We start from the raw sequence: 57671 nt of genomic DNA on the forward strand, positions 1-57671 counted from the left end.
CCTGTTAAAGGTTGTTTGATGTTTTTGTCGGTTTCATCTACTTTGATATCTTCCTGATCTTCGTCAAGAATTTCCAATACTCGCTCACTTGCTCCCAAGGACCGTTGGATGCTGGCGTAGAGTTCAGGGAAACTTCCCATCGAACCTGCCACAAACATAGAATATAAGATATACATAGTCAGGTCGCCCACCGAAATCTCATTAATCGAAACCAGGGAGGCACCATACCAAATTACCACAATCGCCGCTCCGAAAATAGCAAAGATGATAAATGATGCAAATAATCCACGGTAAGTAGCCCCCTTCACGGCAAGATTCACCGCCTTTCCTAATTTGGAAGCATAGCGTTTGGATTCAAAATATTCATTGACGAATGCCTTTACATTGCTGATCCCCAATAAAGTTTCCTGAACGATCGCATTAGAATCTGCCAACTGATCTTGGGATTCTTTGGAAAGTTTGCGGATAAAACGGCCGAAAATAAGTGCTACTACAATGATGATAGGTAACACACTCAGGTTCATGAGCGCTAATTTTGGAGAAACCAACACCAAAAGGAATACCCCGACGCCCAAACTGATGGTCTGTCTCAAGATTTCAGCCAAGGTGGTTGTCATGGTGTCCTGGATTTGGGAAAGGTCGGCAGAAAGCCTACTATTCAGTTCACCCACTCTGCGGTTGGCAAAGAAATCAATTGGCAAGGTGATCAAACGGTGATAGGTATCTTTCCGAATGTTGGCCAGGGATTTTTCTGCAATCTCCACAAATAAGCGAATCCGGAAAAAGGAAATCGTAGATTGTACGGCCAGTATCGAAATACTCAGCACACCAATGTACATCACATCGGCAGGGAGCCAATCGAACTTCTGTTTTCCTTGTGCTGCATCAATCATCGCGCCCATCAAGGCCGGAAAGGTAAGCATGGTCAAGCTCGAAAGAATAAGGAATAACATCCCAATAACGAACTTCCATTTGAAAGGTCGAATGTAAGAAAAGATCTTTAAGGCTTTCTTTAGGGTCTCCTTGTTAATTTTCGGCTTCGGTAAATCTTCCGAATGCGAATCTCCACTGTTCAATCTCGGTCTGGCCATGAATTAAAATTATCAAATCGAGCAAAAGTACTCATATATATAGCTCTTCGTATCACTATACAGTCAATTTTTTAGGCTTCTGCTTTAAATAAAGATAAATAACCGAAATTACCAATCCCAAAATGATCACGATGGCGATGAACAATTTATTATCATTCCCTTGATCGCTGTTCTCCAGATTACTGATATCCCCACGTAGCTTGTCATTCTCTTGCTGCAATTTGTTGATGGTTTTCATGTAGGCAGAAACCTGTTGGTCATACTCTGCTGCCAATTTCTGATACCGTTCGCTTTGGGCATCCTTAAGATCCAACAATTTCCGCGTCTCGATAAAGATATGGTTATCATTGATCACGATGTTCCGGAGGATATCGATGGATTTCTGCATGTCGCCTTTGGTTTTAAAAAGACCAAAAACACCTGTCTTTTTGGTCAGCGAACTATCGTAGTCACCAAATTTTGCACTTCGTTCGTTCAACAATTTATTTACTCGAGCACGTTGGGATTCAAAGGTGATGGAATCTGTTTTAAGTGCTGTACTATCCTGTGCCTTAAGAATTGCCGATCCTGAGAAAACCAAGATACAGGCAAATAAAAACTTCAAATATTTATAATTCATTGTTCTTTTCAGTTTGAAGATGTTCCACATGAAAAACATACTTTTTTTAATAAACATTGTAGCAAAATATAATTTTTTAACGTAAGAATGGAAAAACATGACAACTAATTATTAACCAGCATGAAAAGAACCAACAATTTCATTTCAAGAGGTCTAGTAGGCCTTCTTACTGGAATATTATTCCTATCGGTGTCTTGCGATCGCATTACTTATGAGCAAGAGGTGATGGCCAAAGTGGCTGTATTCAAAACAATGGCCGAAATCCGTAAGGAATTTGTCGGCACCAAGGATGAGGTAGAGCTTCAATCTACCGGAAAAATCTATATCTATAAAGATTATTTGTTGATCAATGAACCTTTAAAAGGTATTCATTTTTACAACAATTCTAATCCGGCAAAACCGGAGAAGATTACTTTTTTGGCGGTTGAAGGTACTTCGGATTTCGCCATAAAAGATGATGTCTTATATACGGATAATTATGCTGATTTATTACTTTTCGACCTTAAAAACATCGCAAAACCCACGTTGATGAAAAGAGTGGAGGATGTTTTTAAAACGGTGAATACAGTTTGGGGTTGGAAGCCTATGAATGGTACAAAGGTAGTAGCTGGCTGGAAGGATTCCCTAGTTACTTATAAAAATACAAGAGAACATACACCTTTTATCCAATACGATAAGGATGTTAAGTATTATGACTCATTTGGAGGAACTGGACAAGCTGGATCACTGGCACGTTTCACCATATCCAAAAACCATTTATACACCGTGGATATTTCCGATTTGAATTGGTTTGATATCAGCAACAAAAATACGGCAACCTATGTGGATAAGATGAGGTTACAGGGTCTATTGGAAACTATTTTCCCCTATAAGGATAATCTGTTCATTGGAACCACGCAAGGTATGCACATCATAAGTCTGGAAAACCCCGCCGCGCCTAAAAAGATATCCACTTTTGCTCACTTTCGCGCTTGCGACCCCGTGGTTGTAAACGACAAATATGCTTTTGTCACCCTAAGGAGTGGTATTGAATGCGGAGGAGGAAGTAATGAATTACAAGTCATCGATATTGCAAATTTGAGCAATCCTAAACTAAAACTTACCCAAGCATTAAAATCTCCTTATGGTTTAGGCTTATCTGGAAATATGGTTTACCTCACGGAAGGAATGAATGGTTTTAGGAGCTTCGCTTTTGAAGAGGGGCAGCAGCTTTCGCTAAAAGAAGTGCAGAATTTGCCAAACATGATGAGTTATGATGTAATTCCTGGTCCGAAATCCATGATTGTCATTGGCCCAAAAAAGATTTGTCAATATGATTATCAAGACAAATCGAATATTAAGGAATTAGGATGTATTAATATAACTCCAGGCTCGTAAGATGAAGAAATTTATAGTTATCCTCGTATTATGTTTCGTAGGAAATAGTTTTTCCTTACATGCCCAAATGGGTAAAAGGACCTATGTAAATCAAACAGAAATTGGTTTGATGAATTATGGATTTATTCCTATTCAAAACAGTTATAGTTTTTTGACCATGCATGGCCTCAAGTTGACCGAATCTTGGGAATTGGGTCTCTCTTCTGGAGTGGAGAAATACACAGCTGATGAATATGAAAAGTTCTGGGTATTACCGGTCAATGTTGCTGGTCGATTTATTTTAAATCCCCATAAACGCACCACATTTTATTCGGGATTGGATGCGGGTTATGGTTTCGCTGGGTTAAACTCCACAGCAGATAAAGTCTGGAACAACACGGTCACCGAAAAGGATAGGTCTTTTGAAGGAGGTTTGAGGTTTCATCCACATCTGGGTTGGAGATGGAAAGTAGGTGCAGAAAGAACTTTCATTTCCCTGAGCATAGGCTATCAATTCCAACAGATAAAACTTGAAAGATCAAAGTTAAGAACTGTTTTTGATGGATCTATGAATAATAATCTAGATAATTATTATCACGAGCGGGTCACCTATAATATGGGTAGAGCCGTTGTGAAAGTCGGCATGGGATTCTAATGGTCAAAAAACTCGACCAAAATGGTTTCATCCTGATATAAGCCCAACAATTGACTGGCATTACCTTTATTAATAGCTATTTCCAAGAAATTACTGATCCCAAAAAGACAGAGTTTCTCCCCTTCAGATACCTCATTGTAATGCCAGCTCAATTTTGAAATCGTCTCATTTCTCTTAAACCTCAAAACGAAATCCCTTCCATTTTGGATCTTATTGAACAATTCCTTACTGATATTACTGATGACATTTCCAAAGGAATCAATAAACGTTACATGACCTTTGATGCTGTTCTGATTATAAACAGGTTGAAACAAAACCTTTTGTACAGGGTTTTCGATCGGGAAACCGATATCAGAAAATTTGCCTCCGTTGGCAATATGGCAGGCTGCTTTGGTCAAAATATCCGCTAAGGGAAAGTGCAGATACCTCAAATCCTGCATAATATTGATCTCGATCATTTCCGTAGGACGATCTTCCCCCAGAATGATACTGAAAATCCCATTATCCGCGCCAACAAAATATTGCCCTTTATAAGACATCGCCAAATAGCGTGAATCCTCCTGAAAAACAGTGTCAATACCGATCAGATGAACGGTCTTCGCTGGAAAATAGGGGTAGGCATTATTGATGACAAAAGCGGCATGCTGAATGCTGAAAGAAGGGATATCATGGGATATGTCTACCAGACGTACATTCGGCAATTGCGAAATAATACTGCCCTTTAATGCGGCCTGATAAAAATCGCGATGACCTAAGTCTGTGGTTAACGTTATTACTCCCATACTATCCAAATGCCCGTAGCAAAAAATTTAACTGTTGTTTTTGATAAGCGAACTACAAAAATAGAAAAAGTAAATTGTATTTTTGAATCAAGAAAAATTAATCGATTAAAATTTGAGTGAATTAGAAATCAATTTGGACACAGTCAATCTGATTACCTTATGGGGTGCTCAGAATGAGAATTATGAGTTTATCAAACGCGCTTTTCCCAAGTTGCGCTTGGTAGCCAGAGGAAGTCAACTTAAGGTGTTGGGTGAAGAAGGAGAAAGGAACCGCTTTCAGCAGGTATTTGACCAAATTCTTGGCCATGTCAACCAGTTTCAGACACTATCGTTACTTGAGCTCGAGGGACTTTTAAGTTCGGTTACCGACTTAAAAGCACCCGCTGCCGCACCGAAAGATGAGGCGGAGGCAAAAGCTGCTGCGATGAAAGGAGAGCCTATTGTTTATGGCCCTAATGGAATCGTAGTTCGTGCAAGAACGGCAAATCAACGTCGAATGGTCGATAGCATCAACAAGAATGATATCCTGTTTGCGATAGGCCCTGCTGGTACGGGAAAGACCTATACAGCTGTAGCATTAGCGGTCCGCGCCTTAAGAAACAAGGAAATCAAACGCATCATTCTGACGCGTCCTGCCGTAGAAGCGGGAGAAAACCTTGGTTTTTTACCTGGCGACCTTAAAGAGAAGGTGGATCCTTATCTAAGACCTTTATACGATGCGTTGGATGATATGATTCCAGCAGAAAAACTAAAAGGTTACCTAGAGAACAGGACCATTGAGGTCGCACCTTTAGCGTTCATGCGGGGTAGGACCTTGGATAATTGTTTTGTGATCCTGGATGAGGCGCAAAATGCGACCGATATGCAGTTGAAGATGTTCCTAACACGTATGGGACCAACTGCAAAATTCATCGTAACTGGCGACATGACCCAAGTGGATCTTCCAAAAAAGACCCAATCTGGTCTGGTGAATGCCGTCAAGATATTAGAAGGAATCGAAGGGATTGATATGATCTACCTGAGTGGGGCAGACGTTGTTCGCCATAAATTGGTGAAACGTATCCTAGAAGCCTATGGCGATATTTAATAGCAATTAAACGCGTGGAAACGCAACAAATATGAGTACAATAAAAGAAACAAATTTCAATTTCAAAAACCAGACGGCATTTTATAGGGGTAAAGTCAGGGATGTCTATACCATTGCAAACGATTACTTGGTGATGGTAGCTTCCGATCGTATTTCAGCATTCGATGTCGTTTTACCTCGTGCAATCCCTTATAAAGGTCAAGTATTGAACCAGATCGCTTCCAAATTCTTAAAGGCTACTGCTGATATCCTACCGAATTGGGTGGTATCTGTTCCAGATCCGAACGTAACGATCGGGAAAAGAAGTGAGCCTTTTAAAGTAGAAATGGTGATTCGTGGCTATGTATCCGGACATTTATGGCGTACCTACCGTGATGGCGGACGCGAGCTTTGCGGGGAAGTTCTTCCTGAAGGGCTGAAAGAAAATGATAAGCTTCCGGAACCGATCATTACCCCAACCACCAAAGCAGCGGTCGGTCATGATATGGATATCTCCAGAGCTGAAATCATCAGCCAAGGGATTGTCTCTGAAGAAGATTATACCCAATTGGAAAAATATGCAAAAGCGCTTTTTCAAAGAGGAACTGAGATTGCAGCAGAAAGAGGATTAATCTTAGTGGATACCAAATACGAATTTGGAAAACGCGATGGAATCATCTACCTGATCGATGAGATCCATACACCAGATTCTTCCCGTTACTTCTATGCGGATGGTTATGAGGAACGTCAGCAAAATGGCGAACCGCAGAAGCAACTGTCCAAGGAATTTGTAAGACAATGGTTGATCGAAAATGGTTTTCAAGGAAAAGAAGGTCAAGAAGTGCCTGAAATGACAGATACTATTGTAAATTCAATTTCTGAACGCTATATTGAACTTTTTGAACACATTACGGGCGATAGGTTCGAATATCCAGAAAATGGAGATGTTCTGGACCGCGTTGAACGCAATGTGAGTGAAGAATTAGCGAAACTATAATACATTAATCTTAAAAGACTAACATTTATGAAATTTACGGTAGATAAATACGATCGATTTGTGGTGATTGAGCCCCTTCAAGAAAAATTAGATGGAGATGCTGCCGCAAGTTTAAAGGGCGAGTTTATGCTCCGCAATACCGGCGGACAACGAAACATTGTCTTGGATATGAATAAAGTGTTAGAAACAGATGAAACAGGTATCCGTACCGGTTTATTAGCACGTAGATTATGTAAATCTTTGGGGGGCCTATTCATTATCACCAACCTGAATGAAGGAGTTAAACAATATATTAGCTCCTTAGGTCTGGATAGTTACCTGATCATCACCAAAGACGTAGAAAAAGCAAAAGACCTGATCTTCGGAAATGAAATCCGATTGGATTTAAAAGAAGGGCAGGCATAAGATGATTCGATTTGAAGTATTGGTATTGGGTAACAGCTCAGCGACACCCATTTTTGAACGCCATCCTACTTCTCAGGTCATCAATTATAACGAACAATTATTCTTGATCGATTGTGGCGAAGGTACGCAGATGCAACTTTCACGCTATGGTATCAAAAGCAATCGCATCGATCATATTTTTATCTCTCATCTGCATGGAGACCACTATTTAGGTCTTGTAGGCCTGGTGTCCTCCATGCACTTGGTAGGTAGAAAGGCCGATCTCCATATCTATGGGCCTGCACCTTTACAGGAGATTTTGGAATTGCATTTCAAATATTCCGAAACGGTCATCCGGTATAATATCATTTTCCATCCGACAAATCCAGAAAAGGAAGAGGTTATTTTTTCATCCAGGATGATGACCGTAAAATCCTTTCCATTAATCCATCGTATCCCATGCACTGGATTTCGATTTGATGAAGGAAAGCGTTCTGCCAGTATTTTAGCGGAAAAAGTGGAACCCTTGAATATTCCAAAACCCTATTATTCGCTTTTGAAAAAGGGGATTGATTACGTCGATCCTCAGGGCAATGTACATCAAGCCGCGGCATTGACGGTCCCTGGTCCTGCCTCCCGGTCGTATGCCTACTGCTCCGATACCGTAAGGCATCCAATCTATTTACCATCCATCCAAGGAGCTGATCTTTTATATCATGAATCTACTTTTTTGGATGAAATGCGGGACAGAGCCAAAGAAACCTTCCATACCACCTGTTTAGAAGCGGCTGAAATCGCTAAAGAAAGTCAGGTGAAAAAATTGCTCTTGGGCCATTATTCCGCAAGGTATAAAACACTCGGCCCTTTACTGGAAGAAGCCCAGACTGTTTTCCCTAATACCGAGCTATCAATTGAGGGGAAATGGTATTTAGTTTAGCCTTTTTTGTGAATTTTTGCCCATATTTACAGCTCGAAAAAAATAGTCTAAAATAATGTCCTTCAACTTAACCGCCTTATTACGAGAGAACATTAGAAATCTCGTACCATATTCATCCGCAAGGGATGAATTCAAAGGGGAAGCATCTGTTTTTTTGGATGCCAATGAAAACGCTTTTGGCTCCCCGCTTCCTCATGACTATAACCGATATCCTGACCCCCTTCAACATCAAGTAAAACATAAATTATCCAGCATAAAAGGTGTGCCTGCCGAGAACATGTTCTTAGGCAATGGTTCTGACGAAGCAATCGATATTCTCTATCGTGCTTTCTGTACACCAAAAATCGATAATGTGATCCTGGTACCACCTACTTACGGTATGTATGAGGTGTCTGCCAATATCAATGATGTGGAGGTCCGTAAAGTAAACTTGACGGCAGATTATCAATTGGATCTAGATGGTATCGCAGAGGCATTGGACACCCATACCAAACTTATTTTTGTATGCTCGCCCAATAACCCAACCGGTAATAGCATCAATCCATTGGATATTGAAACCCTTTTGGTCAATTTCAAAGGTATTGTCGTGGTGGATGAAGCATACATCAACTACTCCAAACAGAAATCCTTTACCTATTCCTTGCCGGAATTCCCGAACCTGGTTGTTCTACAAACACTTTCCAAAGCTTGGGGATTGGCCGCTTTGCGCTTAGGCTTGGCATTTGCGAGTAAAGAAATCATTGAAGTCTTCAACAAAATAAAACCACCCTATAACATCAATCAGGCCACCCAAGATCTGGTATTGGAAGCATTGAATAATTATGAGGTGGTGAACGAGTGGATTCGGGAAACCATCAAAGAAAGGGAAACTTTAGTATCCCAATTGGATGCCTTACAGCAGGTTGAAAAGATCACCCCTTCCGATGCCAACTTTATTTTGGTCAAACTTCAGGATCCTAGATCCCTATATGATTTTCTGGTGGACAAGGGAATCATTGTTCGCGACCGCTCAAAAGTGGCATTATGCGATGGTTGCCTACGTATAACCGTGGGGACAAAGTTGGAAAATGAACGTTTAATAAACGAAATACAAGAGTTTTATAAATAATATCCCATGTCTGACCAATTAATTCGTGTCCTTTTTATCGATAGAGACGGCACATTAATTCAAGAACCGGCAGATGAGCAGGTAGACTCATTCGCCAAATTGAAATTTTATCCAGGCGCCTTGCAATACTTGCCAAGGATTGCCAAAGAATTGGATTTTGAATTGGTCTTGGTAACTAACCAAGACGGTTTAGGAACTTCTTCCCATCCGGATGAGAATTTTTGGCCTGTCCATCATTTGGTGATGGATACCTTCGCCGGTGAAGGCGTAAATTTTGCCCGCGAGCATGTGGATAGGACCTTCCCGCATGAAAATGCTGATACCCGAAAACCAGGTGTGGGGATGCTGAAGGAATATTTTGATCCTCAAAAATATGATTTGGCAAACTCCTTTGTGATTGGCGACCGCGTTAATGATGTGAGATTAGCACAGAATTTAGGCGCGAAAGCCATCTGGCTGCGCAATAACGATGATCTTGGGAAATTGGAAGGCGTGGAAATCAGCAACGATGTGGTTGCATTAGAGACTTCCGATTGGAAAGCGATCTATGAATTCCTAAAATTGGGGACCCGTGTGGCCGAGCATCACCGTAAAACCAATGAAACGGATATCTATATCAAATTGAACCTGGATGGCAGCGGAAAATCGGATATTGATACCGGGCTACCCTTCTTCGATCACATGCTTGACCAATTAGCTCGTCATGGTGCATTGGACCTTACGATCAAAGCCAAAGGCGATCTGCATATTGATGAACACCATACTATTGAAGATACCGGTATTGCGCTGGGTGAAATCTTCCTGACTGCTCTTGGAAACAAACGCGGCATTGAACGATACGCTTTTACCCTTCCGATGGACGACTGTCTTGCGCAGGTAGCGATAGATTTTGGTGGTCGCAACTGGATTGTCTGGGATGCCGAATTCAAAAGGGAAAAAATTGGAGATATGCCTACGGAGATGTTCTTTCATTTTTTCAAATCCTTTTCGGATGCTTCCAAATCAAACCTGAATGTACAGGCAACGGGAGAAAATGAACACCATAAGATCGAAGCCATCTTTAAAGCCTTCGCCAAAACCATCAAAAAGGCGGTGCGTAGGGATGCAGATAATATGCAGTTGCCAAGCACAAAAGGATTATTGTAAAACTATTTGAAGACCAGTTGGTTATTAAACATAAATAGATGGTTGGAATCGTAAATTATGGTGCTGGGAATATATTCTCCATAACCGCTGCTTTACAGCGCTTGGATATTTCCTACGGCATGATCAATACCAAGGATGATTTTGATCGTTACGATCGGATCATTATCCCTGGGGTTGGGCATGCAGGGGCAGCCATGGATAAATTGAAAGCGTCGGGTTTGGCAGAGGCCATCCCCAAGTTGGAAAAGCCAGTTTTGGGAATATGTGTAGGGATGCAATTGCTGACCGACTTTTCCGAAGAAGGCCATGCCGAACTATTGGGGATTATTCCGGTGAAGACCTTGCATTTTGAAGGTCGAGTAACCGAAAAAGTACCTCATATGGGTTGGAATAGCATAAGCTTCGACCCTTCCTGTCCATTGTTTAAGGATATTGCAAATAATACGTATTTTTATTTTGTACATTCTTATTTTATTGAACATGAGGATAGGTATAACATCGCAACCTGTGATTATGGATTAACCTTTTCAGCAGCGATTGCCAAGAACAATTTTTGGGCAGTTCAGTTTCACCCGGAGAAATCCGGAAAAGCAGGAGAACAGCTCTTACTTAACTTTAGTCATTTTTAATCGAATTTTTGATATTATGTATATTATACCTGCAATTGATGTATTGGACAAACAGGTTGTCCGTTTAAGAGAGGGCAACTACGACGAGGTTACCACTTATCCGATTTCTTTGGAAGAACAGATCGAAAAATACCATGCCAATGGTACGGAGATCGTTCATGTCATAGATCTTAATGGAGCCAAAGGTGATTTTAACAATCAAGCTTATCTATTCGACATCATCAAACGTACTGAAATGAAAGTGCAATATGGTGGTGGTGTCCGTAGTATCGAAAAGGTAAAGGAATTGATCGATGCAGGGGTGTACCGCGTCATCGTAGGTACGCAAGCGATAACCAATCCGGCATTTTTGGAAGAACTTTCTGCATTGAACGAAGGCCGGATCAAATACGCAGACCATATCGTCATTGCCATTGATGTACTGGATGAGGTGATCAAATATTCGGGATGGCTAGAAAGCTCCCCAATTAAATTAATGGAATACATTGATAAATGTTTGGCATTAGGATTCTATCGTTTCCTATGTACCGACATCAGTAAGGATGGTAAATTAGGCGGTGCCGGTGTAGAGCTGTACAGCAAACTACTTGGACATTCGCCGATCATAAAACTGATCGGATCAGGAGGCATCAGTTCCATGGCAGATATTGAGGCGCTGAATGATTTGGGTAAAATGGAATCTGTGGTGGTTGGTAAAGCTATCTATGAAAATAGAATCAGCATCGAAGAAATAAAAGACTGGAATCTTAAAGCCTTAATCAGTTTCTAAAACATGTTGGCAAAGCGGATTATTCCCTGTTTAGATGTTAAAGATGGACGCACGGTAAAAGGGGTCAATTTTGTTGACCTTCGAGATGCCGGTGATCCGGTTGAATTGGCTTGGCAATATTCACAGCAAGGAGCAGATGAACTGGTCTTCTTGGATATTACCGCTACACATGAACGTCGTAAAACTACGGTAGACTTAGTGAAAGCAGTAGCTAGTCAGATCAATATTCCCTTTACCATTGGTGGTGGAATCAATGAATTAGCGGATGCGGATGTCCTGTTGAATGCGGGTGCAGACAAGATTTCCATCAATTCGGCTGCTGTTCGAAACCCAAAACTATTGGAAGAACTGGCCAATGCTTTTGGTGTTCAATTTGTTGTGTTAGCGGTGGATACCCGTTTCGTGAATGGAAAGAACTATGTACACCTGAGAGGTGGCAGGGATATAACAGATCTGGAGACCGAGCAATGGGTAAAAGAAGCAGAGGATAGGGGCGCAGGCGAGATTTTATTGACATCCATGGACCATGATGGTACCAAGAATGGATTTGATAATAACCTATTGAAAAAGATAAATGCCAGTATCCACATTCCATTGATCGCCTCTGGCGGTGCAGGAAACCAACAGCATTTTGTCGATGTGTTCCAAGAGGCACAAGTAGACGCGGCTTTGGCAGCGTCGGTATTTCATTATGGTGAAATATTGATTCCAGAATTAAAAAATACACTGCAGAACCAAGGGATTCCTGTTCGGTTCTGATATTAACTATCATCATGAATATTGATTTTAAGAAAGGGGACGGTTTGGTTCCGGTGGTTATTCAAGATGCCCAGACATTAGAAGTGTTAATGTTGGGCTATATGAATGAGGAGGCTTGGAATAAAACCAATGAAGAGCAAAAGGTTACCTTTTTTTCCAGAAGTAAAAATAGGTTGTGGACAAAAGGAGAGGAGAGTGGGAATTTTTTGCAGGTAGTAAGTAGTCATATTGATTGTGACCAAGATACCGTATTGATCAAGGTGAACCCGGCTGGACCAACCTGCCATACAGGTTCCAGAAGTTGTTTCAATACCCCCTTCAACCAGAATTTCCTATTGGAATTGGAGCGCATCGTGCAACACCGCATCGATTTCCCTTCCGATGAATCCTACGTGAACAGATTAAGGAGCAGAGGGATTAATAAGATTGCTCAAAAGGTAGGAGAGGAAGCTGTGGAAACGGTTATTGCCGCACTTACCGAAACCGATAATGACTTTATCAATGAGTCATCAGACCTTTTATTCCATTTGATTGTTCTATTAAAGGAAAAGGGAATGAGCTTAGAAACCATTGCCAAAAATTTAGAAGGAAGACATCAATAAACCAAACATGGCATCCACTTTGGAAATTACATTAGCATCTACGCTTACCGGACATCAAAATCCTGTCTTTGCCTTAGCCCAACCTGAAAATTCCTCGGTATTATATACCGGTGGAAATGATAAAGGGGTAGTGGAATGGGATCTGCAGGAAATGAAGTTCAAAAGGATTCTTTGTAAGGTGGGTTCTTCTGTATACAAACTATTGTGCATTCCGGATTCTGACCTCTTGGCCATTGGATTGCGTTCTGGGCAACTCTTATTGGTGGATACCCAAAAGCAATCGCTTGTTGCCAATTGGAATACGGAATCGGGAGCCATATTTGATATCAAACTTATCCCCTCCAAAAGGGAACTGATCGCTATTGGAGAGGAAGGGTTTGCTTATGTATGGAGTTTGGAAAGTTTAGAACTTTTATACCGCTTCAAGGTATCCGATACCACCGCGCGTGTCATCAGCCTTTCAGAAGACGGTAAATTATTGGCCTTTGGGGATAAATTGGGGATGGTCCATGTCCATGATGCCTATGATTTCCATAAATATATAAAAGAGCCAATCCATGAATTGCCGGTAACTTCCTTACGATTTATAAATGGGGAGCTAATTTCTGGGGGACGGGATGCAAAGATCAATCGCTTGGATCCAAAGACCTTAGAGAAGAAACAGAGCCTAGTGCCACATATGTTCACGGTTTATGGCATAGACAGCTCGGCTGATAATAATTTTTTGGTAACCGTAAGTAGGGATAAGACCATAAAAATATGGAGATCTACAGACTGGGGTCTTTTAAAGAATATCTCTCGGGATAAAGGTATAGAAAGCCATTACCTCAGCATCAATAATGTCCTTTGGCAAGAAAATCGGATTTTTACGGTAAGTGATGATAAATCGATTAAGATATGGAAGGTGGAAACTCATTAAACCCTTCTTGCAACTTTCTCCGCACATTACATAGATAGAACGAATACAAGGTAGCGAGAATGCACGCGAATAACATGACATATAGATACGGTTTCATATCCGGATTAATGAAATGTGGCTGCTTGATGTTTTGGATAAGAATGCCAAAAATACCCCAAGCTAAAACAGCAGAAACCGCAGGGAGATAATGTGTTATGGTATAATAAATACCGTATGCCGTACATGCCAACAGCACAGCTACATTCAACCAGAACAACTCCGAAGAGGAGCTCACCAATTCAAATTTGGCTAAAATGATCACACTATTGAAAGCCATTAAAATAATCATCCAACCTGTATATACCCCAAAACCTAAACGGATAAAATAGCGAATGAAAGAATTCGAAACCAGTTTATGAATTTCTATCCGTTTATTGATCATTAAAATGGTAATCAAACATGCTGATGAACAAATTACAGAAAGGATAAAATGATTGTTCATTTTTAATACCATACTCAAACCACAGAATAGTTGATTCAGGATAAGTAGATTACCAATCTTCTTGATCTTAAGGACTGTTCTTGGATTTTCAGCTTCATTTCTAGAAGCTATAAACATCAGTATCCCTACCAATATCATATTGGCCGAAAGAAATGACCATATCTTAAAGGTAATAGGTGCTGGGGTTAGGTAAGTTGGATAGGAACTAATGGCCGTATTGATCGAATTTCCGAAGAAAAAACTGTTGTCCATCAAGATAATCCACGTGAAATTCAACGTGACCATCATGAAATTCAGCAGAGCCAAAGATTTAGTTCCCGACATGTTAGATTAATAATTATTGTTGTGATTCAACGCAAATATACGGGAATTGTTTTACTCTTTATGATAATATTAACGTTTTAACAACTTTCTCCTAAAGTTACTATAATATCCCTTAAATATTTTTCGTCAATTTCATCGAATTCATCCAGTTTATCACTGTCCACATCCAAAATCCCAATACATTTTCCCTCTTTGAATAAAGGTACTACGATTTCAGATTTCGATAAGGAAGAGCAGGCGATATGTCCAGGGAATTCATCTACATTGGGCACAATGATAGTTTCTTCCTTTGCCCAGGCCGTCCCACACACTCCCCGATTATAGGCAATTCGCGTACAGGCTACCGGCCCTTGGAATGGTCCCAAAACTAATTCTTCTTTTTCCACCAGATAGAATCCTACCCAGAAAAAATGGAACTGCTCTTTCAATGCCGCGCAGATATTTGCCATATTGGCCACAAAATTGGTCTCTCCTGAAATCAATCCCTTGATCTGTGGAAGGAGGTTTTCATATTGCGTCTGTTTATCTCCTTGGATAATCTGTAAATCTTCTGCCATGTAAATTATAATCGTTTTAAAGCCGCTTTGATCAATTGTTCAACGGTCAAATCTGGCTCTGCGTTATGGATCGCCTGTAGCACTTTGTCGGCTTGCGGTTTTCCAAAACCCAACATCACCAAAGCCGTCAATGCCTCTTCAATAGCCGAAGATTTGGTTACCGGCAGCGGAATCAAGGCATCTGGTCCTTGTTTCTTCAATTTGTCCTGTAATTCCAAAATAACACGTTGTGCCGTTTTTGGCCCAATACCCTTAATCTTCTGGATAATATTGACCTGTCCGGCAACAATGGCTTGCTGGATCTCTTCCGGAGTAATGGAAGATAGCATCATACGACCCGTATTTGGTCCTATACCTGAAACGGAGATCAGGTGTTCAAATAAATGCCTTTCGCCTTCTGTTGCAAAGCCGTATAAAGTCTGGGAGTCTTCTCTAACCTGAAAGGAAGTAAAGAGCTTACAGTCTTCCAAATCTTTGATCTGGCTAAAGGTCGTCAGGGAAATATGCAGGTAATAGCCAATCCCACCTACGTCTATAACAACGTGGGTGGGCGCTTTTACTACTAATTTTCCTTTGATGTATTCGTACATACGGAAATGTTAGTTATTGTTGTTTTTTTCGTGCTCAATGGCATCCACCACCGCAATGGTAACCATGTTCACGATCTCACGAACGGAACTGTCTAATTGCAATACATGGACAGGCTTGTTCATTCCCAATAGGATTGGTCCTACAGCTTCTGCATTTCCAACTTCCTGTAATAGCTTATAGGCAATATTACCGGATTCCAAATTAGGGAATACCAAGGTATTTGCTGCTTCGCCATTTAATGCAGAGAATGGGAAATTAGCGGACAACATTTCTGGGTTCAATGCAAAATTCGCTTGGATCTCACCATCAGCTACGATTTCAGGATGTTCTGCATGAAGGATCTTCACCGCTTGGCGAACTTTATCGGAAACCGTTCCTTCATTGGAACCAAAGTTGGAGTAGGATAACATAGCAATACGTGGTTTGATATTGAATCGCTTAACAGCAGAATCCAATAATACCGTAATATCAGCCAATTCCTGTGGTGTTGGGTCTTCATTAACGGTGGTATCACCAAAGAATAAAGGTCCTTTATTGGTCATCATGATGTACATACCTGCAACACGGCTTCCTGGTTTGGCACCAATCACCTGCAAAGCCGGACGAATCGTAGATGCGTAATTTCTGGTCAATCCAGAAATCAAGGTATCTGCCTCACCAAATTCAACCATGCTGGCAGCAAAATAGTTTCTATTGGTCATCAATTTTCGGGAATCCAATTTATTGATGCCACGACGTTGTCTTTTCTTGTAAAGATGCTCTGCATATTTTTCGAAACGTGGCGAGTCAATCTCCGCTTGCGGATCGATGATCTCCACCCCATCCAATTCAAAAGCATATTCTTTGATGATGTTTTGGATCTTCTCTTTGTTACCTAATAAAATAGGGAATGCAATGCCTTCTTCTTTTACGATCTGGGCAGCACGAAGGGTTTTGGTGTTATCAGCCTCTGCGAATACCACACGTTTAGGGTTGGTTTTTGCTTTTGCAGATAAATTGCGGATGATGCGGTCTTCCTTACCCAAACGTTTATGAAGTTCTTCCCGGTAGGCATCCCAATCCTCGATGGTCTTACGAGCAACGCCAGAAGCAATAGCTGCTTTAGCAACCGCAATAGATACTTCCGTGATCAAACGTGGATCGGTTGGTTTTGGGATCACATAATCTTTACCAAAACGGATATTACTTTGGTTATAGGCAATGTTAACCTCTTCAGGTACATTTTGTTTCGCTAATTCGGCAATTGCGCGAACAGCAGCGATTTTCATGTCTTCATTAATGGCTGTAGCGCGTACATCCAATGCACCACGGAAAATATAAGGGAATCCCAATACATTGTTCACCTGGTTAGGATAATCGGAACGTCCAGTACCCATGATGATATCATCACGAGTTTCAACCGCTAGATCGTAAGCAATTTCAGGATTTGGATTAGCCATCGCCAAAACAATCGGATTACTGTTCATGGTCAATAACATCTCCTTGGTCAATACATCCGCTTTGGATAAACCAATGAAAACATCCGAACCTGCCACGGCATCTTCCAAGGAATGAATGTCACGGTCGGTTGCCCATTCTGCTTTTGTTGCATCTAAGTTGTCACGGTCGTTACGGATAACCCCTTTACTATCTAACATCACGATGTTCTCTTTTCTTGCACCAACCGCAACATACATGGCTGTACAAGAAATAGCAGCAGCACCTGCACCGTTCACTACGATTTTCACATCAGCAATATCCTTACCTTGCAATTCGCAGGCGTTGATCAAGGCTGCACCAGAAATAATCGCTGTACCATGTTGGTCATCGTGCATCACCGGGATGTTCATCTCTGCCTTTAAGCGTCTTTCAATCTCAAAACACTCTGGCGCTTTGATATCCTCCAGGTTGATCCCCCCGAATGTAGGTTCCAATGCTTTTACGATGTTTACAAATTCATCAACATTCTTGGTGTCCAATTCAATGTCAAACACATCGATATCCGCGAAGATCTTAAATAATAGACCTTTACCTTCCATCACTGGTTTTCCGGCCTGCGCACCGATATCACCTAAACCTAGTACAGCAGTACCATTACTGATAACCGCTACTAAGTTTCCTTTTGCAGTATATTTATATGCATCCTCGCTGTTTTCTGCAATCGCCAAACAAGGCTCTGCTACACCAGGAGAATAGGCTAATGTTAAATCTCTTTGGGTACTGTGTGGTTTTGTTGGTACAACGGCAATTTTACCTGGACGCCCCATAGAATGGTAGGTTAATGCGTCTTTCTTTCTGTTGATGTTACTCATTACAATTTTAGTTTATACTTATATGTGTCGATTATTGCCTGAATAATCTATTTTAATGCATCTAATAATTTAAACATGGCCTGTCTCATCGAGGAGGCTGATCCTTGGTAATTATTTACCAATAAGGAAAAGGTATATTCTTGGCCATCGGCAGCTTTTTGATAGCCGGTATAGCCTAATACACCTCCTATAGTCCCGCTTTTCATGGATGTCCCATTCACATTGGGCAAAGATTTTAGAAAATCGGCATACCAGGTTCTTCCTTTGGCATATTGCATGATCTTGGCCATTGCTTGGGTCGTAACCCGGTTCTGTGGCGATAATCCCGAACCATCAAAGGTATTGATTTCACTCGGTGAAATCTTTAATTTATTTTGCCAGAACTTAGCGACCAGATTGGCTGCTTCGCTGGTATTGGTTTTGTTGGCGGAAATGCCTCCAATGACCTTCAATAGACTTTCTCCATAAAGGTTGATACTCTTTTGGTTGAACCAATGTACAATCTCCATCAACTTCGGAGAATGGTGGGTATGGATCAGCTTTTTATTCCCGCTGATCAGGTATTGTGGGTCTCTATTTTTTAAACCTTGAAAGGTGATGATGGTATCCAACACTGCAATGGAATCTTGGGCAAGAACTTCAGAAAGATCGTACGCAAGATACAGGGCAGGGTCTGGAACGGATATCTCAATGGTTTTCTTCAGGTCACTTCCGTAGGTCCCTCTTAAATAGATCGTATTGGAATAGGGAGCAGAATAGGCATATACATTATCTCCCGAACCCACATTCCCAGTGCTTACCTGGTTGATCATCTGGAAAAATGGAGGCGTTTTTACAGGTTGAAGAGTTGCCGGTTGGCCAGGTCTAGATGGACTGAAATTGATGCCCAATTTGTTTTCCTTCCAATTCAGGCCTGATACACCTGCTCCATAGTAATTGCCGATATCGGTCCACATCCAAGTGCCCGGTACATCATATCCATTATAAAGTTGGTCATTGGCAATAATACTTCCTGCTATCTGTTTGATTCCCAGTTTAAGAATGGCCTCTTTCCATTTGGAAAGGATAGTAGCCGCTTTAGTCTGTTCGTAGCGATCACTACCCAAAGTAGGATCTCCAGAGCCTTCAATAATGATGTCTCCATTCAATACACCCAAGGAGTCGACATCTCCAGTAACATAGAGTTTTGTCGGAAAGGTATAGTCCGCGCCCAAAAGTTCGAGGGCGGTTATGGAGGTGATGACCTTGAGGGTGGATGCTGTAGGCATTCCGATTTTGTTGTTGCCATCAAAAACCACTTCGCCGGTTTTCGCGTTGATGACCGTTAAAGAAGCCAAGCCACTTTGAAGGGCAGGGCTTTTTTGGAAAGTCTGAAAGGCAGATTGGATTTTTGGTTTAATCCCTTGGCCCAACACCGGAGCTGTACCCAGCACAGTGACCAATGTCAGCATCGAAAAAAATGAAAAAAATCTTCTCATAGCTAGCAAATATCGTAATCTACTAAACAAGTAGTGCATTAAAAGTGTAAAATTTCAAATCTATGATTAAGGTAATGTATTAATTAAGAGAGTTTTTATAACTTGCGTGGAATATTAAAAATTACATAATGAATCACATCGAAAAATTAGCTTCCATCCGGGAGCAGATGAAAGAAAAAGGTGTAGATGCCTATATTATCCCATCCTCTGACCCACATATCAGTGAGTATCTTCCAGACCGATATAAATGTATTGCTTGGACATCCGGATTTACCGGTTCGGCAGGTACATTGGTGATCACCGCAGATTTTGCAGGTCTTTGGACAGATTCACGCTATTTTGTTCAGGCTGGAGAGCAGTTGGAAGGGACAGGATTTGAATTGGTGAAACTTCAGGTACAGGGAAAACCAGAATATGCTACTTGGCTTGCAAAACAATTAAAAGAAGGCGATACTGTTGCTTTTGATGGTAACCTGGCAGCCGTGGCGGTCGCTCAGGCTGTTCAACAGGAACTACAACCCCTAGGAATCCATGTAAATGGACATTTAGATCTGTTGGATCCGATCTGGGAGAATAGACCAGCATTGCCTTTGGAAAAAGCCTATTTGTTGGATGAAAAAACAACAGGTCAATCGACGGCTTCAAAAATCGAGGCCGTTAAAGCTAAATTGAAAGATAAACGTGTAGATAACCATTTGGTTTCATCCTTGGATGACCTTGCTTGGTTATTGAACATCCGTGGTAATGATGTGCATTGTAATCCGGTGGTATTGGGCTTCTTCCTGATCCAAGCGGATAAAAACACCCTTTTCATTGCTGATGGAAAACTTTCGAATGAAGAGGTAGCATCATTGAATGCTTCGGGGGTACAAGTAGAGGATTATGAAAAGGCATTTGATGCGGTGAAGTCTATTTCCAACGGTAGAATTTTGTTGGATACCAAACGCACTTGTTTTGCGTTTTATGATGCTGTTGCTGATGGGGTTGAAATTGTAGAGGAGACCAATCCATCCACTAACCTGAAAACGGTTAAGAATGGGGTAGAGATCGAACATACACGCAATGCCATGGTGAAAGATGGTGTTGCTCTGACCAAATTCTTTAAGTGGTTGGAAGAGGAAGTCGGCAAAGGTGAATTGACCGAGATTTCCATTGCTGAGAAATTGCAAGGATTTCGCGCAGAAAATGATGGTTTTGTGGATATTTCTTTTGATACCATTGCCGGTTATCTGGAGCACGGTGCTTTGCCACATTATAAAGCGACCGAAGAAAGCAATGCTACACTAAAACCAGAAGGACTATTATTGGTGGATTCCGGAGGTCAATATAAGGATGGAACAACGGATATTACGCGTGTTGTTTCTCTTGGAAATATTAAAGCGGAGGAGAAAACAGATTATACCTTGGTGCTGAAAGGAACTATTGAAGGTTCTCAGGCAATCTTTCCAAAAGGTACAAGGGGATATTCGATTGATGCGATTACGAGACGTCCAATTTGGGAGCAATTGCGTAATTATGGACATGGGACAGGTCATGGGGTAGGTTTCTTTTTGAATGTGCATGAAGGTCCACAGGTGTTCAATATGGCTGCGATTGATATCCTGATTGAAGAGGGCATGATTACCTCTATTGAACCGGGATTATATCGTGAAGGTCAATATGGTATTCGTATTGAGAATTTGGTGTTATCGAAAGCGGTTGAAAGCAATTATTTTGGCGATTTCATGGATTTTGAGACCTTGACGATCTGTTATATTGCTACGGATTTAGTGGATAAAACTTTATTGGATCAAAAGCATATTGATTGGTTGAATAGGTACAATGCTTGGGTATTTGAGAAATTAAGCCCGAAATTGGATGAAGAACATGCTGCTTGGTTGAAGGAGAAAACGTTAGCTATTTAGTTTTTGAGTATTTAGTAGTGAGTATTTAGTATTTAGACACTACAAGCGAACAGAACAGGCTGAATCATGATAAATGGTTCAGCCTGTTATTTTTGTCAACCATCCCGTCATTGCGAGGAGGCACGACGAAGCAATCTTTCTCCCTGTCATCCTGAGCGAAGTCGAAGGATCTGTACGCTGGCATACGAACAGATGGTTCGACTCCGCTCACCATGACATGCGGGAAGATTGCTTCGTTCCTCGCAATGACGCTGGCCTCCCAATGACGTGGAAAGGACAAGACATTTTGTCTTCAATTTGCAAGCAAGGTATAAGTACCATGTAAGTGAGTTGTAAGTGACTTTTAGCACTTACAACTCACTTACAAGTCACTTACACCTCACTTGAAAAAAGAAAAAAGCAAGCAATCACCTCACCTCAAAAGAAGCTTTTTCTTTAGATCCTGTTTATAAAAAAACAGTTCCAAATTCTCCTAAGGTCAAATCCTAATTCTCCAAAATTTAATCTTATTTTTCCGAAAGCCAGATCCTATTAAACAACACTTCTTTCTCTGCTTGAAAATCAACCTGTATCTCCTGCGCCTTATCCATCGAAAATTCACCCAATACCACATCCAAAAACTCCTCCACATACCAATTCTGGTTAGGTTCCACAGTAATCTTTCCATTAGGCTTGGCCACTGCCTTCCAAGTTCTGCCATTCGCAGTAATGGTCAGTCCTATATCTTCTTTGGCAGGATTATGTAAAGAAGCCTCTAATTGATAATTTCCTGATTTTGGTACATATACTTTCCAGCTCACTTTTTGATTCGCTTTAAGCTTCAAATGATCCGGACTAGTCCCATCAAATCCCTTAAACTCCAGTCCCTTACTGATCGTGTTTTTGGCATTCAAACTAAATCCTCCAAATGTAGATTCCCCTACGATTTCCTTGTTGATATCCAACTTATCCATCGTCAGCTTGATCACTGAAACATAAGGATTAGGTTGATCCCCTGCACAATGTATATGCAATAAAGGGCCATTCTGCTCAAATTTCAATGCCTTGCGACCGGAGGAAGTCAATAGTTCCACCTTATTGGGCTTACTGCTTAGCCCAGTTACCCGAAGAATTTTATCCAACGGCCAATTATACACATGCAGATACAATGCACCAGTCTTTTTGTTCAAGGTGATCTTTCCCCAATCGTGTTGGGAAGACCGAATTTCCAATCCGGTGTTCATATATATCGATTCGCCATAGTTAGCAAGCCATTTCCCCATGGTCTCTAATCGTTCAATTCCTTCATACGGAACCGATCCATCTGCTCTAGGGCCAATATTTAAGGTATAAGATCCATTCAGGCTCACATTATTGATCAAGGATTGGAACAGTTGATTGGTTGATTTCCATTCGTTCTCCAAGGCATTGAATCCCCAGGAATGAGCGATCGTTCCAGGTGTTTCCCAGATATGGGTGGTATAAGCCGATCCAAATTGGTTATCACCCAATGTTTCGAAGTCCACATGTTCGTTTTCTATAGGTAGCCCCAAACGGGAGTTGATCAGGCAGTTGGGTTGCAGGTCGTGGATCAGGTTGGCCAATTGGTCCAACTGTTCTTTTTTGATGATGCTTTGTTGGTAGGGGATCCACATGTCAAACCACATCATCTCAATATCACCATAATTACTTAGCAACTCCCTGACCTGAGGGATCACTTTTTCTTGCCAATATTGGTTGTATTGAGCATCTGTAACCCTTCCGGTAATTTCCTGGTTATGATTCCATGCATATGGATGTTGCCAATCGATCCAATGGGAATAATAGAAACAGAGTTTGATGTTGTGTTTTTTACAGGCTTCAGCAATTTCCTTGATCACATCCCTATTGGTCCCACTTAATTTGGGTAGGGAGTAATCACCTACCTTTGTATCCCAAAGGGCAACACCATCATGGTGCTTAGAGGTAATGATGATGTATTTCATGCCGGCTTTTTTGGCCAGTAACACCCATTCTTCTGGATTGATTTTATCCCAGTCGAATCGTTTGGCAAGCGCTCCGTATTCGGCTTCCCCAATCCGGTTCCGGTATCGGATCCATTCGGCATAGTTGTTCGGGTGTCTAAGTCTTTCGCCTTTCCAGATCCCTTCCGTGGCACTGTACAGCCCCCAATGAATGAACATACCGAAGCGGTCGTCTTCTAGCCATTGGGCTTTATTGGGTTGTTGGGCAGAAGTAAATAAACAGTAGCAAATCAGAAACAAAGTACAGATGGCAGATCTCATAAAATTTGGTTTTATTGTGGCTTACAAGATAATAAAAAGGGGTGCAATATTTCTTTATCTTTGTTATATAAATTGCTTGGTTTATATTAAAATTTAAAAAACTGGAGCGTATGAATAAGATTTCTATCCGTTTTTTCAATGACCGTGAAGTTCGTGCTATTTGGGATGAAGAAAATACTAAATGGTGGTTTTCAGTATTGGATATAATTGCGGTATTAACTGATCAAGATGATTATTCCAAAGCGCGGAACTATTGGAAATATCTTAAAACTAAGCTTAAAAAAGAAAATAATGAAGTGGTTAGTATCACTAACCAGTTGAAATTTTTGGCTCCGGATGGTAAAAGGAGATTTGCAGATGTATTGGATTATAACGGGATTATTATACTCGGAAAAACCTTTCCTGGAAATAAAGCAAATAGATTCATAGAATGGTTTACGTATAGTGACGAATCTATTGATGGTAAGAGTAAGAATAAAGCATATTCTTTATATGAGAGTTCCTTTATAGATAACATTGAAGTAGGAACGGTTAAGGGTCTGCAACAAATACATGCTTATTTGTTTGGTGGATTGTATGAATTTGCTGGTCAAATTCGCACTAAAAATATTGCAAAAGGCGGATTTCAATTTGCCATGGCTCAATTTTTACCAAACACTTTAAAAGAGATTGAATTAATGCCAGAGGAAGATTTCAATCAAATACTTGATAAATATGTTGAAATGAATATTGCTCATCCATTTATGGAAGGAAATGGTAGAAGTATGCGCATCTGGTTGGATCTTATGTTCAAGCAGACATTGAAAAAATGTGTCGATTGGAGCAAAATTACTAAGAATGACTATCATCAAGCAATGCAAATAAGTGTTGTCGATAGCCAATTGTTAAAGAAGGCAATTTCAGATGCATTGACTGAGGATATTAACAGCCGCGAAATGTTCATGAAAGGAATTGATTACTCCTATTATTATGAGGAAAATTAATAAATAAAAAAATCTCGTGGGGCAGGGCGCCCCACGAGAAACCATTATATTAAAAATTGAACCTTTAGTTCTTTTTAGCCCACCAAAGCGGGGTAAATATTTGGTCTTCACCACCTAACTGCGTAACAGCTTTGTCGTAATTAGTCTGATCGGCAGAGCGGAAAGATGAAGGATATCTCAAACGTTGTGGGAAGAAATTCACCTGGTTTTTTGTGTAATTAGATGAATTCAACTGTAACATGGTTTGGATTGGTTGTTCAACAGCAGGGTTTTCGAAAAATGGTAAACCTAATCTTCGGTGATCACTCCATGCTTCCAAAGCCATATAAGGGAATGTAGCAATGTATTTCTGCGTGATGATCTTTGTTAGTTTATCATTCTTCACCGTACCATTTTTATAAATGGTATTGGAAGGATACGGAATCTGCGCAGTTCCAGGTGCCCCAGTGTATGCATCAATGAATTTTACGGTATGAGAAGCAGGTGGTTCCGTAACATGGTCATAACTTACAGAAGTACCCACGCGGTTATAGTTGGTAGAAGCTTTATATGCTGCTAAATGGCTATTCACACCCCAATATTCAAAATTCTGTTCAATACCTTTTTCATAAGCGGCTTTATCCGACATCGGGGTTGTCCAACCTCTCAATGCCGCTTCGGCCATTAGGAAATGGGATTCCCAAGAAGCAAAGAACAACCTTTTCTGTGTACTCGTTCTGAACTTGTTGATCATTCCAGGTAGGCGACCATTCTGACCACGAAATACCAGGTTAGATGCTAGACCACCCCATGTTCCACCAGTGAAAGCATTCCAGGTGTATTTTGTATCTAAATTATCTGTCCGTGTATCTGAAACCTTGATAGAAGCTTCTTGGGTGCTGGCTGCCGGCCAATATTCTCCATCCGTTTTATTTCCAGGAACGAAGAAGGCTTTATAAGCACGTGGGTCCATTTTATTTGGCATACCATCCAAATAGTATCCTTGAGAAGGATCGTTGGATTTTACCGAGAAATTGGAAAGATATCGTGTTCCAAAATCATCCTCAGGTTTGATCTTTTCTATTATGCCTTGATTGGTAAATTGATCGGCTGTTTTAATACCTCCTAAACCGATGAATATATTGTTGAGGGTAGCTGAAAGGATTTGTGTGTTCCAGCTTCTGGACATGACGCCTGAAAGTGGGTCCCAACCATCTTTTTCTTGAACACCAAAGTTCTGTTCTTTCGTTTCGATGAATTTATTCGTAGCAACTGCGGCCTCAAATTCTGATTTTGCCTTCGCCGCATCTACTTCAGACAAGCGCATAGCGAAACGCATCCTCATGGAATTGGCAAATCTGATCCAATTCTCCCAATTGAAACCATAAGCCGCATCGTAAGATTTGATATCACCATTTGCAACACTTACATCAATTTTGCTGGTAGCATCTTTTAACTCGTCAAAAAGATAGTTGTAAACCTCTTGAACCGTATTGAAAGTTGGGTTGGTTCCTTTGAACGATTCGATCGGGGCAGGTCCAAAGTTATCCGATAGTTCACTCATCAGATAAGCTCTCCAGATACGAGCCACTTGTTTCACGTTTTCATTGTGTGCAGCTGCGGTTCCATTGGCGGCTTGCTTTTCGGCTATCTCGATGGCTGCATTCGCATTGTTCAACCATTCGGAAATATAACGCCAATAATCACCATTAAACGTATCATCATCAACACCCATGTTTAGGTAATTGAAATAATGATGTCTTGCTGCGGTTTTCCAATAGTACACATATACCCTTTCTGCAATGTGTGGATCTTGCTGCGCGCCAATAATGGCGTTGTTTAGAAAATATTCAGGTTTTACCTGATTTTCATTCGCCGCTGTTGGGCTGGTATTTAATTCTTCGAATTTACTACAGGAAGCAGTTATTCCTCCAATAAGCAAAGCGAAAGTTATTTTTGATATGATATTTTTCATGATTGTCTAATTAGAAGCCTACAGAAATATTAAGGAAGAAAGATCTGGAAGTTGGGAAAGATAAGTATTCAAATCCAACGGCATTGGTGCTCAATGCAAAGGTCGATTCTGGATCAACCCCTTTTCCATAGCTTTTTAACATCGCTAAATTGTTCACTGAGATTCCGAATTTTGCAGATTTTACAGCTGAGGACTTCAGCACCTGACTTGGGATGCTGTAGTTCAACATTAAGTTTCGGATACGGATGTTTGTTGCATTCAATAGGTTGTGTTCCGTAATCCCTAAGTTACCATTGCCAGCAACAGCTGCCCAATAGTTTTCAGGACTTACTTCTTTGTTGTTCTGTACATAGGTGTCTTTATCTAAGATAACTCCATCCACTACGAAATTAGCTCGGTCACCATTCACTACGGTTTCTGCAGACGAACCACTTAACTGTATAGCACGGTGTGTTCCTGCGAAGAATTTACCACCGAAACGACCATCGACCTGAAAGCTCAATCCGAAGTTTTTATAAGAAAAAGAGTTGGTTATACCTACCAATGCACGTGCTGTTTGGTCACCCAACATGGTTGTAGGACCAGAAGCTTTTTGTGGAAGCCCAGTTTGGGAAGCCAAGATCAACTTTCCATAATGCTCAGATTCTACATCCTCAACTCTTAAGAATCGTGTTCCGTAGATGGCACCATAATACTTGCCTTCTTCAGCAAAGATTTTCACATCATCATATCCGCCTAGTTCCGTACGTTTTACGTCATCATGTAATTTGATGATTTTGTTCTGGTTGTGGGATACATTTGCTCTAAGATCCCATTTCAATGGGGTATCTCTTAAGATGTTCGCATTGAAAACCACCTCGAAACCTTGGTTTTGAATATTACCAGCATTAGCTTTGAACCCTTGGTATCCTGATAGGTTGTTCATTGGGATATTGATCAACTGATTGGTCGAATTAGTTTTGTAATACGCAAAGTCGATTCCGATACGATCATTCAAGAACCTGGTTTCAAAACCTGCTTCAAAACTTTTCTGCAACTCATTCACTACACCTGGATTGAAGAGGATATTTCCTTTGGAAGCTGTCGTTACGTTGTTCGGGTCATTACCTACATTATACGTGTTGTATAATTGGTATGGGTCCATATCACGACCAGTTTCGGCATAAGAAGCTCTAATTTTTGCAAAAGAGAACCAAGATGGCATTTCCCCATTTACACGTACAAGATCAGAGATGATCAAGGATGTACTTGCAGAAGGGTAGAAGTAACTGTTATTGTCTGGATGTAAAGTAGAAGTCCAGTCATTTCTTGCCGTCAAAGTAATAAACCAGAAATTACTATAGTTGATATCTAAGCTGGAGTAAACCGAGTTGATCTGTTTTCTGGAAATACTTTCAGAAATACTTGGGTTTCCAATGTTATTACCTAATGTGAAAAGGTTTGGAACACGTAGGTTTCCTGCTGAAGAATTGATTCCATTTCTGTTTCTCTCCATGATCTGTCCATAAAGCGACAAAGCACCACCCCAGTTTCCAAAAAGATTATCTTTTCTCGCGTGGATACTAGCAATGTAGTTGTTTTCATAGAACTTATCCACCCCAGTAGAGTAGGAGTTGTTCAAGTTTGCCCCTGTATAGGTTTTGGATTCGTATTTGGTGCTGTAGGTATCAGTACCCACACGTGCATCAGCACTTAACCAATCATTGAAATCGTATTTTACCGTAGCGTTCATTAAATAACGGTCGCGGGTATCTGTACTCAACTTGTTATGAGCAGCCCAATATGGGTTTACCGGTGCATCAGCTGGATCCGTATACCAGATTTGATTCACCCCTAGTTCATCCATCCCTGTTTTGAATTGGGTAATATCCAATGAACGTGGAAACAATAGAACCTGGGAGTAGAAGTTACCATCGTTATGACCACCTACAGCTCTGTTATAAGCCATGTTTTTCATGTATTGTACTTTTACATCAGTACTCCATTGGTTTCTTTCACCAAATTTAGCGTTTACACGGTTGATCAAGTTCAATCTGTTCAACTTCATCCCTGGCGTTTTGCTATCATCATGTAGGTAAGTGGCAGAAGTGTATAGGTTTACTTTGTCAGAAATCGCCTGTTGGAAGTTGATGTTCTGTGTAGTGCTGAAACCTGTTTTAAAGAAGTTGGACATGTTGTCATAAGCGGAAAGATTGGCTTTAGAACCATCCCACATATCGACTTCCTGGCCAGCAATCTTTGCTCCCCAAGAAGTACTCGCCAAACGACCATAAATACCACCAGCACCTTGTGAGAATGTGCTTTGAAGTTCAGGTGTCATAAACATGTTTTCAATACCTGTAATGGTCGAATAACTGATTCCTACACCATCTTTAGCTTTACCTGATTTTGTTGTGATCAAGATAACCCCATTGGAAGCTCTTGAACCATATAAAGCGGATGCGGCACCACCTTTTAAAACCGACATGCTTTCGATATCCTCTGGGTTTAAGTCGCCAAGACCGCTACCCATATCGGCAGTAGGATTCCAAAAGTCGTTATTGCTTGCTCCAACAAAATTATCCATCGGCACACCATCCACAACGATCAAAGGCTGGTTGTCGCCAGTTAATGAATTGAAACCTCTTAAGATAATTTTGGATGAAGAAGCCGGTCCTCCAGAACCTTTAACAACCTGAAGGTTAGAAACCTTACCAGCTAAAGCGTTCGCTACGTTATTTTCACGCGCATCTGTTAAAGATTCGCCTTTTACTTCTTGGAAAGAATATCCAAGTGCTCTGCGCTCTCTTTTAACCCCCATTGCCGTTACTACAACCTCATCAATGTTGCTATTGTCGACAGATAGGGTTACATTATGGGTAGCTCCAGAAACAGTGATTTCCTGAGAACCATAACCCATACTTGAAAAGCGGATTTTTTGGCCATTATCAGCTTGGATGCTGTAATTACCATTTTGGTCTGATTGTGCAGCCCGGTTGGTACCCACCACCGTAACACTGACACCAGCCAATGGACCGTTAGCATCTGTTACTCGCCCCGTAACAGTTTGCTGTGCAAATAATGTCGTAATGCTCAATAGCATAACCAACATTATACTGCAACTTTTTGCGTAAAGATTACTCATTTGTTGATGATTTAATTGATTAAATTTCTGTTAAATAATTCTTGTATATGCTCTTGTCTGAATTACCAATGCAGACGCAGGCAGATCCTAATAGTTGAATGTGTTTGGTATTTGAAAATTGGATTTTAGTGTTTTTTGATAATCGTTGGATGGTAAATTCCAATAGGGCGGAATTGATCTGAGGTGCTAATATGGTTTTTGCCTGTGCACCACGGCCTGAAACCACCACCATTTCTGGATTAATAATGTGAATCAGGGTAGCTATCCCCTTGCCCAACATATACCCGATACGACTTATCGCCTCTATTGCCAATTGATCCCCAGCATTTGCCGCAGTTAATAATTGATCGCCAGTGATGTGGTTATTTTGCTGCTGATAATCCTTTAATAAAGAAGATTCTTCACCTTTTGAAAGTTTCTCGGTCGCAAACTCAATCGCTGCGATCAGCGATGCTTCCACCTCCAGACAACCTTTTTTGCCACAAGAACAAAGCTTGTTTTGGTTTGATAAGGGTATGTGGCTAAATTCTCCTGCATATCCTGAATGACCACGATAAAGTTCGTTGTCAATGATCATTCCCAGTCCTACACCCCAATTTAGGTTTACCACCATGACGTTTCTGGCGTCTTTGGCTTGTCCAAAATAGTGTTCCGCTATAGCGATTGCTGAAGAATCATTTTCGATGAAAACCGGTAGGTTAAACGTTTTACCTAAATTGGCCTGAAAATCGTAAAAAGGTGATTCAGCTGTGAAGGAATTGTTTTTCCCGGATTTACTATCCACAAAACCTGGAATACTGACCCCTATGCCATAGATGGGTTTTTCTTGGACCAACAACATGGTTTGCCTGATAAAGGCAACCAATTCTTCATATGCATTTGCCCCTTTGAGTGGAATTCGTTTGGTAGAGATTTCCGTTTGAAATTCGTTTTTGAAATCAGTAACAACGACCGATGTGTAAAATTGATCGATTGCCACACAAACGATTAATGGAAGCTGTTGGCTGTTTGGAATGAATTGAGCAGCTCGTCTTCCGCCCGTTGAAGGAGCAAGCCCGTCTTGTTGAATCAGATCCGATTGAAGAAGTTTATGGATAGAATTCGTTATGTTGGGCACACTCTTCCCAATAGAGGAGCTAAGCTCTGCAATCGATTGCGGACTTGAAAAGTATAAACTTTTTAATATCGACAATTTTAGGTTATCCACGGCTAATACGTTTTATTAAACTTATTGTAAAGTTATGTTAAAAATTTCTTAACATACAAATTCTTTTTAAATTTTTTAATAAGTAGGGTTCTACTATTTAAAACCTATGCAAAGGTTCGGTTTTTATCATGCGTGTTTATGCGTGTTTTCTGCCTTTCAAACTAAATGTTGCATTATTTGAGCTTTGAATGCCCAATAATAATTGTACCTTAGTTAGAATTATTAAATTATGAAGCAACGTTATTACTCTTTGGATGTGTTCAGAGGTGCTACAGTGGCGCTAATGATCATGGTGAATAATCCAGGTACTTGGTCATCGATGTTTGCCCCGCTAAAACATGCACCTTGGCACGGTTGTACGCCAACCGATTTGGTGTTTCCATTTTTTCTGTTTGCCGTAGGAAATGCGATGTCCTTTGTGATTCCACGCCTCCAAGAGGCAGGGGATGGGGTATTCTGGAAGAAAGTCATCAAGCGAACGATTCTCATTTTCCTGATTGGATTAGGGCTCAACTGGTTTCCTTTTGTACAATGGGTGGATGGGACGCTGCAATTCCGAGAGTGGGTTAGCAGTGTGGATCCTGAAAAAGGGGTTCGGATTTTAGGGGTTTTACAGCGCATTGCTATTGCCTACTTTTTTGCATCTGTATTAGCCTATTATTTTAAGCCTCGGACCCTAATTTATATTTCGGCGGTTATCCTTTTGGGATATTGGGGACTGAGCGCATTTTTAGGAACGGGGGATCCCTATTCGTTGGAAGGCTGGTTTGGAACAGCGATCGATAAACAGATTCTGGGGGTAGCCCATATGTATAAAGGTGAGGGGGTTCCCTTTGATCCGGAAGGTTTCGTGAGTGCCATGCCTGCGGTAATCCAAGTGGTATTCGGTTATCTGGCGGGGGTATTTATCAAAAAACAGGGACAGGTGGATTGGCTTTGGACACGAGTTCCACAGAGTCAGGAACCACATTTCAAATTGTTGTCTGGGATGTTTGTGACCGGGTTTATTCTATTGGTATTGGCTTGGACCTGGTCTTTAGGATTTCCCATCAACAAAAAAATATGGACCAGTTCCTATGTGTTATACACAACAGGATTGGGCGTGATGACGATCGGAGCGATGATCTGGTATATCGAGGTACAGGGAGTCAAGAATAAGCTTACCCAGTTTTTCGATGTGTTCGGGAAAAACCCATTGTTCATTTTTGTGTTGAGTGGGTTATTACCAAAATCATTAGCTTTGATCCGAATTCCAAACGGATTTGCGGAGGATGGAAAAGCCTTGTTCACCACACCATTGGCTTGGTTCTATAAAAATGTTTGTGCGCAGATTCCTGGTCCTACAGAGGTAGGTTCTTTTGTGTATTCCCTGTGCTTTCTGGCTTTTATGTGGGCCATCTGTTACTGGTTGGACCAAAAGAAAATCTATATCAAGGTATAAAGGATTGGGTAATTCCCTGTAAATGAATAATAATTTTAAAAAGTTGCTGATAAACATTATCTTTGCAGCCAATTAATAAATTTTTTAACGCTTTAATATTATTCAAGAATGTATTTAAGTAAAGAGTACAAAGCTGATATCTTCGCAGAATTTGCAGGTGCAGCAGAAAACACTGGTTCTGCAGAAGGACAAGTAGCTTTATTCACTAAAAGAATCGCTCACTTAACTGAGCATTTGAAAAAAAACAGAAAAGATTTTAACACACAACGTTCTCTACAAATGTTAGTAGGTAAACGTCGTTCTTTATTAGCTTATCTGTACAAAAAAGATATCAACAGATATCGTGCGATCATCAAAGGCTTAGGCTTGCGTGATATCATCAAATAAGCTTTTAGTAAAAAAACAGAAGAGCCCCGAATTTCGGGGCTCTTTCTTTTTGTGATATCTTATGTATCATTTATTGATGCGATAGAAATAAAAATTTTTTACCTTTGTGCGATTAAAAATGTCAAATTAAATAGATGCATGTAAATTGACGCAAGTGCATCAAAACGAACGAACAATGAGTTATAACGAAAAGAAAGTAACAATTGACATGGGTGGCGGGTTAGCTCCCATTGAATTGTCGACTGGGAAATTGGCTAAACAGGCTGATGGATCAGTAGTTTTAAAGCAAGGAGCAACGATGTTGCTAGCGACCGTGGTTTCTGCAAAGGAGCCAAAGGCGGGAACAGATTTCCTTCCTTTATCGGTAGATTACCAAGAGAAATATGCAGCCACAGGACGTATTCCAGGTGGTTTTTTACGTCGTGAAGCAAGACTTTCAGATTATGAGGTTTTGATTTCAAGATTGATCGATAGGGCTTTACGTCCATTATTCCCTGATACCTACCACGCAGATACACAAGTAATGGTTTCTTTGATCTCTGCAGATAAAGAGATCATGCCTGATGCTTTGGCAGGTTTAGCAGCTTCTGCAGCAATCGCTGTTTCTGATATTCCTTTCAATGGCCCAATCTCTGAAGTGCGTGTAGCGAAGGTAGATGGTCAATTAGTGATCAACCCTACGGTATCGGCTTTGGAAAAAGCAACATTGGAATTTATCGTAGCAGGTTCTGCACAGGATATCGTGATGGTAGAAGGTGAGGCGAACGAGATTTCTGAAGCTGAAATGGTAGAAGCAATTGCTTTTGCACATGAAGCCATCAAAAAACAAGTGGCAGCACAGGTTGAATTGGCCAACTTGGTTGGATCCCATGATAAGAGAGGTTTTGATCATGAGCCTTCCAACCCAGCATTGCGTGAAGCTATCTATGATGCTACCTATAGCCAAGTTTATGAAGTTGCCAAATCAGGTTCTTCGAAACATGAGCGTACAGAGAAATTCGCAGCCATTGGAGAGGCATTCTTCGAAACAATGGGTGAGGAGATCGATGATGATACGAAATTCTTATTGAAGAAATATTACCATGATGTACAGTACGATGCGGTTCGTAATCTTTTATTGGATGAAGGTATCCGTTTGGATGGCCGTGATGTTCGTAAGGTACGTCCGATCTGGACTGAAGTGGATTACTTACCGGCAGCACACGGTTCTGCGGTATTTACACGTGGTGAAACACAGTCTTTGACATCTGTAACTTTAGGTGCTAAAGACGATGAGCAGATGATCGATGGTGCATTCTTCCATGGATACAATAAGTTTATCCTTCACTACAACTTCCCTGGTTTCTCTACTGGTGAGGTAAGACCTAACAGAGGTCCTGGTCGTCGTGAGGTAGGTCACGGTAACCTGGCCATGCGTTCATTGAAAAAAGTGCTTCCTACGGAAGATAATCCATATACCATCCGTGTTGTTTCTGATATCCTGGAATCCAATGGTTCTTCATCAATGGCAACTGTATGTGCAGGAACACTGGCGTTGATGGATGCCGGTGTAAAAATCAAAGCGCCAGTATCTGGTATCGCAATGGGATTGATCTCTGATGAGAAAACAGGTAAATACGCTATTTTATCCGACATCTTAGGAGATGAGGATCACTTAGGAGATATGGACTTCAAAGTAACCGGTACAGCAAATGGTATCGTAGGTTGTCAAATGGACTTAAAGATCAATGGTCTGAAATGGGAAGTATTGACACAAGCTTTGGATCAAGCGAAAGAAGCTCGTTTACACATCCTTGGTGAAATGGCGAAAACCATCACGGAGCCACGTGAAGATTACAAACCACATGCTCCACGCATCATCCAGATCCTTATCGATAAAGAATTTATCGGTGCGGTTATTGGCCCAGGTGGTAAGATCATCCAAGAAATGCAACGTGAAACTGGTGCAACCATCTCCATTGAAGAAGTGGATAATAAAGGTGTTGTTCAGATCTTCGCTGACAATAAAGAATCTATCGATGCTGCTTTAGCAAGAATCAAAGCGATCACTGCAAAACCAGAAATTGGTGAAGTATATGAAGGTAAAGTGAAAACCATTATGCCTTTCGGAGCTTTCGTAGAGATCATGCCAGGTAAAGACGGTTTATTACATATCTCTGAAATTGATTGGAAACGTCTTGAAACCATGGACGGTGTGTTTAAAGAAGGCGATATGGTAACTGTTAAGTTATTGGATATTGACAAACAAGGTAAATTGAAGCTTTCTAGAAAAGCGTTATTACCAAGACCTCCAAGGGAAGACAAGCCTGCAAAGGATCAACCAAAAGAGGACTAATAAACGAATACCTATAGATGAAGGGAGCAACATGTTGCTCCCTTTGTTTTTTTTACGTAAAAAAGTTTTCCCTCATTAAAAGCCAATATTCACTCATTCAAGAACCCTCTTCCCTCATCGATGGATTTTTGTGGTGCAAAATCAAATAATTTCGACATCATAAACAATAAGTAAACGAAAAACATTATGAAAACGAATTTATTGATGATGCTCTTGGCCGTCATTATTGGCTTAGGCGCATGTAAAAAAGGGGATACTGGACCAATGGGGCCCCAAGGTGAAAAGGGAGATCAGGGGATACAAGGGGTAACGGGGGTAAAGGGAGCTGATGGTTCCACGATATTCAGTGGAGCAGATGTTCCAACTGCAGCCATTGGTAAAAATGGCGATTTCTATTTCAGGACGGCAACAGGGGTGTTATATGGCCCTAAAACGGCAGCAGGCTGGGGAAATGGTACCAATCTGAAAGGTGCTAATGGCACGAATGGTACCAACGGTACAAATGGAACAAACGGTACGAACGGAAAGGATGGGTCACAATTTTTATCAGGTACGGTCATTCCCGACGCGGGTTTAGGGAAAGTAGGCGATTTCTATTTCAATACTGCCCAGATGGTGCTTTATGGTCCAAAGACAGCTACAGGATGGGGTGTAGGCGCTAATTTAAAAGCAGATGCAAGAGTGATGTATTCTGGCTGGAAAACTAGTGTTAGAATGAAGGACTCTATCATGGATGGAACCGTCGCTCGGATTGCACACATTTATGTCCCCCAATTAACGGAAACCGTGATGGCATCTGCAGTTGTATTGATGTATTTGGATTATAGTGGTGGTCCATTTCCGTTGCCATATACAAGCAGGGCAGGAGGTAGGATGTCTACCATCACCTTTAAATTGAAGAAAAATGAAATCGTGGTTTATCGGTATGTATATGATGGCGGGGCATTGTTGATGTTGGGCTCACAGATTCAATTTCGCTATGTCATCATCCCAGGTAATATGTATATAGGTTTGAAGGAAAGAAATATAGATTTTGGAAATCCAGCTGCCGTGCAGCAAGCGTTGGAAACAATGGACAGGTAAGAAGTGGTTTTTGAAAGATTGCTTCGTCGTACCTCCTCGCAATGACGTGGTGGAAGATTGCTTCGTCGTGCCTCCTCGCAATGACGTTCCGATATAGGTCTAAATACTAACTACTAAATACTAACTAATGTTATAAAAAAGAGAGGGTGTCATTTTGACACCCTCTCTTTTTTATAACATCATTACATCAGGTATTTCTGCTACCTTTTTGTAATAGTCGATAACCTCATCTGCATTGTTCACATAGTTCTCGATCGAGATGGAAGTGTATTTCCCGCCTGAAGAGCTTTTTTCGGAAAACTTAGCGCTGGCATGCGTAAAAATCGCTTTCACCTGCTCCGCTTTGTCTGAATCTGTTTTCACGATAAATTTAAAGGTGTAGATCGTAGGAAATTTCTCTACATCGATCAATTTCTCTTTAAAGTTTTTGTAAAAATCCTGCGGATTATTATCCTGTATATCTTTAATGTTGATGTTGTTGTTAAAATCTGGCATTTTTCAATTTCTCCTTTCCCTTAATTAACAAATTGCATACCCAATGGTTTGGTATGACAAAAGGTTAGTTTTCCATCGAAGTAGGCCAGGATTTCCTTTTTGTTCCGAATTTGAAGTTCGGTTTTTCCGACATCTGGAATTCCAAGGTGCCTCCTTTGAGCATTTCCGAATGAGTGATAAACAGCTTATCGTATTTCTTACCATTCAATCGGATGGAATGGATATACCTGTTCCTGGAAGAATTATCCTTTGCGATAATGTGGAATGTTTTTCCATTTGGCATTTGTATGCTCGCCTTATCCAATACCGGGCTTCCGAATACATATTCTCCATTGACTGGTGAAGCGGGATATAAGCCCATCATGGACCATACGGCCCAGGCACTCATTTGTCCGGCATCTTCATTACCGGCATAGCCATCTGGACGGTCATGGTACATGGAGTCTAAGATCGTGCGGACTTTTTCCTGGGTTTTCCAGGGTTTTCCAATGTAACTATACATATAAGCGATATGATGACTAGGTTCATTTCCATGAGCGTATTGGCCAATAAATCCTGAAGCATCCGGAGATTGGTTTTCACCAGTCATAATGGATGGTGCTTTGAAAAGGGTGTCTAACATCAGCTCCAATCCATTCTTTTTAGGGAATAATTTTGCTAAACCTCTAACATCGTGAGGCACAAAAAATGAATGTTGCCAGGCATTACCTTCGATATATTGACTTTTGTCGAAATCGTGTTCCGAATAGAATGGATCAAAAGGTTCAAAGAATTGGCCGTTTTTTAGTTTAGCACGCATGAAACCTGTTTGTGGGTCAAAATGGTTTATATAATTCTTTGCTCGCTTGCTGAAGGTTTTAAAGTCCTCTAGTTTGCCCAGTTTTTTGGCGACCAAGGAAATACAATAGTCGTCAAAAGCATATTCTAATGTTTTGGTTACTGAACCTCCGTTCACATCTTGTGGGACATAGCCATATTCGATATAGGCCGGAACTTCACGGATCTTTTGATATGCACTCGCCAACATGGCCTGATAAGCTTTTTCCTGATCGAGTCCAGGCCAATCTTTGAGGATGGCATCGGCAATAACAGGGATGGCGTGGTAGCCGGTCATGGTATTGGTCTCAAAAGTACTCAAGTCCCAAACGGGTAAAAGGCCATTCTCTTCGTAAAAGGCCATCATACTCTGGAGGATATCTGTATATCTTTCCGCTTGCGTAATGGTAAATAAAGGTTTTAACGCTCGGAAGGTATCCCAAAGGGAAAATAGGGTATATCGTTGTCCAGCATTAGGCATTTTATGGGATTCTCCTTTATAATTTTTATAGGCACCGTCCGCATCCGAATATAAGGTAGGAGATAGAGCGGTATGGTATAGGGCCGTATAAAAGATGGTTTTTAGTTTTTCGTCGGCCGATTCTACTTGGATTTTGGACAATTCTTTTTCCCACTTGTTTTGGGCTGAAGTCTTAGCGGCAATGAAATCCCAATCGGGGATTTCGTTCAATGCAGCCAATGCTTTTTCTTCGTTGCTCGTGGAAAGAGCAACTTTTAGGGCAACCTGGTTTTGGTTAGGAAAGGTAAATTGTGCATTTACTGCTTCTACGGGGCCAGAAGTGCTTGTGTTGGTTTGAGAGACGCTGGAAGAGCTGGTTTTTTCCCCATTTAATAAGTAGGTGGAGAAAGGATTTTCAAATCGGATGGCGAAATAAATATGTTGTTTATTCGCCCAACCATAGGAATATCTTTTTCCAATTATGGTATGCTTATCAATGATCTTTATTTCGGTATCCATCGGTCTATCCCAATTAAAAGCATGGGCAAGATCCAAACGGATGGTTGGCCTGCTGCTGGCAGGAAATTGGTATTGATGAAAACCTACGCGCTCTGAGGCCGTCAATTGAGCAAGGATGCCATTCTCTAGTTTTACTTGGTAAAATCCGGGGCTTGCCATTTCATCCTGATGGGAGAATCTGACCCGGGTATCCAATCTGTTCTGATCCACAGGGTTCGTTAGGGGCATAATAGCGATATCCAACCAATCACCAATACCTGTTCCGCTGAGGTGCATATGGCTGAAGCCCGCAATGGAATCGGCAGAAATATGGTAACCGCTCACCCAGTCCCAGCCGCTCTTACCATTATCTGGTGATAACTGAACCAAGGAGAATGGAACGGTCGCTCCAGGATAGGTATGGCCATGGCCGCCGGTACCTATGAAAGGATCCACGTATTTGCTGAGCTCTTGAGCCTTTAGACCCAATGTGCCCAATAAAAGGCCAGTTAACAGTGGTAAAAATCGTTTAGAATATATGATCATAATGCAGTTTATTTCGATTTACAGCTTTTCAAATATAAGCTTTTAAATCAATTTAAACCCTTTTAGCAAATTATTTAGCGATTAATTTAGCATTTATTTGCTAAAATTTAGCTGATTTTATATATTTGGTTTGTATAACATCAACAATAACCTACAAACATGAAGAAGCGTATTTTGATCTCAGACATAGCCAAAAGCTTGGGCGTATCCGTTACGACCGTTTCCTTTATCCTGAATGGGAAAGCGAAGGAAAAGCGGATCAGTGAAGGATTGACCAAGCGTGTATTGGATTATGTGAAAAAGGTCGGGTATAAACCAAATCAATTAGCACAGAGTCTGCGGACTGGCCAATCCAAGATTTTAGGATTGATCGTAGAAGATATTTCCAATCCATTTTTCTCCAATGTAGCTAAGTATATCGAAAGGATAGCGTATGATAACGGCTACCACATCATTTATTGCAGTATGGACAATGATGTAACAAAGGCTAAAGAACTTATACAGCTATTTTACGATCGTCAAGTAGATGGTTATATCATTACGCCGCCTGAGGGTTTGGAAGAAACAGTGGCTAATCTGATAAAAAATAACGTCCCAGTTGTTTTATTTGACCGTTACATCCCAAATTTGGAAACAAATTATGTGGTGTTAGATAATTTCAATGGAGCTTTTACGGCCACCAAGCACCTGTTGGAAAATCCTTCCAACAAGCGGGTCGGTTTTGTTTCCCTATTTTCGAACCAGACCCAGATGCGGGACCGTTTGGAAGGTTATATGAAAGCCATTGACGATTTCCAACAGCAGGCCTACATCAAAAAGATCAAGATTGATGAAGATGAGGCATCGTCGATCGAACAATTGCACGAATTTATCGCATCCAATAAACTGGATGCTGTATTATTTGCTACGAATTATCTGGCAATCCATGGGTTGAAGGCCATCAAGGAATATAAAATGAAATTACCCCATATGGTCGCCTATGATGACCACACCCTTTTCAGCTTATATGAGCCGGGAATTTCGGTGGTCACCCAAGATACTGCAACCATTGCCAATGAACTTATCCATACACTCTTGAATGAAATTAAAGGAAAGAACAAGGAATTGCAGAAAATCACCATTCCAAGTGAACTGTTGGTCCGCGGATCTTCCGTTATTTCTGAGGAGGCGCTGGAACAAACTTCATAGAAATAGAATTCACACAATGTCTCGTGTTTTTGGAGGTGAATCCTTCTCCTTCAAAAACATGGCCCAGGTGGGCATCACATTTCGCACATAAAATCTCCACTCTTCTTCCGTCTGCATCGACCTCCCTGCGCACAGCACCCTTGATTTCATCATCAAAACTTGGCCATCCACAATGGGATTCAAACTTATCATCTGATTTGTACAAAGGGGCATCGCAGCGTTTGCACACATAGGTACCTTTCGCTTTATTGTCCAATAGTTTTCCTGTAAAAGGTCTCTCGGTACCTTTTTGAAGGATGACGTACTCTTCTTCAGGGGTTAGTTTGTTGTATTTTGTTGTGTCGTTCATAGCGATTTTGGTTTTGGGCTGTTGCGACTGCGCACAACCGGTAAAAACAAATAAAAATAAAATGCAAATTATTATTCTCATAGTACCACTAAGTTAGGGAATAATTGGGAGTAAAAAATCAGATTAGTGTTAATTATTGGCATGTAGGACAACAAATGCAAAGCTATTTAGAATGATTATAAATTGATAAATTAAGTCATCAAATTGTCAGTGATTGCTTAATAAGTTATACTTTTGTGCATTGTTTTGTACGGTATTGTGTACCTATAGTAGAGAGTCAACAATTAATTATTACACATAAAATAGTATAAAGTGCTAAATATGAGAAATATCTCATCCGTTTTAGGAAGACTTGCGAAGTCAATATCAGTAAGTTTGGTATTGTTATTTGCCGTTACTACTGCTGCGCAAGCGCAGGATGCTGCGAATGGTGCTGCGCTATTCAAAGCGAATGCATGTCAGTCATGTCACACGTTAGGAAGGAATGGCGTTGGACCTGACTTGTTAGGGTTGTCAGAACGTCGTGAAATGGGTTGGATTGTGAAATGGATTCACAACCCACAAGGTATGATCGATGCTGGAGACCCAATTGCATTGGAGTTGAAAGGGAAGTATCCAACAGTGATGACTCCATTTGCGAGTTTATCTGAATCAGATATCGCTGACATGGTAGCTTATTTGGACGCAGAGAAGGTTAAAGCTGAAGAGAAGAAAAATTCTCCTGCTGCTGCCGGTGCTGCTGCAAGTTCGGATGCAAACACCATGATGATCATCGGATTGGTTGCCCTATTTGTGGTTGCCATTGCCGTTATCTTCGCGTTGAACAGAGTAACCAAAACTTTGGAGCGTGTTATTGCCAACAACCAAGCAGCTATTGCTGAGGCACAGGCAAGACATGAAGAGGCAGGCGAAAGCAATACGGCTAAATTTGCTCAAGCATTCCTTAAGAATAAGAAATTGGTATTCTTCGTGGTATTAATGGTGGTAGGTCTTTTAGGAGCTGCAGGATGGAACACAATGTGGAACGTAGGTGTTCACCAAGGTTACAAACCTGTTCAGCCTATTAAATTCTCGCACCAGATCCACGCTGGGGTAAACCAAATCGAATGTCAATATTGTCACGGTGGTGCATTCAAATCTAAAAATGCATCTATTCCATCTGCGAATGTTTGTATGAACTGTCACAACACGGTAACAGCATCTGACCATTACGATGGACAAACTTCACCTGAGATTGCGAAACTATACCGCGCGGTAGACTGGGATCAAGAAACCAGAACTTACGGTACCAATACTAGACCGATTGAATGGGTTAGAATTCACAACCTTCCTGATTTTGCGTATTTCAACCACTCCCAGCACGTTGTTGTAGCGGGTGTTGAGTGTCAAACATGTCACGGTCCTATTCAGGATATGGAAGAAGTTTACCAATACTCACCACTAACCATGAAATGGTGTGTTGACTGTCACAAAGAGACTGAGGTTAATAAGGATAATGCTTATTACGACCAGTTGATCGAAGCTCACGAGAAATTGAAAAAAGGTGAGAAGATGACAGCAGCGATGATCGGTGGATTAGAGTGTGGTAAATGTCACTATTAATGAATTAATTTAGAAATACAGAATCTTATATATAGCTTAAATGGAAAGCAATAAAAAATATTGGAAAGGCTTAGAAGAGTTAAATCAAACACCTGCTTTTGTTGAAGGAAGCAAGGGAGAGTTTGCTGAGTCTATTCCTGTAGAAGATGTGTTAAACGAAGCTGGTTTAAGTACAAAGACTCCTCGTCGTGATTTCTTAAAGGCTTTAGGTTTCGGTTTGGGAGCTGTTACATTAGCAGCTTGTAACCGTACGCCAATTCATAAGGCTGTTCCTTATGTGATCAAACCAGAGGAAATCACTCCAGGTATTCCTAACTTCTACGCTTCATCCTTCAATGGTCAGAGTGTAATCGTTAGAACACGCGAAGGACGCCCTATCTCGTTAGAAGCTAACCCAAATGCTGTTGGATTAAATCAAGGTACAGATGCGAGCACTTCGGCTTCGGTACTTGATCTATACGACATGTCTAAATTACAGGCTCCACAGATTGGTGGCAAGGATGTAAGTTGGGCACAATTGGATAAAGCGGTTGTAGACGCATTGAATAAAGCACAGGCTGCCGGAAAACAGATCACGATTGTTTCGGATACAGTAAACAGTCCGTCGACTTTGGCTGCCATTGCTGCACTTGCTGCTAAATACCCTACAACACAACATGTTCAGGTTGATGCAGTTTCTTACAGCGGTATCATCGAAGCAAACAGAGCTTCTTTCGGTAAAGCTGTTATCCCTTCTTACCATTTTGACAATGCACAAGTTGTTGTATCCGTTGCAGCAGATTTCTTGGGTTCTTGGTTAGCTGGTGAGGAGCATACGCAAGATTATATCAAAAACCGTGACCATAAATCATTGAAAGGTGGTAAAATGTCACGCCATATCCAATTTGAATCTGGTCTCTCGATGACTGGTTCGAATGCTGACGTCCGTGCAGCGATCAAACCTTCTGAAGAAGGAGCAGTATTGATCGGCTTGTACAATGCCATCACAGGATCTTCCATCGCGGGAGGTACTACGAATGCGAAAGCAACCACTATCCTTAAATTAGCTGCTGCTGAATTAGTAAAAGCTAGAGGAGCTGCAGTTGTTGTTGCAGGGTCAAACGATATCAATACGCAAGTTTTGGTCAACGCGATCAACTCGGCATTAGGTGCTTACGGATCAATCATTGATTTGGATAATTATTCTAAACAATATCAAGGTTCGGATGCCGCATTCCAACAATTCTTGACAGCAGCAAAAGCTGGACAAGTAGGAGTGGCCTTCTTCTTAAACAGTAACCCAGTATATAACTACTTCAAAGCAGAAGATGCAAAAGCTGCAATTGCGAAAGTAGATTATACGGTATCCTTCGCTGATAGAGCTGATGAAACAGCATCAGAATTGAAAGCGATCGCTCCAAACTGTACTTTCTTAGAGGCTTGGGGTGATGCATCAGCAAAAGAAGGATTATTCACGATCATCCAACCAACGATCAACCCAGTTTTCAACACCCGCCAAGCAGAGCAATCTTTATTGACTTGGGCAGGTGTGAACAAATCGATTCATGATTTCGTAAAAGAAACTTGGGAAACCACTATCCTTGCAGGTACTGGAAAAGCTTGGAAAGATGTATTACAACAAGGTTTTGTTTACAAAGGATCAACTACAGGATCTGCTTATGCATCAAACGCTGATGTAAATGCGGCTGCTGCAGCGATCGTAAATGATAGCAAACGCGTTTCTGGCGGTGTAGAATTGAAATTATACGAATCTACTACCTTAAGAGATGGTCGTTATGCAAACAATGCTTACTTACAAGAATTGCCTGATCCGGTATCCAAAGTAACTTGGGACAACTATGCTGCCATCAACCCAGTGGATGCGGAGGAATTAGGAGTTAAAGAAACAGGAAAAGTTACTGTTGAAGCGAATGGCTACAAAGTAGATCTTCCTGTGATCTTGCAACCAGGTCAAGCAAGAGGTACTGTTTCAGTAGCTGTGGGTTACGGCCGTACGAAAGTAGGTAAAGCAGGTAATGAGGTAGGGGTGAATGCTTATCCATTTGCTAGTCTGGTTAATGGAACTATCCAATTGTCTGCAAAAGCGACAGTTTCCAAAGCATCAGGCATCTACGAATTAGCTCAAACACAAACACACCACACGATTGAAGGACGTAACATCGTTCGCGAAACTTCATTCGCTAAATACTTGAAAGATCCTAACTCAGAATCTGGTCGTTTCGCAGATACGCACCAAACTTATGACTTGTGGAACAAGTTTGAACAACCAGGTCACCGTTGGGTGATGGCGATCGACTTGAACGCTTGTACAGGATGTGGATCATGTATCGTGGCATGTAACGTAGAAAACAATATCCCTGTAGTAGGACGCGATGAGGTTCGCCGTCGTCGTGAAATGCACTGGTTGCGTATCGACCGTTACTATACCCTAGAAAATGGAGAAGCTTCTTTAACAAAAGAAAAAGAGATTGCAAAAGCTGACGGCATGGATTACGAAAGTGTAACCGTTGTTCACCAGCCGATGCTATGTCAACATTGTGAGCACGCACCTTGTGAGACGGTATGTCCGGTATTAGCTACTGTACACTCATCTGAAGGTCTTAACCACATGGCTTATAATCGTTGTTTCGGAACACGTTACTGTGCGAACAACTGTCCATACAAAGTACGTCGTTTCAACTGGTTCAACTACTGGAATGATTCTCGTTTTGATAACTATCTGAACAATGAATTCACGCAATTGGTATTGAATCCTGATGTAACTACACGTTCTCGTGGGGTTATGGAGAAATGTTCAATGTGTATCCAACGTATCCAAGCTGGTAAATTACAAGCGAAGATCGAAAACCGTAAAGTAAAAGACGGAGATATTAAGATGGCATGTCAAGCAGCATGTTCTGCCAATGCTATCATCTTTGGAGATGCTAACGATCCGGAGTCAGAAGTTTCTAAAGCATTACGTAACGAACGTGTTTATTACGTATTGGAAGAAATCAACGTTCAACCAAATATTGGTTACATGACGAAGGTTAGAAACACATTTGAAGCTTAATTTTTTTCTAGACTGAAATTAAAAAACTATGTCATCGCATAACGAATCAATATTAAGAGAACCATTAATTACCGGCAAGGATATCACCTACGCACAAATCACAGATGATATCTTACTTCCGGTTGAGAATAAGCCCAACAAAGCTTGGTGGATCGGTTTTACGGTTGCCGCATTAGGAGCAATGTTATGGGTAGTGAGTGTTGGATACACGTTTTGGACAGGTATCGGCGCTTGGGGATTGAACAAAACAGTAGGCTGGGCCTGGGATATTACCGACTTCGTATGGTGGGTAGGTATTGGTCACGCCGGTACGTTGATCTCCGCAGTATTATTATTATTCCGTCAGAACTGGCGTAACTCCATCAACAGATCGGCTGAGGCGATGACAATCTTTGCCGTTATCTGTGCCGCAACTTACGTTGTTGCTCACATGGGTCGCCCTTGGTTAGCATACTGGATTTTCCCACTTCCTAACCAATTCGGATCACTTTGGGTGAACTTTAACTCTCCATTAGTATGGGATGCCTTTGCGATCTCCACTTATTTCACGGTATCCTTAGTATTCTGGTACTGTGGTTTATTGCCGGATATTGCAACTGTTCGTGACCGTGCTACGGGTTTAAAACAAAGAATCTACTCTATCCTTTCTTTCGGATGGAACGGATCAGTGAAAACTTGGCAACGTTTTGAGATCGTATCCTTGATCTTAGCCGGTATTTCCACACCACTTGTACTTTCGGTACACACCATCGTATCCATGGACTTTGCAACTTCTGTAATTCCAGGATGGCACACCACGATCTTCCCTCCATACTTCGTTGCTGGAGCGATCTTCTCGGGTTTCGCCATGGTACAGACCTTATTGTTGATCTTACGTAAAGTAATGAACTTCGAGAACTACATTACCATGTTCCACATCGAATCGATGAACAAGATCATCATGGTAACAGGTTCTATCGTAGGTATTGCTTACTTGACCGAGTTATTCATTGCATGGTACTCTGGTTCAGAATATGAGATGTATGCATTCGCAAACCGTGTTGCTGGTCCTTATGCATGGGCTTACTGGGCGATGATGACCTGTAACGTAATCTCTCCACAGTTATTCTGGTTCAAAAAGATCCGTACAAGTATTCCAATCTCTTGGGTATTGTCGATCATTGTGAACATCGGTATGTGGTTTGAGCGTTTTGTAATTATCGTTACTTCTTTGCACCGTGACTACTTACCATCATCATGGGCAATGTTCTACCCAACTTGGGTTGACGTGGGTATCTTTGTTGGATCCATCGGTCTATTCTTCACTTTATTCTTACTTTTCCTTCGTTTCCTTCCAGGTATTGCGATTGCAGAGGTTAAGTTGTTGTTGAAGAGTGCGAGTTTACAACAGAAAACCAAACTTGTTCAAGAAGGTGCATTCCCTGAGGACCAAGTGGAATACTTCAGAAACTCATTGGATAAGTACGATACAGTAACTGAAGAGGACATTAAGGCATTAAGAAAAAAATAATTTAGCAATGAGCAATACAAAATATATACTAGGAAGTTTTGCGGATCCTGATGAAATGATGCACGGGATCGATAAGTTGCAAGCGAATAACATTAGCATTTACGATTGTTTCACACCAATGCCTATCCACGGTATTGAAGCTAAATTAGGTGTAAAGCCATCACGTTTACCAATTGCAGCATTTATCTTCGGTATCACCGGAACGATATTAGGATTTAGTTTATTATTCTATACGATGGCTTATGATTGGCCGATGAACATTGGTGGAAAACCATCAATGCCGTTGCCAAACTTTGTACCCGTAACATTTGAGGTAACTATCTTGATCTGTGCATTGGGTATGGTAGCTACGTTCTTTTTCCGTAACCATTTGTTTCCAGGACGCGCACCACGTGTTATGGATTTGAGAGCAACGGATGACCGTTTTATTATTGCAATTGATGCTAATGAGAATACTGACCATGGTTTGATCGATAACCTATTGAAAGAAGCTGGCGCAGTAGAAGTTAAATACAATGAAAGAAAATATGTTAGTTATGAATAAGAAGAATTTTCTTGGAACTGTATGTGTAGCTGTCGCTTTGTCAGCGGTCGTTTCTGCTTGCGGGGATGGAACAACGCGTAGTGCCGGATGGGAATTCTCGCCCAATATGTATGAACCGCTTGCTTTCAACCCGGATCAGCCAAACCCGAATTTTAAAGATAACAAGACAGCTCAATTACCACCAACAGGTTCAGATCCTATCGGATTTGTACGTTTTGAATATCCAAATACCACTGAAGGATATACCCAAGCTGGTTTAGAAGTTAAAAGCCCTCTAGCGATGACAGATGTAAATCTGAAACAAGGAGAAGCTTTGTTCTTAACTTATTGTGCAGTATGTCATGGTAAAGAAGGAAATGGAGATGGTCCATTGACAAAAGATAGAAAAGTGAAGGATTCTCGTGGAGAGCGTGATTTGGAGAAATTCCCTCCGCCACCATCATTCCACCGATCAGCAGGAGCTAAATCGACTAGAGGTACGGTTATGGCTGACCTTTCGGATGGTCAAATATTCCACACCATTACTTACGGATACAATGCGATGGGTTCACACGCATCACAATTGACTCCAGATGAGCGTTGGAAAGTGGTAATGTACGTACATGAATTACAAAAAAAATAATCTAACATCGATAATATAAATGGGAACTCACAATCATCATCACGATTATAATTTCAGCGAGCAATTTCAATTCGCAGGGATCGCCAAGGTCCTGAGTTTGGTTGCTATCGTTGTAGGAATAGGCGCTATTGCATTTGGCTTACTATCCAGTGACCATATCATGGTTGAGCGTACATATGCCAATTTATTATTGATGGGTTATTACTTTACATGTGTTTGTGCAGCAGGAGCATTCTTCGTTGCATTACAGATGGTAACTCAATCAGGTTGGTCTGCAGGTTTACTACGTATCCCTCAGGCTATGGCAAGCGTACTTCCAATCGCCTCAATCATCTTATTGGTTATTGTTGGCTTAGGCTTAACAACGCATAACCTTTACCACCACTGGCATGCTGAAGGATTAACTGATCCTAACAGCCCGCACTACGATAAATTGGTTGCCGGTAAAGCCGCTTTCTTGAACGTTCCAGGATTCTTGATCCGTCAGATCCTGTTCATGGGTAGCTACGCGATCTTCGCCTTTATCTTAGCAAAATTGTCATACAATGAAGATTTAGAAGGTGGACTTACATCTTATAAGAAAAGCTTTAAATTATCAGCTATTTTCTTAGTAATCTTTGGTTTCACAACACCTATTTGGTCTTTCGATACCATCATGTCCTTAGAGGCACACTGGTTCTCGACCATGTTCGGTTGGTACAACTTCGCAGCAATGTGGGTAAGTGGACTAGCTGTAATCATTGTGATCTTAGTATTATTGAAGAAAGCTGGTTATATGAACTGGGTTAATGAGAACCACCTACATGATTTAGGTAAATTATTGTTCGGTTTCTCTATTTTCTGGACTTACGTTTGGTTTGCACAGTTCATGTTGATTTGGTATTCTAACATTCCAGAGGAAACGGTTTATTTCTACAAACGTTGGGAACCTGAATACAAGCCTTGGTTTTGGATAAACATTATCATTAACTTTGTGGCGCCTGTATTATTATTGGTAGACCGTGACGCAAAACGTAGATTGAACATGATGTTGTTCGTAGCGATCTTGTTATTGTTAGGACATTGGTTAGATTATTACATCATGATTATGCCAGGTACTGTTGAAAACCACCGTGGATTCGGTATTGTGGAGATCGGTACTGCCATTGGTTTTGTAGGATTGTTTACTTTCTTAGTGATGTCTAAATTGAGCAAGCATGCTCTGGCACCTAAGCATCATCCGTTCTTGGATGAGAGTTTACATCATCAGATATAATAGCGAATTACTTGAAATTACGTTCAAACGTCTTATAAGAAATGAAGTTTAAAATTAATACAAGATTTAAGTCCTTGTTTGCTGGATTATTAGCAGTTAACCTCTTCTTTGCAGCACCTGCTTTAGCATCTGTTCAAGATTCTACTGCAACAGCAGCGCCAGTTGAGCAAACTGCCGTAGCAACGGACTCTGCGGTTGTAGCGACAGATTCAACAGCAACAGCAACTACGACTGATACCGTAGCGGCTGCTGCTCCTTCGAATTCCGTTACGCCTACGGCAACCACTACACCAGAAGAAGTAAAAGTTATTGATCCTCAGGTTTACAAAAACTTGACTTACTATATCCTTTTCTTCTTGGTCATCTGTGCAGTTTTTGCTGTAATTGGTAAAGTACATTCTATCTACACCCTTACAAAACGCGTAAATGGTACTTACAATCCTTTAGCTAACAATACAATCCAAGCTGTTTTATTCTTGGTTTTCTTGGTGGCTTTCTTAGGTTTTGTTTACTATGGTTATGCAGTATGGGGAGATTGGTCTTGGAGACCAGCGGTTACCGAGCATGGTAAAGACGTAGATACCATGTTCATCATCACAACTGTAATTATTACCGTTGTTTTGGTATTGGTTCACATCCTATTATTAGGTTTCGCATTCCTTTATAGAATGCGCGCTAAACGTAAAGCCTATTTCTATCCACATAACGATGCTATCGAGCGTTTATGGACGATTGTACCAGCAGTAGTATTGACTGTTTTGGTATTGTTCGGTTTCTTTACTTGGCGTAAGATCACCAACATTCCTGAAGAGCTTAAGAAATCAGCTTTACAGGTAGAGGTGTTAGGTGAGCAGTTCCAATGGACAATTCGTTACCCAGGAACGGATGGAGTAATCGGAAAACGTAATTACAAAATGACGACTCCATTGAACGGTTATGGTATCGACTTCAATGATAAATCCTCATGGGATGATATCAAAGGAGATGAGATCGTAATTCCGGTTAACAGACCAGTTCGTTTCCATATTCTTTCTAAAGACATTATTCACTCGTTCTATATTCCTGATTTCCGCGTACAGATCAATGCTGTACCTGGTATGACGAACTACTTCCAGTTTACTCCAACTGTAACTACTGAAGAGATGCGTGATAAGATGAATGATCCTCAATACAACTACGTGATGCTTTGTGCTAAGATCTGTGGTGCTTCACACTACAATATGCAGAAGAACGTTCGCGTGGTAACCGAGGCTGAATATAGTGAATGGTTAAGCAAGCAGGCTAAATTCTTTACAGAAGATGTACAGAAAGAGTTTGCAGAACTTCATGGTGATGATACGAAGGAAACTCGTATTGCTGCTTCAATCAATTAATAGAATAGAGAATATAAAATAGCATATGTCAACTACAGTTATATCGCACGACGCAGCTCATCACGATGATCATGGTCACCATCATGAGACGTTCTTGACGAAGTATATCTTCAGTCAAGATCACAAGATGATTGCAAAGCAGTTTTTGATCACAGGTATTATTATGGCCGTTTTCGCCATGGTACTGTCGATTTTATTTCGTATCCAACTAGCATGGCCTGACAAAGAATTCCCTATTCTAGAAGTATTCTTAGGTAAATGGGCTGAAGGTGGACGTATTAAACCAGATTTCTTCCTTTCGTTAGTAACGATCCATGGTACCATGATGGTATTCTTCGTATTAACAGCAGGTCTTTCTGGAACATTCAGTAACTTATTAATTCCTTACCAATTAGGTGCACGTGATATGGCATCGCCATTGATGAACATGTTATCATACTGGTTCTTCTTTGTAGCTTGTGTTATCATGGTTGCTTCTTTCTTTATCGAAAGTGGACCTGCATCTGCCGGTTGGACCATCTATCCGCCACTCTCTGCCGTACCGACCGCCATCGCGGGTTCCGGTCTTGGTATGACCTTGTGGTTAGTGAGTATGACCTTGTTCATCGCTTCACAGGTATTAGGTGGTGTAAACTACATCAGTACCGTATTGAACATGCGTACTAAAGGTATGGAACTTTGGAAGATGCCTTTGACTATTTGGTCTTTCTTCTTAACGGCAATCGTAGGTTTATTATCCTTCCCAGTATTAGTTTCTGCGGTAGTATTATTATTCTTCGACCGTTCAGTTGGTACATCTTTCTATCTGTCAGACTTAGTAGTAGGTGGTACGATCCTTCCTAATGAAGGTGGTTCGCCAATCTTATTCCAACACTTATTCTGGTTCTTAGGTCACCCTGAGGTATATATCGTAGTTATGCCTGCATTAGGTTTAACTTCTGAGGTAATCTCTACAAACGCTCGTAAACCGATCTTTGGTTACCATGCGATGGTTTACTCTTTAGTTGGTATTACGGTATTATCCTTTATCGTATGGGGTCACCACATGTTCGTTACAGGTATGAGTCCTTTCTTGGGAGGTGTCTTCATGATCACCACGTTGATCATTGCGGTTCCTTCTGCTGTAAAGGCATTCAACTATATTGCAACTCTTTGGAGAGGTAATATCCGTTTCACTCCAGCGATGATGTTTGCTATCGGTATGGTATCATTCTTCGTATCTGGTGGTTTGACAGGATTGTATTTAGGTAACGCAACATTAGATATCAACTTACACGATACGTATTTCGTAGTTGCCCACTTCCACTTGGTAATGGGTTCTGCTTCGATCTTCGGTATGCTTTCTGGAGTTTACCACTGGTATCCGAAAATGTTCGGTAGAATGATGGATGAGCGTTTAGGTTATTTCCACTTCTGGTTAACATTTATCGGTGCTTACTTGGTATTCTTCCCAATGCACTTTATGGGTATCGATGGGGTACCTCGTCGTTACTACGCATTTACCGAATTCCCTTTCATGGAGAAATGGGTATCTGTAAACTTATTGGTTACATGGGCAGCGATCGTTTCTGCTGTAGGTCAAGTAGCGTTCTTATGGAACTTCTTCGCTTCGATCTGGTGTGGAAAACGTGCGCCTCAAAACCCTTGGAAATCCAATACTTTAGAGTGGACTACTCCGGTAGAACATATCCACGGAAACTGGCCAGGAGAAATCCCTTCAGTATACCGTTGGCCATATGATTACTCTAAGCCAGGTCATGATGAAGACTTTATTCCTCAAACAGTTCCACACTCTCAAACCATGAGCTCTAACTTGCTACATGATTGGGAAGGAAACGAAGAGGGTATAGCTGCTCAAAAAGCGTACAACCGCGAGCACGATAGAGAAATAGAAGGGTAGGCTCATACCTACCTCTTCTTTATTCGATTATAATTTGTAAAAGGAGAGATCCATGTATCCATCAGCTGAAAAGCGTTTTATTCGGATAAATAAGATCACGATTTTCGTTCTTTTCATTGTTATTGCAGCAGGAGGAATCGTTAGGAGTACAGGTTCGGGCATGGGATGTCCGGATTGGCCTAAGTGTTTTAACCGTATCATTCCACCTACCGATGTTTCGCAATTGCCAGCAGGCTATGAGCAACATTATGTAGAAGGAAGGGTTAAAAAAAACGAACGATTTGCCAAAATGATTGAATTCTTTGGATACAAGGATTTGGCCGATCAGATTCGTCACGATGAATCGATATTGGTTCATGAAGAATTCAATGCCGCAAAGACCTGGACGGAATACGTTAATCGATTAGCAGGTGTCACAGCCGGATTTTTCATGCTGTTTACCGCTATTTATTCCTTTACCTATTGGAAAAAGAAAAAAGCCATAGCAATATGGAGCGTTCTTAATCTTATTGTCGTTGTGATACAAGCCTGGTTAGGCTCTATCGTTGTATCCACTAACTTAACCCCTTGGGTGATTACCATCCACATGTTACTTGCTCTAGTGATTGTCTGTATTGCCATTCACACCTATTTTTGGGCGAAAACATTACGAGATGGAACGATCCTAAAGGCAAATGTAGAACCAAGTTTAAGAATCTGGGCTTTAGTGTCCATCATTCTATTGGTTGTACAAGTAGTTTTTGGAACCGATGTTAGGGAGATCATCGATCATCTTAACCAACAAGCCATTCAACGGGAGAACTGGATAGATGCTATTGGATCTGCTTATCATATACATCGTATTTTGGGCTATATAACCTTGGCCATTACGTTGTATCTATATTTTAAGATCAAATCCACGGGTTTATTCCAAACGGTTCAATACCGTTATGCCTTGATTGCAGTGGTATTGGTTTGTATTCAAATGTTGTCAGGGATTATATTAGCAAGGTTTCATGTTCCTGCTTTTGCACAAACAACGCATTTAGTGGTGGCGAGTCTGTTCGTCGGAGCTCAGTACTATCTTTTGTTATTATTGAGTAAGCCAAAGCCCGTGCTTGCCAGTGCTTAGTTGGGAATTATTTTGATTATGAAAGAGTTTATTTCAGATTTTAACAAACTTGTGAAGCTACGTCTTACACTGACCGTAGTTTTTTCGGCCTCTATCTCCTTTTTGATAGGAGCTACCCAGCAAGGAGATATCATCTGGTATAACTGGGCATTGCTTACATTCGGTGGATTCTTGGTTACCGGTGCTGCAAATGGATTTAACGAGATCATCGAAAAAGATCTGGATAAGTTAATGAAACGCACGATGGATAGACCACTTCCTGCCGGAAGGATGACTACTGGACAAGCCTTGATTTTAAGCTTGTTCATGGGAATATTCGGAACCTTAGTTTTGGTGAATCTTAACTTTATCGCAGGTCTGATTTCCGTGTTTTCCATTTTCCTGTATGCATTTGTCTATACCCCACTGAAACAGAAATCGCCAATTGCGGTATGGGTAGGCGCAATTCCTGGAGCTTTACCTCCTTTAATTGGGTACTATGCAGCGTTTAAATCGGCAGGATTCGGATTGGCCTATGCTGAAGTAAGTGAGCAAGCAATCGTAATCACTCCTTTGGTTTTATTCGCTATTCAGTTTTTCTGGCAGTTTCCACACTTCTGGGCCATTGCTTGGGTTTCTGATGAGGATTATAAGCGAGCAGGTTTCCGGTTATTACCGACAACGAAAAAAGATAAGTTATCAGCTTGGTTTATTTTTATATCCTCGCTGTTAATGGTGCCTGTAGGACTATTGCCTATGTACTATGGGATTGGAGGCTGGGTATTCACCACAGTTTCCGTATTGGGCGGATTGTTGTTTACCTGGTATGGGTATCAGCATTTGGTTAAAATGGAAGTGAGTACAGCAAAGAAGATCATGTTTACTTCATTCGCTTACTTACCAATAACACAGTTGTTGTTATTGTTAGATTTTAAACCTTTTTAAAAACAATGGAATTAAATATTGCAATGGATAAGCAAGAATTGCTAAACGAAGAACTACAGAAATCAAGAAAGGCGAAGAAATTCAATCTTTACCTGGGCATGATCGGTATGTTCATGATGTTTGCTGCTTTTTCAAGTGGGTTTATCGTGTATACGAATAGTGGGGTGGATAAAGGTATCAAAACAATTCTTCCTTATGTATTTATTTATAGTACTGCCGCTATCGTCATCAGCAGTTTAACGATGTACCTAGCTTTTAAAGCAGTAAAAAACAATGACCTTGGAAAACAGAAAATCTTTTTGATTGCCACTATCCTATTAGGTGTGCTGTTCTTTTTCCTACAATTGGAGGCTTGGAGCGTTTTATTCAGCCGTGAGATCACATTCACCAATACGAATGCATCACAGTCGTTTATTTACGTCTTTACAGGTTTTCACTTAGCGCACATCATAGCCGGAATTTTGGTGTTGACGCGTTGTCTGATAGGGGCCATGAAAAATATCCCCCTTGGCAACAATATTTTCCGGATGGAAATTGCCTCAATATTCTGGCATTTTCTAGGCCTATTATGGATTTATATATATGTTTTCTTACTTTTGAATCAATAACAGTAAACAATGAGTACAACAGTATCGCAATTGGATAAGGTAAAAGAGGGACCTTGGAGCGGAGGTAAATCACCTTGGAATTTAGAGTATGGAAAGATCATGATGTGGTTTTTCCTGGTGTCAGATGCCTTTACATTTTCTGCATTCTTGATTTATTATGGTGCTCAGAAATTTGCGCAACCTTCATGGATCGATGCGGATAAGGTATTCCAATCTATCCCAGGTATCGCAGAATCAGGACAACCATTGGTTTTCGTAGGTATCATGACCTTTATCTTAATCATGTCATCCGTGACCATGGTACTAGCCGTAGAAGCTGGACACCGAAACTCAAAACAAGAGGTGGTAAAATGGATGTTATGGACTATTTTAGGAGGTTTAATGTTCATTGGCTGTCAAGCTATTGAATGGACCCACCTACACCATCAAGGATTCTGGTTCGGACGTAACCCTGCAACTGGATTAACGGACGATAATGCTATCGTACAAGCATTGAGCCCTTATTTCACCAAAGAGGTTTCTTATACAGCAGCCCTTCAATTTTCTAACCTTTTCTTTACCATTACAGGTTTCCACGGATTCCACGTATCGATTGGTATCTTGTTGAACATCATCGTTCTTTCCATGACGTTGAACAATACTTTCGAAAGAAGAGGAACGTATTTAATGGTTGAGAAAGTAGGTCTTTATTGGCACTTTGTCGATCTAGTTTGGGTATTCGTATTTACCTTCTTCTACTTAATCTAATTTTAGGGTTCAACATTTAAACTAACGAAAATGAGTCATCACGATCATATAGCAAGCCACGATGCGCACGCGCATGGCGAAGGAATGGATAAAAAACGTATCTGGTCCGTATTCTTTGTTCTATTAGCTTTAACCGCTTTAGAGTTCTTAATCGCATTAGGATTTGTACACCACTGGGGTATCCTTCAAAAAGGAACTTTGGTGAATGTAATCTACATCATCTTAACATTGGTGAAAGCATTTTACATTGTAGCCTTCTTTATGCACTTGAAATTTGAAAAATCAGGTTTCATCATCACTTGTAGTATTGTATTCTTATTTATCATATACTTCATTATCTTAATGTTGATTGAAGGTGGTCACTTGAATGACTCTTTCACACATCAACCAATTTTCCCTCATTAATAAGCATATTTGAAATGAGTAAACATACTCGTTCGAAGAATATATCGAAATTAATTATCCTGGCACTCGTTCTATTTGTGCCAGGATTTTTATATATACTGGTTAATAAAATGGGCTCCAATGAGTACATTAAGCTACCAGTATTCGGTGAAAAACATCTTTCTGGTAAGATGAACAGGGTGATGGGTCGTGAAATTCCCGATACTGTTTTCCATCAGCTTACCGAAGTGGATTTCATCAATTATGATAATAAACCGGTTAGGTTTCTGGAATCTGATACGATTATTACCGTAGCTCATCTATTCTATGGCAAGGATCAAGGACTATCGAAGCAATTGCTGCACGATGTCAATACTATTGCTACCCGTTTTAAGTACAATCCGAAGATTCAGCTGTTTTCCATTGATGTGGATTCTACCGATAGTCAACAAGTAATGGAGGAGGCAATTGCGCCATACAGCAAGGATAGAAACCCCAATTGGTTTGTCGTTAACCAACCCAACACTGACATCTTTAAATATGCTCGAGAGCGGATGTTATTGGAGGCTATGCGGGTGGATGGGGATCCAAACAAGTTTGTCATCAGCAACCAGATCATCTTGATCGATTCTAAAAAACGGATCCGTGGTATCTACGACATTAGCCTTCGCTCTGAAATAGATCGTTTGGAAGATGAGGTAAAAGTGCAGGTGGTAGAAGAAATCAGAAACTCACCATTAAAAGTAGAAAGAAAGTAATCATGGGAATGACTGAAGAAGAAAAAAAATATAAAGGGATTATTTGGGCTTTGTCCATCATTATCCCACTTGCCGTAGCTGCCCTGTTTGGGATCAACCTTCCAAAAATGGGTTATGAGGTAAAACCATTAGGTTTCTTACCTCCGATTTATGCCACTATCAACGGTCTTACTGCTGTTACTTTAGTGGTTGCTGTATCTGCAATCAAACGGGGTAACATCAAGTTGCACGAGAACCTGATCAAATTATGTATGGTCTTTTCATCCTTATTCTTGGTGATGTATGTGGCCTACCATATGACTTCAGAATCTACCAAATTTGGCGGCGAAGGAACTATTAGATACATCTATTATTTCATTCTGGTGACACACATCGTGTTATCCGTGGTTATTATTCCTTTTGTATTATTTACCTTTGTAAGAGGGATTGCAGGAGCCTATGAACGCCATAAAAAACTAGCCCGTATTACCTATCCAATGTGGTTATATGTTGCTGTTACAGGTGTTATTGTTTACCTGATGATATCCCCTTATTACGCACATTAAGGAGAATAACATGAAAAAGATATGGATTTATCAAGCTGATCGTTTCTTTACCCAACCTGAACACGAACTGGCGCAGGAGAAGTTGGATAGATTTGTAGAGGAATGGACCGCCCATGGGAATCAGTTAGCTGGAAAAGCGGAAATCAAATACAATTTATTTA

At 40.9% G+C, this 57671-nt stretch carries 51 protein-coding genes (1 of these 51 running past the window's edge); 36 read left to right on the forward strand and 15 right to left on the reverse strand.

Annotation, left to right across the window (positions count from 1 at the left end; translation table 11 throughout):
- Together VJ786_RS07685 and VJ786_RS07690 are read right to left on the reverse strand one after the other, a co-directional pair.
- Window positions 1-1091 (reverse strand): ABC transporter transmembrane domain-containing protein (locus tag VJ786_RS07685; protein ID WP_336557523.1); only part of this gene is annotated, 1091 nt, incomplete at its 3' end.
- 55 nt (window positions 1092-1146) lie between these two features.
- A complete protein-coding gene (locus VJ786_RS07690) occupies window positions 1147-1710 on the reverse strand; it encodes a hypothetical protein (protein ID WP_144038185.1) in 564 nt (187 codons plus the stop codon).
- Between the two features lie 120 nt (window positions 1711-1830).
- Between VJ786_RS07690 and VJ786_RS07695 the strand changes: the two genes are divergently transcribed.
- Entirely contained in the window at window positions 1831-3087 is a 1257-nt protein-coding gene (locus VJ786_RS07695; RefSeq protein ID WP_336557524.1) for an LVIVD repeat-containing protein, read from the forward strand.
- Between the two features lies 1 nt (window position 3088).
- Window positions 3089-3721: a hypothetical protein gene (locus tag VJ786_RS07700; protein ID WP_336557525.1), complete on the forward strand. Its 633-nt coding sequence runs from the start codon at window positions 3089-3091 to the stop codon at window positions 3719-3721.
- On the opposite strand, the gene VJ786_RS07705 is transcribed toward VJ786_RS07700, so the two are convergent.
- Window positions 3718-4503, reverse strand: coding sequence for an SAM hydrolase/SAM-dependent halogenase family protein (locus VJ786_RS07705; RefSeq protein ID WP_099367757.1), 786 nt, complete (start codon window positions 4501-4503; stop codon window positions 3718-3720). The two genes, VJ786_RS07700 and VJ786_RS07705, sit on opposite strands and share 4 nt — an antisense overlap.
- A gap of 112 nt (window positions 4504-4615) precedes the next feature.
- Here VJ786_RS07705 and VJ786_RS07710 point away from each other — a divergent pair, with 112 nt between their 5' ends.
- Genes VJ786_RS07710 through VJ786_RS07760 form a run of 11 tightly spaced genes read left to right on the forward strand, consistent with a single transcriptional unit; the run spans window position 4616 to window position 13819 of the window.
- Window positions 4616-5590 (forward strand): PhoH family protein, encoded by a 975-nt coding sequence (locus VJ786_RS07710; protein WP_336557526.1) that lies wholly within the window; start codon window positions 4616-4618, stop codon window positions 5588-5590.
- A 31-nt stretch (window positions 5591-5621) separates the two neighbouring features.
- Window positions 5622-6566, forward strand: a complete 945-nt coding sequence (locus tag VJ786_RS07715) for a phosphoribosylaminoimidazolesuccinocarboxamide synthase (RefSeq protein WP_336557527.1) — start codon at window positions 5622-5624, stop codon at window positions 6564-6566.
- A 27-nt stretch (window positions 6567-6593) separates the two neighbouring features.
- The gene (locus VJ786_RS07720; protein ID WP_099367754.1) at window positions 6594-6971 is read left to right on the forward strand and encodes an STAS domain-containing protein; all 378 of its coding nucleotides are present in this window, start codon (window positions 6594-6596) and stop codon (window positions 6969-6971) included.
- A 4-nt stretch (window positions 6972-6975) separates the two neighbouring features.
- Complete coding sequence (locus tag VJ786_RS07725; protein WP_099367812.1) at window positions 6976-7887, forward strand: ribonuclease Z; 912 nt, start codon at window positions 6976-6978, stop codon at window positions 7885-7887.
- A 55-nt stretch (window positions 7888-7942) separates the two neighbouring features.
- On the forward strand, window positions 7943-8995 hold the full coding sequence (gene hisC / locus VJ786_RS07730) for a histidinol-phosphate transaminase (RefSeq protein ID WP_099367753.1): 1053 nt from the start codon (window positions 7943-7945) through the stop codon (window positions 8993-8995).
- A gap of 6 nt (window positions 8996-9001) precedes the next feature.
- Window positions 9002-10141: a bifunctional histidinol-phosphatase/imidazoleglycerol-phosphate dehydratase HisB gene (gene hisB, locus VJ786_RS07735; RefSeq protein ID WP_099367752.1), complete on the forward strand. Its 1140-nt coding sequence runs from the start codon at window positions 9002-9004 to the stop codon at window positions 10139-10141.
- Between the two features lie 38 nt (window positions 10142-10179).
- Window positions 10180-10770 carry an imidazole glycerol phosphate synthase subunit HisH gene (gene hisH / locus VJ786_RS07740; RefSeq protein ID WP_099367751.1) on the forward strand — a complete coding sequence of 197 codons (591 nt, stop codon included), beginning with the start codon at window positions 10180-10182 and terminating at the stop codon, window positions 10768-10770.
- 16 nt (window positions 10771-10786) lie between these two features.
- Complete coding sequence (locus VJ786_RS07745) at window positions 10787-11539, forward strand: 1-(5-phosphoribosyl)-5-[(5-phosphoribosylamino)methylideneamino]imidazole-4-carboxamide isomerase (protein ID WP_336557528.1); 753 nt, start codon at window positions 10787-10789, stop codon at window positions 11537-11539.
- Between the two features lie 3 nt (window positions 11540-11542).
- Window positions 11543-12298 carry an imidazole glycerol phosphate synthase subunit HisF gene (gene hisF, locus VJ786_RS07750; protein ID WP_099367749.1) on the forward strand — a complete coding sequence of 252 codons (756 nt, stop codon included), beginning with the start codon at window positions 11543-11545 and terminating at the stop codon, window positions 12296-12298.
- Between the two features lie 14 nt (window positions 12299-12312).
- Window positions 12313-12900, forward strand: coding sequence for a bifunctional phosphoribosyl-AMP cyclohydrolase/phosphoribosyl-ATP diphosphatase HisIE (gene hisIE, locus VJ786_RS07755; RefSeq protein ID WP_099367748.1), 588 nt, complete (start codon window positions 12313-12315; stop codon window positions 12898-12900).
- A 7-nt stretch (window positions 12901-12907) separates the two neighbouring features.
- Complete coding sequence (locus VJ786_RS07760) at window positions 12908-13819, forward strand: WD40 repeat domain-containing protein (protein WP_336557529.1); 912 nt, start codon at window positions 12908-12910, stop codon at window positions 13817-13819.
- On the opposite strand, the gene VJ786_RS07765 is transcribed toward VJ786_RS07760, so the two are convergent.
- From VJ786_RS07765 to dacB, 5 genes are all read right to left on the reverse strand, one after another.
- Window positions 13791-14624, reverse strand: coding sequence for a TspO-related membrane protein (locus VJ786_RS07765; RefSeq protein WP_336557530.1), 834 nt, complete (start codon window positions 14622-14624; stop codon window positions 13791-13793). The genes VJ786_RS07760 and VJ786_RS07765 overlap by 29 nt on opposite strands.
- A gap of 77 nt (window positions 14625-14701) precedes the next feature.
- On the reverse strand, window positions 14702-15181 hold the full coding sequence (locus VJ786_RS07770) for a GAF domain-containing protein (RefSeq protein WP_336557531.1): 480 nt from the start codon (window positions 15179-15181) through the stop codon (window positions 14702-14704).
- A 5-nt stretch (window positions 15182-15186) separates the two neighbouring features.
- Window positions 15187-15771: a Holliday junction branch migration protein RuvA gene (ruvA, locus tag VJ786_RS07775; RefSeq protein WP_336557532.1), complete on the reverse strand. Its 585-nt coding sequence runs from the start codon at window positions 15769-15771 to the stop codon at window positions 15187-15189.
- A 9-nt stretch (window positions 15772-15780) separates the two neighbouring features.
- Window positions 15781-18063, reverse strand: coding sequence for an NADP-dependent malic enzyme (locus tag VJ786_RS07780; RefSeq protein WP_336557533.1), 2283 nt, complete (start codon window positions 18061-18063; stop codon window positions 15781-15783).
- 47 nt (window positions 18064-18110) lie between these two features.
- Entirely contained in the window at window positions 18111-19541 is a 1431-nt protein-coding gene (dacB, locus tag VJ786_RS07785) for a D-alanyl-D-alanine carboxypeptidase/D-alanyl-D-alanine endopeptidase (RefSeq protein ID WP_336557534.1), read from the reverse strand.
- Between the two features lie 128 nt (window positions 19542-19669).
- Here dacB and VJ786_RS07790 point away from each other — a divergent pair, with 128 nt between their 5' ends.
- On the forward strand, window positions 19670-21445 hold the full coding sequence (locus VJ786_RS07790) for an aminopeptidase P family protein (protein WP_336557535.1): 1776 nt from the start codon (window positions 19670-19672) through the stop codon (window positions 21443-21445).
- 506 nt (window positions 21446-21951) lie between these two features.
- Here the strand turns inward: VJ786_RS07790 and VJ786_RS07795 are convergent.
- Window positions 21952-23709 carry an alpha-L-fucosidase gene (locus VJ786_RS07795; protein ID WP_336557536.1) on the reverse strand — a complete coding sequence of 586 codons (1758 nt, stop codon included), beginning with the start codon at window positions 23707-23709 and terminating at the stop codon, window positions 21952-21954.
- Between the two features lie 110 nt (window positions 23710-23819).
- Here VJ786_RS07795 and fic point away from each other — a divergent pair, with 110 nt between their 5' ends.
- Complete coding sequence (gene fic / locus VJ786_RS16640; protein WP_437129010.1) at window positions 23820-24692, forward strand: protein adenylyltransferase Fic; 873 nt, start codon at window positions 23820-23822, stop codon at window positions 24690-24692.
- Between the two features lie 64 nt (window positions 24693-24756).
- Here fic and VJ786_RS07805 read toward each other — a convergent pair whose 3' ends face one another.
- Genes VJ786_RS07805 through VJ786_RS07815 form a run of 3 tightly spaced genes read right to left on the reverse strand, consistent with a single transcriptional unit; the run spans window position 24757 to window position 30977 of the window.
- On the reverse strand, window positions 24757-26646 hold the full coding sequence (locus VJ786_RS07805) for a SusD/RagB family nutrient-binding outer membrane lipoprotein (protein ID WP_336557537.1): 1890 nt from the start codon (window positions 26644-26646) through the stop codon (window positions 24757-24759).
- A 10-nt stretch (window positions 26647-26656) separates the two neighbouring features.
- The gene (locus tag VJ786_RS07810; RefSeq protein ID WP_336557539.1) at window positions 26657-29770 is read right to left on the reverse strand and encodes a SusC/RagA family TonB-linked outer membrane protein; all 3114 of its coding nucleotides are present in this window, start codon (window positions 29768-29770) and stop codon (window positions 26657-26659) included.
- Window positions 29771-29789: 19 nt separating this feature from the next.
- A complete protein-coding gene (locus VJ786_RS07815) occupies window positions 29790-30977 on the reverse strand; it encodes an ROK family transcriptional regulator (RefSeq protein WP_336557540.1) in 1188 nt (395 codons plus the stop codon).
- Window positions 30978-31206: 229 nt separating this feature from the next.
- Here VJ786_RS07815 and VJ786_RS07820 point away from each other — a divergent pair, with 229 nt between their 5' ends.
- The 4 genes from VJ786_RS07820 (at window position 31207) to VJ786_RS07835 (ending at window position 36223) form a co-directional block, all read left to right on the forward strand.
- Window positions 31207-32418 (forward strand): acyltransferase family protein, encoded by a 1212-nt coding sequence (locus VJ786_RS07820; protein ID WP_336557541.1) that lies wholly within the window; start codon window positions 31207-31209, stop codon window positions 32416-32418.
- Window positions 32419-32526: 108 nt separating this feature from the next.
- Entirely contained in the window at window positions 32527-32805 is a 279-nt protein-coding gene (gene rpsO / locus VJ786_RS07825) for a 30S ribosomal protein S15 (protein ID WP_099367735.1), read from the forward strand.
- Window positions 32806-32980: 175 nt separating this feature from the next.
- Window positions 32981-35140, forward strand: coding sequence for a polyribonucleotide nucleotidyltransferase (gene pnp / locus VJ786_RS07830; protein ID WP_336557542.1), 2160 nt, complete (start codon window positions 32981-32983; stop codon window positions 35138-35140).
- A gap of 186 nt (window positions 35141-35326) precedes the next feature.
- Complete coding sequence (locus tag VJ786_RS07835) at window positions 35327-36223, forward strand: collagen-like domain-containing protein (RefSeq protein WP_336557543.1); 897 nt, start codon at window positions 35327-35329, stop codon at window positions 36221-36223.
- A gap of 171 nt (window positions 36224-36394) precedes the next feature.
- On the opposite strand, the gene VJ786_RS07840 is transcribed toward VJ786_RS07835, so the two are convergent.
- Complete coding sequence (locus tag VJ786_RS07840; RefSeq protein WP_336557544.1) at window positions 36395-36718, reverse strand: DUF493 domain-containing protein; 324 nt, start codon at window positions 36716-36718, stop codon at window positions 36395-36397.
- Window positions 36719-36782: 64 nt separating this feature from the next.
- The gene (locus tag VJ786_RS07845) at window positions 36783-39038 is read right to left on the reverse strand and encodes a GH92 family glycosyl hydrolase (RefSeq protein WP_336557545.1); all 2256 of its coding nucleotides are present in this window, start codon (window positions 39036-39038) and stop codon (window positions 36783-36785) included.
- Between the two features lie 159 nt (window positions 39039-39197).
- Here VJ786_RS07845 and VJ786_RS07850 point away from each other — a divergent pair, with 159 nt between their 5' ends.
- Window positions 39198-40226, forward strand: a complete 1029-nt coding sequence (locus VJ786_RS07850; protein ID WP_099367728.1) for a LacI family DNA-binding transcriptional regulator — start codon at window positions 39198-39200, stop codon at window positions 40224-40226.
- On the opposite strand, the gene VJ786_RS07855 is transcribed toward VJ786_RS07850, so the two are convergent.
- Window positions 40192-40656, reverse strand: a complete 465-nt coding sequence (locus tag VJ786_RS07855; protein WP_099367727.1) for a methionine-R-sulfoxide reductase — start codon at window positions 40654-40656, stop codon at window positions 40192-40194. The two genes, VJ786_RS07850 and VJ786_RS07855, sit on opposite strands and share 35 nt — an antisense overlap.
- 240 nt (window positions 40657-40896) lie before the next feature.
- Here VJ786_RS07855 and VJ786_RS07860 point away from each other — a divergent pair, with 240 nt between their 5' ends.
- The 16 genes in view from VJ786_RS07860 to VJ786_RS07935 are tightly spaced (at most 52 nt apart) and all read left to right on the forward strand, a layout consistent with a single transcriptional unit that may run on beyond the window.
- A complete protein-coding gene (locus tag VJ786_RS07860; protein WP_099367726.1) occupies window positions 40897-42177 on the forward strand; it encodes a cytochrome c3 family protein in 1281 nt (426 codons plus the stop codon).
- Window positions 42178-42217: 40 nt separating this feature from the next.
- Entirely contained in the window at window positions 42218-45229 is a 3012-nt protein-coding gene (locus tag VJ786_RS07865; RefSeq protein WP_336557546.1) for a TAT-variant-translocated molybdopterin oxidoreductase, read from the forward strand.
- Between the two features lie 28 nt (window positions 45230-45257).
- Complete coding sequence (nrfD, locus tag VJ786_RS07870) at window positions 45258-46739, forward strand: NrfD/PsrC family molybdoenzyme membrane anchor subunit (RefSeq protein ID WP_099367724.1); 1482 nt, start codon at window positions 45258-45260, stop codon at window positions 46737-46739.
- A 7-nt stretch (window positions 46740-46746) separates the two neighbouring features.
- Window positions 46747-47283 (forward strand): DUF3341 domain-containing protein, encoded by a 537-nt coding sequence (locus VJ786_RS07875; protein ID WP_099367723.1) that lies wholly within the window; start codon window positions 46747-46749, stop codon window positions 47281-47283.
- Window positions 47276-47905 carry a c-type cytochrome gene (locus VJ786_RS07880; protein ID WP_336557549.1) on the forward strand — a complete coding sequence of 210 codons (630 nt, stop codon included), beginning with the start codon at window positions 47276-47278 and terminating at the stop codon, window positions 47903-47905. The genes VJ786_RS07875 and VJ786_RS07880 overlap by 8 nt, the downstream gene beginning before the upstream one ends.
- Window positions 47906-47924: 19 nt before the next feature.
- Entirely contained in the window at window positions 47925-49160 is a 1236-nt protein-coding gene (locus VJ786_RS07885; RefSeq protein ID WP_336557550.1) for a quinol:cytochrome C oxidoreductase, read from the forward strand.
- Between the two features lie 41 nt (window positions 49161-49201).
- The gene (locus tag VJ786_RS07890) at window positions 49202-50533 is read left to right on the forward strand and encodes a cytochrome c oxidase subunit II (protein WP_336557551.1); all 1332 of its coding nucleotides are present in this window, start codon (window positions 49202-49204) and stop codon (window positions 50531-50533) included.
- Window positions 50534-50558: 25 nt separating this feature from the next.
- Window positions 50559-52433, forward strand: a complete 1875-nt coding sequence (locus VJ786_RS07895; protein WP_180268513.1) for a cytochrome c oxidase subunit I — start codon at window positions 50559-50561, stop codon at window positions 52431-52433.
- Window positions 52434-52485: 52 nt separating this feature from the next.
- Complete coding sequence (locus VJ786_RS07900; protein ID WP_336557553.1) at window positions 52486-53544, forward strand: COX15/CtaA family protein; 1059 nt, start codon at window positions 52486-52488, stop codon at window positions 53542-53544.
- 18 nt (window positions 53545-53562) lie between these two features.
- Window positions 53563-54468, forward strand: coding sequence for a heme o synthase (gene cyoE / locus VJ786_RS07905; RefSeq protein WP_336557555.1), 906 nt, complete (start codon window positions 53563-53565; stop codon window positions 54466-54468).
- A 5-nt stretch (window positions 54469-54473) separates the two neighbouring features.
- Window positions 54474-55076 (forward strand): cytochrome c oxidase subunit 3, encoded by a 603-nt coding sequence (locus VJ786_RS07910; RefSeq protein ID WP_336557556.1) that lies wholly within the window; start codon window positions 54474-54476, stop codon window positions 55074-55076.
- Window positions 55077-55085: 9 nt separating this feature from the next.
- Window positions 55086-55823 carry a cytochrome c oxidase subunit 3 gene (locus VJ786_RS07915; protein ID WP_336557557.1) on the forward strand — a complete coding sequence of 246 codons (738 nt, stop codon included), beginning with the start codon at window positions 55086-55088 and terminating at the stop codon, window positions 55821-55823.
- 30 nt (window positions 55824-55853) lie between these two features.
- Window positions 55854-56228 carry a cytochrome C oxidase subunit IV family protein gene (locus tag VJ786_RS07920; RefSeq protein ID WP_099367715.1) on the forward strand — a complete coding sequence of 125 codons (375 nt, stop codon included), beginning with the start codon at window positions 55854-55856 and terminating at the stop codon, window positions 56226-56228.
- A gap of 14 nt (window positions 56229-56242) precedes the next feature.
- Complete coding sequence (locus tag VJ786_RS07925; protein ID WP_134777092.1) at window positions 56243-56965, forward strand: photosynthetic protein synthase I; 723 nt, start codon at window positions 56243-56245, stop codon at window positions 56963-56965.
- 8 nt (window positions 56966-56973) lie between these two features.
- A complete protein-coding gene (locus VJ786_RS07930) occupies window positions 56974-57510 on the forward strand; it encodes a DUF420 domain-containing protein (protein ID WP_336557558.1) in 537 nt (178 codons plus the stop codon).
- 10 nt (window positions 57511-57520) lie between these two features.
- Window positions 57521-57671 carry the 5' end (the start) of an ABC transporter ATPase gene (locus VJ786_RS07935; RefSeq protein WP_336557559.1) on the forward strand. 317 nt of this gene lie beyond the right edge of the window, so the window shows 151 of its 468 coding nt (coding positions 1-151); it begins with the start codon at window positions 57521-57523; its stop codon lies beyond the right edge, outside the window.

The organism is Sphingobacterium tenebrionis (assembly GCF_037126265.1).
Classification (GTDB): domain Bacteria; phylum Bacteroidota; class Bacteroidia; order Sphingobacteriales; family Sphingobacteriaceae; genus Sphingobacterium; species Sphingobacterium tenebrionis.

Excerpts from the sequence above, each read along its gene's own strand:
- VJ786_RS07910 (WP_336557556.1), top strand. The coding sequence starts at position 54,474 with ATGGAATTAAATATTGCAATGGATAAGCAAGAATTGCTAAACGAAGAA.
- nrfD (WP_099367724.1), top strand. The coding sequence starts at position 45,258 with ATGTCATCGCATAACGAATCAATATTAAGAGAACCATTAATTACCGGC.
- dacB (WP_336557534.1), bottom strand. The coding sequence starts at position 19,541 with ATGAGAAGATTTTTTTCATTTTTTTCGATGCTGACATTGGTCACTGTG.
- VJ786_RS07860 (WP_099367726.1), top strand. The coding sequence starts at position 40,897 with ATGAGAAATATCTCATCCGTTTTAGGAAGACTTGCGAAGTCAATATCA.
- VJ786_RS07795 (WP_336557536.1), bottom strand. The coding sequence starts at position 23,709 with ATGAGATCTGCCATCTGTACTTTGTTTCTGATTTGCTACTGTTTATTT.
- VJ786_RS07920 (WP_099367715.1), top strand. The coding sequence starts at position 55,854 with ATGAGTCATCACGATCATATAGCAAGCCACGATGCGCACGCGCATGGC.
- VJ786_RS07855 (WP_099367727.1), bottom strand. The coding sequence starts at position 40,656 with ATGAGAATAATAATTTGCATTTTATTTTTATTTGTTTTTACCGGTTGT.
- pnp (WP_336557542.1), top strand. The coding sequence starts at position 32,981 with ATGAGTTATAACGAAAAGAAAGTAACAATTGACATGGGTGGCGGGTTA.
- VJ786_RS07875 (WP_099367723.1), top strand. The coding sequence starts at position 46,747 with ATGAGCAATACAAAATATATACTAGGAAGTTTTGCGGATCCTGATGAA.
- ruvA (WP_336557532.1), bottom strand. The coding sequence starts at position 15,771 with ATGTACGAATACATCAAAGGAAAATTAGTAGTAAAAGCGCCCACCCAC.
- VJ786_RS07705 (WP_099367757.1), bottom strand. The coding sequence starts at position 4,503 with ATGGGAGTAATAACGTTAACCACAGACTTAGGTCATCGCGATTTTTAT.
- VJ786_RS07745 (WP_336557528.1), top strand. The coding sequence starts at position 10,787 with ATGTATATTATACCTGCAATTGATGTATTGGACAAACAGGTTGTCCGT.
- VJ786_RS07890 (WP_336557551.1), top strand. The coding sequence starts at position 49,202 with ATGAAGTTTAAAATTAATACAAGATTTAAGTCCTTGTTTGCTGGATTA.
- VJ786_RS07790 (WP_336557535.1), top strand. The coding sequence starts at position 19,670 with ATGAATCACATCGAAAAATTAGCTTCCATCCGGGAGCAGATGAAAGAA.
- VJ786_RS07805 (WP_336557537.1), bottom strand. The coding sequence starts at position 26,646 with ATGAAAAATATCATATCAAAAATAACTTTCGCTTTGCTTATTGGAGGA.
- VJ786_RS07850 (WP_099367728.1), top strand. The coding sequence starts at position 39,198 with ATGAAGAAGCGTATTTTGATCTCAGACATAGCCAAAAGCTTGGGCGTA.
- VJ786_RS07865 (WP_336557546.1), top strand. The coding sequence starts at position 42,218 with ATGGAAAGCAATAAAAAATATTGGAAAGGCTTAGAAGAGTTAAATCAA.
- VJ786_RS07820 (WP_336557541.1), top strand. The coding sequence starts at position 31,207 with ATGAAGCAACGTTATTACTCTTTGGATGTGTTCAGAGGTGCTACAGTG.
- VJ786_RS07690 (WP_144038185.1), bottom strand. The coding sequence starts at position 1,710 with ATGAATTATAAATATTTGAAGTTTTTATTTGCCTGTATCTTGGTTTTC.
- VJ786_RS07765 (WP_336557530.1), bottom strand. The coding sequence starts at position 14,624 with ATGTCGGGAACTAAATCTTTGGCTCTGCTGAATTTCATGATGGTCACG.
- VJ786_RS07840 (WP_336557544.1), bottom strand. The coding sequence starts at position 36,718 with ATGCCAGATTTTAACAACAACATCAACATTAAAGATATACAGGATAAT.
- rpsO (WP_099367735.1), top strand. The coding sequence starts at position 32,527 with ATGTATTTAAGTAAAGAGTACAAAGCTGATATCTTCGCAGAATTTGCA.
- VJ786_RS07780 (WP_336557533.1), bottom strand. The coding sequence starts at position 18,063 with ATGAGTAACATCAACAGAAAGAAAGACGCATTAACCTACCATTCTATG.
- hisF (WP_099367749.1), top strand. The coding sequence starts at position 11,543 with ATGTTGGCAAAGCGGATTATTCCCTGTTTAGATGTTAAAGATGGACGC.
- VJ786_RS07895 (WP_180268513.1), top strand. The coding sequence starts at position 50,559 with ATGTCAACTACAGTTATATCGCACGACGCAGCTCATCACGATGATCAT.
- VJ786_RS07845 (WP_336557545.1), bottom strand. The coding sequence starts at position 39,038 with ATGATCATATATTCTAAACGATTTTTACCACTGTTAACTGGCCTTTTA.
- VJ786_RS07810 (WP_336557539.1), bottom strand. The coding sequence starts at position 29,770 with ATGAGTAATCTTTACGCAAAAAGTTGCAGTATAATGTTGGTTATGCTA.
- VJ786_RS07915 (WP_336557557.1), top strand. The coding sequence starts at position 55,086 with ATGAGTACAACAGTATCGCAATTGGATAAGGTAAAAGAGGGACCTTGG.
- cyoE (WP_336557555.1), top strand. The coding sequence starts at position 53,563 with ATGAAAGAGTTTATTTCAGATTTTAACAAACTTGTGAAGCTACGTCTT.
- hisH (WP_099367751.1), top strand. The coding sequence starts at position 10,180 with ATGGTTGGAATCGTAAATTATGGTGCTGGGAATATATTCTCCATAACC.
- hisC (WP_099367753.1), top strand. The coding sequence starts at position 7,943 with ATGTCCTTCAACTTAACCGCCTTATTACGAGAGAACATTAGAAATCTC.
- VJ786_RS07700 (WP_336557525.1), top strand. The coding sequence starts at position 3,089 with ATGAAGAAATTTATAGTTATCCTCGTATTATGTTTCGTAGGAAATAGT.
- VJ786_RS07925 (WP_134777092.1), top strand. The coding sequence starts at position 56,243 with ATGAGTAAACATACTCGTTCGAAGAATATATCGAAATTAATTATCCTG.
- VJ786_RS07695 (WP_336557524.1), top strand. The coding sequence starts at position 1,831 with ATGAAAAGAACCAACAATTTCATTTCAAGAGGTCTAGTAGGCCTTCTT.
- VJ786_RS07720 (WP_099367754.1), top strand. The coding sequence starts at position 6,594 with ATGAAATTTACGGTAGATAAATACGATCGATTTGTGGTGATTGAGCCC.
- VJ786_RS07930 (WP_336557558.1), top strand. The coding sequence starts at position 56,974 with ATGACTGAAGAAGAAAAAAAATATAAAGGGATTATTTGGGCTTTGTCC.
- VJ786_RS07770 (WP_336557531.1), bottom strand. The coding sequence starts at position 15,181 with ATGGCAGAAGATTTACAGATTATCCAAGGAGATAAACAGACGCAATAT.
- VJ786_RS07715 (WP_336557527.1), top strand. The coding sequence starts at position 5,622 with ATGAGTACAATAAAAGAAACAAATTTCAATTTCAAAAACCAGACGGCA.
- hisIE (WP_099367748.1), top strand. The coding sequence starts at position 12,313 with ATGAATATTGATTTTAAGAAAGGGGACGGTTTGGTTCCGGTGGTTATT.
- hisB (WP_099367752.1), top strand. The coding sequence starts at position 9,002 with ATGTCTGACCAATTAATTCGTGTCCTTTTTATCGATAGAGACGGCACA.
- VJ786_RS07760 (WP_336557529.1), top strand. The coding sequence starts at position 12,908 with ATGGCATCCACTTTGGAAATTACATTAGCATCTACGCTTACCGGACAT.
- VJ786_RS07880 (WP_336557549.1), top strand. The coding sequence starts at position 47,276 with ATGAATAAGAAGAATTTTCTTGGAACTGTATGTGTAGCTGTCGCTTTG.
- VJ786_RS07900 (WP_336557553.1), top strand. The coding sequence starts at position 52,486 with ATGTATCCATCAGCTGAAAAGCGTTTTATTCGGATAAATAAGATCACG.
- VJ786_RS07835 (WP_336557543.1), top strand. The coding sequence starts at position 35,327 with ATGAAAACGAATTTATTGATGATGCTCTTGGCCGTCATTATTGGCTTA.
- fic (WP_437129010.1), top strand. The coding sequence starts at position 23,820 with ATGAATAAGATTTCTATCCGTTTTTTCAATGACCGTGAAGTTCGTGCT.
- VJ786_RS07885 (WP_336557550.1), top strand. The coding sequence starts at position 47,925 with ATGGGAACTCACAATCATCATCACGATTATAATTTCAGCGAGCAATTT.